We start from the raw sequence: 53,415 nt of genomic DNA on the forward strand, positions 1-53,415 counted from the left end.
CGGTGCTGCGTCATCAGCTGCAAGCTGCCGGCCTGGCTGATCACGTGCAGGTAGCCTCTGCCGGCACCGGTGACTGGCATGTCGGCAAAGCGCCCGACAGCCGTACCTGCAAGGCGGCGCTGGCGCGCGGCTACGATCTGTCGCAGCAGCGCGCCCAGCAGGTCAAAGCCGCGCATTTTGCCGAGTACGACCTGATCCTGGCGATGGATGAGAGCAACCTCAGTCATCTGCGCAGTTTGCGCCCACACGCTGCTGCAGGCGAGCTGGACCTGTTCCTGCGCCGCTTTGGCGCGGCAGTGGACGAAGTGCCCGACCCTTACTACGGTGGCAGCGAGGGCTTCGAGCAAGTCCTTGACCTGATCGAGGCGGCCTGCCGTGAGCTGGTCGTGGAAATCAAGGGGCGACTATGACGGCGGCTTGGCAGGAGCAGGTCTCGCTCAAGCCCTTCAATACCTTCGGTATCGACGTCAACGCCCGCTACCTGGCCCAGCCCAGCAACGATCAACAAGTGCGCGAGGCCCTGGCCGAGGCGCAACAGCGTGGGTTGGCAGTCCTGGTGATCGGTGGCGGCAGCAACCTGCTGTTGACCCGTGACATCGACGCATTGGTGCTGCACATGGCCAGTCGTGGCCGACGAGTGCTCAGCGATGATGGCGAGCAGGTGGTGGTCGAGGCCGAGGCCGGCGAGGCCTGGCATCCGTTCGTGCAATGGACGTTGGCCCAGGGCTTCTGCGGCCTTGAGAATCTCAGCCTGATTCCGGGCACGGTCGGCGCCGCGCCCATGCAGAATGTCGGCGCCTATGGCGTCGAGATCAAGGACATCTTCGCCGGCCTCACTGCGCTTGACCGCCAGACGGGTGAGCTGCGCGATTTCGATCTGCAGGCCTGTGCTTTTGGCTACCGCGATAGCGTTTTCAAGCGTAATCCGGGGCGCTGGTTGATCCTGCGCGTGCGCTTTGCCTTGAGTCATACGCTGCGAGCACACCTGGATTACGGTCCGGTGCGTCAGCGCCTGACGGAGCAGGGAGTTGATGAGCCGAGCGCCCAGGCGATCAGCGATGCCATTTGCAGTATCCGCCGCGAAAAACTGCCAGACCCTGCCGAGCTTGGCAATGCCGGGAGTTTCTTCAAGAACCCGGTGGTGTCGGCTGAATGCGCAGAGCAGATTCGCAGCCAGCATCCGGGCCTTGTGGCCTATCCGCAGGCACAGGGCCAAGTCAAGCTCGCGGCGGGCTGGCTGATCGAGCAAGCGGGCTGGAAGGGTTATCGCGAGGGCGATGCTGGGGTGCATCGTTTGCAATCGTTGGTGCTGGTCAATTATGGCCAGGCGAGCGGGGCGCAGATGCACGCGCTGGCGCTGAAAATCCAGGCTGACGTGCAGCGACGTTTTGGCGTTGAGTTGGAGATGGAGCCTAACCTCTACTGAGTGTCTGGCCCGACATTGCACTGTAGTGTGGCCGCTTGTCTCTTGATACGCAGCCAATAAAAAGCCCCGCCAGTTCGCACTGGCGGGGCTTTTCATTCAGGCCTGGCTATCAACCGTGCTGAGGCTTTTGCTCATCGGCGGTTTCCAGCACTGGCTCGGCAGCGGCTTGGGCGGCTTTGGCGGCCGCTTCGGCTTCCCGCTTGCGACGGCGCACTTCACGCGGATCGTTCGGCGCACGGCCATTGGGCAGCATGACAGTGGCGGCTTCGGCGGTTTCGACTACCGCCGGCGCCGGGGTTGGCTCAGCGATCACCGGGGCCGATTCGATAGCGACCGGTGCAGGTTCTGCGGTTGCCTCTGGCTGATGGTCGGCCGCAGGTTGCGATGCCTCGAAAGTCGGCGCTTGCTCAGCGGCTGCCTGTGGCTTTTCCGCTTCACCCGCCTCGACCACCGCAGCTTCTGCGACTGCAACCTGCTCATCGGCAGGCGCTTGAAGGGCCGGTACTTCAAGCGGCGCCGGGGTGGCGACTTCAGGCTCGGCAGCGACTGGCGCTTGGTCGGCAGCCGGCTGCGGCACGACTTCTACGACAGGCTTTTCATTGGCTTCGACGGCAGCGACCGGCTCGCTGACTGGCTGCTCGACCACTGGCGCGATGACGAACTCCTCGGTCTGGGCGACGACTTCGGTACGCTCGGCTGGCTGGGCAACCTCGCTGTCCTCGGTAGTGACCGCGACAGCGCTGGCGCGTTCGGCCTGCTGGTTGGCCTGGGCTTCGGCATCGGCGCTGATGTTGCTGCTCGCAACAGCGGCGGTGACCGCAAGACCTGCAGCGAGCTCTGCGCCAAGCTCTGTAGCCTGGTGCTGCTGCGCGGACTCCTCGTTGCCTTCTTCCTCGCTGCCTTCGATCAGATCACCGTTGGCATTGCGCTGGCGCTCACGACGATTGCTGCGACGACGCTGGCCACGCGAGCGGCGACGCGGACGCTCGCCATCGGCGCCTTCGAGCTCCTCCTGCAGCGCTTCTTCGTTCGGCAGTTGTTCCTCAGCAAGCTCGGCAGCCTGTTCGGCAACCTGCTCGGCTGGGCGTGGCTGGCGCTCGTCGCGCGCTGGGCGAGGCTGACGCTCTTCGCGAGGCGTACGCTCTTCACGCGGAGCACGTTCTTCACGCGGGGCACGTTCCTCACGCGCTTCACGCGGGGCACGTTCTTCACGCGGCGCGCGCTCTTCACGGGGTGCACGTTCTTCACGCGTTTCACGCGGGGCACGTTCTTCACGCGGGGCACGTTCTTCGCGTGGTGCGCGCTCTTCACGGGCTACGCGTTCTTCGCGCGGCTGACGCTCCTCACGCTCGGTAGGGGTGACGTCCAGCGGCTCGCGCAGCTCACGTACACGCTCTTCGCCACGGTTGCCGCGACGGTCTTCGCGCGGCTGGCGTGGCGCACGCTCTTCCCGCGGGGCACGCTCTTCACGAGGGGCGCGTTCTTCGCGAGGCGCACGTTCTTCGCGTGGTTGGCGCTCTTCACGCGGGGCGCGCTCGGCGCGGTCTTCACGTGGCTTGCGCTCTTCATCGCGGCGGCCGTTGCGGTTGCGGCTTTGCTGGCGACCGTTGCGACGCTCTTCGTTGCGCTGTGGACGTTCGGCTGCTGGCTTCTCGGCAGCGGCGACCACGGGTGCAGCAGGTTCTTCCTTGCCGGCGAACAGGCTGACCAGCGACTTCACCAGGCCCTTGAACAGGCTTGGCTCAGGGGCGCTTGGTGCCGGCGCAGGCGCTGCAGCCGGCTGCGCTTCTTCGTTCGAGGTCGGGACCGGGGCGTTGGCCCGAGCCGGTGCCGTCTTCACCGCAGCCTCCTGGCGAACCAGGGTGCGGGTAGCGGTTGGCTGCGGGGCTTCTTCGGCCTCGGAGGCGGCGATTTCGTAGCTGGACTGGTTGTTCAGCACTTCCGGATTGTCGTCGCGCAGGCGCTGGACTTCGAAGTGCGGGGTTTCCAGGTGGTCGTTCGGCAGGATGATGATGCGGGCGCGGGTGCGCAGTTCGATCTTGGTGATCGAGTTGCGCTTCTCGTTGAGCAGGAACGCGGCAACCGGAATCGGCACCTGGGCGCGAACTTCGGCGGTGCGGTCCTTCAGCGCTTCTTCTTCGATCAGGCGCAGGATCGCCAGCGACAGCGATTCGACGTCACGGATGATGCCGGTGCCGGAGCAGCGCGGGCAGACGATGCCGCTGCTTTCGCCCAGCGAAGGACGCAGGCGCTGACGCGACATTTCCAGCAGGCCGAAGCGCGAAATGCGGCCAACTTGAACGCGGGCGCGGTCGGCTTCCAGGCATTCGCGGACACGTTCTTCCACGGCGCGCTGGTTCTTCGCCGGGGTCATGTCGATGAAGTCGATGACGATCAGGCCGCCAATGTCACGCAGGCGCAACTGGCGGGCGATTTCTTCGGCCGCTTCCAGGTTGGTCTGCAGTGCGGTTTCCTCGATGTCGCTGCCTTTGGTGGCGCGCGCCGAGTTGATGTCGATGGAAACCAGCGCCTCGGTCGGGTCGATCACGATCGAGCCGCCCGACGGCAGGTCGACCACGCGCTGGAAGGCGGTTTCGATCTGGCTTTCGATCTGGAAGCGGTTGAACAGCGGTACGCTGTCTTCGTACAGCTTGACCTTGCTGGCGTACTGCGGCATCACCTGGCGGATGAACGTCAGGGCTTCTTCCTGGGCATCGATGCTGTCGATCAGCACTTCGCCGATGTCCTGGCGCAGGTAGTCGCGGATGGCGCGGATGATGACGTTGCTTTCCTGGTAGATCAGGAAAGGCGCGGCGCGATCCTGGGACGCTTCCTTGATGGCGGTCCACAGTTGCAGCAGGTAGTCGAGGTCCCACTGCATTTCTTCGCTGCTGCGGCCCAGGCCTGCAGTGCGCACGATCAGGCCCATGTCGCCTGGAACGGTGAGGCCGTTCAGCGCTTCGCGCAGTTCGTTGCGTTCTTCGCCTTCGATGCGGCGGGAAATGCCACCGGCACGCGGGTTGTTGGGCATCAGCACCAGGTAGCGGCCAGCCAGGCTGATGAAGGTGGTCAGGGCCGCGCCTTTGTTGCCGCGCTCTTCCTTCTCGACCTGGACGATGACTTCCTGGCCTTCGCTCAGGACTTCCTTGATGTTGACCCGGCCTTCAGGGGCTTTCTTGAAGTATTCGCGGGAGATTTCCTTCAGCGGCAGAAAGCCGTGACGTTCGGAGCCGAAGTCGACGAAGGCGGCTTCGAGGCTGGGCTCGATCCGGGTGATCTTGCCTTTGTAGATGTTGGCCTTTTTCTGCTCACGCGCGCCGGACTCGATGTCCAGATCGTAGAGACGTTGGCCGTCCACCAGGGCTACACGCAACTCTTCGGGTTGAGTTGCGTTAATCAGCATTCTTTTCATGTTGTACCGTCGGTTTCCGGGCTGCCGGAAACGGCGTGCGGCACACACGACTTCTCATGGTCGGTGCCAAGGTGCGCAAAGGGTAGCCGGGGCCACCCCCGTGTCGAGCGACGTTCGGCACCAGCCGGTTGCCCAGCCTGCCGTTGTCGCGACGACGCGTCCTGTTTGCTGCGGTGCCTACCAGGCCCCGGTGGCTTCGAATGGGTATCCGAATCAACCAAGCGGGCCTGGTGCACTCAGTCAGGAGGAGGAATCAACCGTCAGCCGTGGACGCCCGGGGGCATCTGTTCAGGACCTTATCCGCTCGCCGGCATGTTAATGGGCCGGTGGCCGGACGCGGTGCTACACGGTCCGAGGGCTGTGCATCTCCACCCTGCACGTATCCCTGATAATTCGGGTGCTGCCGCGCGCTGAATCCGCAACGGGTTGCATTTTTCGCCAGCTCCGATTCCAGAGCTGACGCCATTACATGTCCAAGGCAGGTATTTCCGAAGTATTCGCCGGGCGGTGCCGGAAGCGACGGGGCGGGCAGAGGTGCAGCGAAAAGAATCGGGAAGCAGGTGAACAACCACACTTGTCGTTTTTTTTCGGTCTTCTCTACACAGCGCTGGTGGCGATTCCAGGCAATTCGGTAAACTGGCGAAAACCCCGTAGGACGGCCTCGCGTCCTGCAGAATTGCGTAGGTCAGGAACCGGCCAAGGGCCTGGTTTCACTGGCCTGCCGCTTATGGCGGCGTTCGCGACTATAGCAGTAATGATTAAGTGCTTCAATTCCATAAAAAATTGTTATGATCCCGCCATGACGACCAATACCCCTCCGACTTCCGGCGTTCAGCTGATCGAAGTCGCGCCGGAGCTTGCCGGCCAACGCATCGATAATTTCCTCATCACGGCGCTCAAGGGCGTGCCCAAGACTTTGGTGTACCGCATCCTGCGCAAGGGTGAAGTGCGGGTCAACAAGGGCCGCATCAAACCTGAGTACAAGCTGCAGGCCGGCGACATCGTGCGGGTGCCGCCGGTGCGGCTCCCTGAGCGCGACGAGCCGGCCCCGGTGGCCCAGGGCCTGTTGCAGCGCTTGGAAGCTGCCATCGTCTATGAAGACAAGGCGCTGATCGTGATGAACAAGCCGGCTGGCATTGCCGTCCACGGCGGCAGCGGCCTGAGCTTTGGTGTGATCGAGGCGCTGCGCCAGTTGCGCCCCGATGCCAAGGAGCTGGAGTTGGTCCACCGCCTGGACCGCGACACCTCCGGGCTGCTGATGATCGCCAAGAAGCGCAGCATGTTGCGCCACTTGCATGCCGCCTTGCGTGGCGATGGTGTCGACAAGCGTTACATGGCCTTGGTGCGCGGTCACTGGCCGACCGCCAAGAAGCAGGTCAATGCGCCGCTGCTCAAGAGCAACCTGCGCTCCGGCGAGCGCATGGTCGAAGTCAACGACGAAGGCAAGGAGGCGCTGACGATGTTCCGTGTGCTGCGCCGCTTTGGCGAGTTCGCCACCATCGTCGAGGCGCGACCGATCACCGGGCGCACCCACCAGATTCGCGTGCACACCTTGCACGCCGGTCACATGATCGCCGGTGACAGCAAGTACGGCGACGAGGACTTCAGTCGCGAAATTCGCGAGCTGGGCGGCAAGCGCCTGTTCCTGCATGCCTACGCCCTGACCGTGCCGCTGCCAGACGGCGGCGAGTTGAAAATCGAAGCGCCGGTCGACGACGTCTGGGCCAGGACGGTGGAGCGACTCAGTGCCTCGTGACTATGAACTGCTGATTTTCGATTGGGACGGTACCTTGGCCGACTCCATCGGCCGCATCGTCGAGTCCATGAACGTGGCTGCCGAGCGCGCCGGCGAGTCACCCAGTGATGAGCAGGCGGTCAAAGGCATCATCGGTCTGTCCCTGGATGAGGCGATCCTGACGCTGTATCCCCATCTCGAGCCGGCGCATGTCGGCAGTTTTCGCCAGCACTATGCAGAGGTCTACACCACGCTCGACCAGGATCCCTCGCCGCTGTTCGATGGCGTGGTCGAATCGCTCGATGCCTTTCGCGCCCAGGGCTATCGCCTGGCGGTGGCGACCGGCAAGGCCCGCCGTGGACTGGATCGCGTGCTGAAGGCCAATGGCTGGGAGCAGTTTTTCGATATTACCCGCGCTGCGGATGAAACCCGTGGCAAACCGCATCCGTTGATGCTCGAAGAAATCCTCCGCCATTGCCGTGTCGAACCGGCGCAGGCGCTGATGGTCGGAGATTCGGCATTCGATCTGCAAATGGCCAGCAACGCCGGGATGCACTCGGTGGCGGTGGGCTATGGCGCCATGCCGCTGCAGGCGCTGGCCGAGTTCGGTCCGCAGGTGTGCATCGATCATTTTTCCCAGCTGCGCGAGTGGCTGGCTGGTTCCAGGCAGGTCTGAATCCAAGGTAGGTAAAGCATGGCTGACGAGTGGAAAGAGCCGATAAACGAAACCGAGCAAGAGCGTCTTGCTCGTGAAGGTCGCCTCGCCGAGGCCGAAGAGGCGCGGGTCGAGCGCAAGAGCTGGCACCTGCTGGAAAAGACCCTCCTGGCCGGTGTGCAGGAGCAGCGCAGGTCGCGACGCTGGGGGATCTTCTTCAAGCTGCTGACCTTCGTCTACCTGTTCGGTCTGCTGGCGCTGTTTTCACCCTTCATGGACATGGACAAGGCGGCGTCGCGCTCGGGCAATCACACGGCATTGATCGAGGTGCGCGGGGTGATCGCCGATCAGGAGTCGGCCAGTGCCGACAATCTGGTCAAGAGCTTGCGTGAGGCGTTCAAGGATGCCAAGACCAAGGCGGTGGTGCTGCGTATCAACAGTCCTGGTGGCAGCCCGGTTCAGGCGGGTTATGTGTATGACGAGATTCGCCGCCTGCGTGCCGAGCATCCGGATATCAAGTTGTATGCAGTGATTGCCGACCTCGGCGCGTCTGGCGCGTACTACATCGCCAGCGCCGCTGATGAGATCTATGCCGACAAAGCCAGTCTGGTGGGTTCGATTGGCGTGACGGCGGCGGGCTACGGGTTTGTCGGTACCATGGACAAGCTGGGCGTCGAGCGCCGTACCTACACGGCCGGGGAGCACAAGGCGTTTCTGGACCCTTTCTCGCCGGAAAAACCTGAAGAGCGTGCATTCTGGCAGGGCGTGCTGAACAACACGCACCAGCAGTTCATCGCCATGGTCAAGCAGGGCAGGGGCGATCGTTTGAAGGACAAGGAGCATCCAGAGCTGTTCAGTGGCTTGGTATGGTCGGGTGAGCAGGCCAAGGCGCTGGGCTTGATCGATGGGCTAGGCAGTGCCAGCTATGTGGCGCGCGAGATCGTCGGGGAGAAGGACCTGGTCGATTACACCGTGCAAGAATCGCCTTTCGATCGATTTTCCAAGCGTGTAGGTGCCAGTGTGGCTGAGCATCTGGCCCTGTGGATGGGGTTCCAGGGGCCGCAGTTGCGCTGAGTTCGCGATGCGTGTTGCGGCGCCCGGTGTCACGGGCGCCGCAACGCTCGAGCCAGGCTAAGGAATAACCACGCCTTCCTCGGTCAGCATGTCCACCAGTCGAATCAGCGGCAGCCCGATCAGGCTGGTCGCATCGCACCCGTGGGTGCTCTGAAACAGGCTCACGCCCAAACCCTCTGCCTTGAAGCTCCCGGCGCAATCGAGCGGTTGCTCTGCTGCTACGTAGCGCTCCACGCGCTCGCGGTCCAGCGCGCGCATCGTCACCGTGAACGGCACGCAATCGACCTGGCAATGCCCGGTCGACGTATTGAGCAACGCCAGTCCGGTCAGGAAAGTCACCTGTTTACCGCTGGCTTGGAGCAATTGCTCGCAGGCCCGTTCGGCAGTATGCGGCTTGCCGAGGATCTGCTCGCCGAGCACGGCTACCTGGTCGGAGCCGATGATCAGGTGTGCGGGGTGGCTCGTCGCCAGTGCCTCGGCTTTCTGGCGCGCCAGGCGGCGCACCAGGTCGGCGGCGGGCTCCTGGGCAAGGCGCTGTTCGTCTAGATTGGGGCTCGCCCACTGGAAGGGCAGGCGCAGGCGCGCGAGCAATTCGCGCCGGTAGGCAGAGCTGGAAGCCAGCAACAGAGGCAGCATGATAGACTCCTGATCAGTTGCACCGATTCTAACATGCAAGATGCCGCCTAATTTCCTTTGACAGGTGCGGGGGGCATCCCTAGAATGCTGCGCCTATGTTGAATGACCCGATTCCACCTCACGTTGACCCGCGCAAATTAGCCGATCGAGGCGTATCCATCACCGGTACGCTGCAACTCGCTGATTTGGAAAGACTCTGCGACCCGCTTTCCGACGATGTCGGTACGGTGCAGGCGAAGTTCGATTTTGAACGAGATGAACAGCACGTGGTGGTTATCCACAGCGAGCTGGATGTCGAAGTCAAAATGGTTTGCCAGCGTTGTCTTGAGCTGGTCACCCTGCCGATCCACAGCGAATGTACGTACGCCGTGGTGAAGGAGGGTGCGAATACCCAGTCGTTGCCGAAAGGCTATGACGTGCTGGAACTGGGCGAAGATCCATTGGATCTGCAGGCCTTGGTCGAGGAAGAGCTGTTGCTCGCCTTGCCCATCGTGCCTGCTCATCATCCGGAAGATTGCCAGCAGCCGGCGGGCGCAGACGAGCCCGACTCGAGCAAGGACGAGGTATCGCGGTCCAACCCGTTCAGTGTTTTGGCGCAGTTAAAGCGTGACCCAAACGTTTAGGAGTTAATCAATTATGGCTGTTCAGCAGAACAAAAAATCCCGCTCTGCCCGTGACATGCGCCGTTCGCACGACGCCCTGTCGGAAAACGCGCTGTCGGTAGAGAAAAGCACCGGTGAAGTACACCTGCGCCACCACGTATCGCCTGAAGGCGTATACCGTGGTCGCAAAGTGATCGACAAGGGCGCTGACGAGTAATCCTTGTCCGCTCAGATCATCGCGATCGACGCAATGGGCGGGGACTTCGGTCCCCGCAGCATTGTCCAGGCTAGCATTGCCTGCCTCACGGCTACACCCTCGCTGCACCTGACCCTCGTCGGTCAACCCTCCCTCCTTGAAGATCTTGTCGGCAGCCTTTCGGCGGCGGATCGCGCGCGCCTGCAAATCGTCGCTGCCTCTGAGGTGATCGGAATGGACGAGCGGCCCGCTCAGGCGCTGCGCAGCAAGCCGGACTCGTCGATGCGCATCGCCCTCGAACTGGTGCGTGACGGCAAGGCGCAAGCCTGCGTCAGTGCCGGCAACACGGGCGCGCTGATGGCCTTGTCGCGTTTCGTGCTAAAGACGTTGCCAGGGATCGATCGGCCGGCCATGGTGGCGGCGATTCCCACCCAAGCTGGCTATTGTCAGCTGCTCGACCTGGGCGCGAATGTCGACTGCAGTGCCGAAAACCTCTATCAGTTCGCGGTGATGGGTTCGGTGGCTGCGCAGGCCCTGGGCATTCATCGTCCGCGGGTGGCGCTGCTCAATGTCGGTACCGAAGACATCAAGGGCAATCAGCAGGTCAAGCTCGCAGCCACGCTGCTGCAAAACGCGCGTGGGCTGAACTACATCGGCTTCGTGGAAGGTGACGGGCTGTATCGCGGTGAAGCCGACGTGGTGGTTTGCGATGGGTTTGTCGGCAATATTCTGCTCAAGTCCAGCGAGGGCCTGGCGACTATGATCGGCGCTCGCATCGAGCGGCTGTTCAAGGCTGGGCCGTTGTCCCGCTTGGCTGGAGCGGTCGCCATGCCGTTGCTCAAGCGGCTGCAGGCCGACCTGGCGCCTGCGCGGCACAATGGCGCGAGTTTCCTCGGGCTGCAGGGCATTGTCATCAAGAGTCACGGTTCGGCCGGGGTCGAAGGCTTGCAGAGCGCCATTCAACGCGCGCTGATCGAAATCCAGGAAAACCTGCCTCAACGCTTGCACGGGCGGTTGGAGGATCTACTGCCCTAGTCGCCATGGCGGCAACAAAGCTTTTGGGCATTTCGCCGATGAAGTGCTTAAATGTGACCGCTTGGTCCGTGTTTCCATCCAAGTTCTCAGATTCAGCGCCGGGCCAAAGCCCGGTGCACACCATCCGACGACAAGATCATAAGGGCTTGTTCAATGTCTGCATCCCTCGCATTCGTCTTCCCCGGTCAAGGTTCTCAGTCCCTGGGCATGCTCGCCGAACTCGGCGCTGAAAAGCCGGTGGTCATCGAGACCTTCAAGGAGGCCTCCGAGGCTCTGGGTTACGACCTGTGGAAGCTGGTTCAGGAAGGCCCGGAAGAGCAACTCAATCAAACCGACAAGACCCAGCCGGCGATCCTGACGGCCTCCATCGCCCTGTGGCGCCTCTGGTTGGAAGAGGGTGGTGCGCAGCCCGCCTTCGTTTCCGGTCACAGCCTGGGTGAATACAGCGCCCTGGTTGCCGCTGGTGCGCTCTCGCTCAAGGACGCCGTGCGTCTGGTCGAGCGCCGCGGCCAGTTGATGCAGGAAGCCGTTCCTGCCGGTCATGGCGCCATGGCGGCGATCCTCGGGCTGGACGACGCCATTGTGGTGGGCATCTGCGCCGAAGCGGCCGAGGATGAAGTGGTCAGTGCGGTCAACTTCAACTCTCCAGGCCAGGTGGTCATCGCCGGCAACAAAGCGGCGGTGGACCGCGCCATCGAGCTGTGCAAAGCCAAAGGGGCCAAGCGCGCGTTGCCGCTGGCGGTCAGCGTACCCTCGCACTGCGCCCTGATGAAGCCCGCGGCCGAGCGTTTCGCCGATGCGGTCAACGCCATCGAGTGGCAGGCGCCACAGATCCCGGTGGTGCAGAACGTTTCGGCAGCCGTGCCCGCCGACCTCGAGCAGCTCAAGCAGGACCTGCTGGCCCAGCTATACCAGCCCGTACGCTGGGTGGAGTGCGTACAGACCCTGGCCGCCGGTGGCGCGGTCAACCTGGTCGAGTGCGGTCCTGGCAAGGTGCTGGCTGGCCTGAACAAGCGTTGCGCCGACGGCGTGACCACCTACAACCTCAATACCCCCGACGCCATCGCCGCCGCCCGTGCGGCGCTGGCCTGATTTGGAGAAGCTCGCATGAGCCTGCAAGGTAAAGTTGCCCTGGTCACCGGCGCCAGCCGCGGTATCGGCCAGGCTATCGCCCTCGAGCTGGGCCGCCAGGGCGCAACCGTGATCGGTACGGCCACCTCGGATTCCGGCGCCGAACGCATCGCTGCCACCCTCAAGGAGCATGGCATCGCCGGCACCGGCATGGCGCTCAACGTCACCAGCGCCGAGTCGGTCGAATCCGTACTGGCAGCCATCGGCGCGCAGTTCGGTGCCCCGGCCATCCTGGTCAACAACGCCGGCATCACCCGTGACAACCTCATGCTGCGCATGAAGGATGATGAGTGGTTCGATGTGATCGACACCAATCTCAACAGCCTTTACCGTCTGTCCAAGGGCGTGCTGCGCGGCATGACCAAGGCACGCTGGGGTCGTATCATCAGCATCGGCTCGGTCGTCGGTGCCATGGGCAACGCTGGCCAGGCCAACTATGCGGCTGCCAAGGCGGGTCTGGAAGGTTTCAGTCGCGCACTGGCGCGTGAGGTCGGCTCGCGCGGCATCACCGTCAACTCGGTGACCCCGGGCTTCATCGACACCGACATGACCCGCGAGCTGCCAGAGGCGCAGCGTGAAGCCCTGCAGACTCAGATTCCGCTGGGTCGCCTGGGCCAGGCCGACGAAATTGCCAAGGTGGTTTCGTTCCTGGCTTCGGACGGCGCAGGCTACGTTACCGGCGCTACCGTGCCGGTCAACGGCGGGATGTACATGTAAAACCGCAACGCGATGTGACGGATTGCTTTAAAAAAGAGTCATACTGCGAGCCTAAAATCCGTTATAAAGCTGCAACCAGATTCCAGGCAGAGGGTCTGCCGACTGACCGAAGGTGCGTTCCGCTTGAAAAGCGAACGTCTTTCTATAAACTTGGTCACCGGCCAGCTGCCTGACATATGTCCATTAGGAGTGAAAACTAGGTATGAGCACCATCGAAGAACGCGTCAAGAAAATCGTCGCCGAGCAACTGGGCGTCAAGGAAGAGGAAGTGACTCCTGAGAAATCCTTCGTTGATGACCTGGGTGCTGATTCCCTTGACACCGTTGAGCTGGTGATGGCTCTGGAAGAGGAATTCGAGACCGAAATTCCTGACGAAGAAGCCGAGAAGATCACTACCGTTCAAGCTGCGATCAACTACGTCAACAGCCACCAGGCTTAAGACACTGTAGTCGACGCTTTTTGTCGAGAAGAACCGCACTGCCTTCGCTGGCGTGCGGTTTTTTCTTTGCCAGCCGCGGGTGTCGTTGCCCTCGCCGCGAGAGCTTGTTGCCATTTCATTCCGTTGCTTGGATGCAATGGCAAGAAACTCTGTGATTAGAAAAGGAGAGTACTGTGTCGCGTAGACGCGTCGTGGTCACCGGTATGGGTATGCTGTCGCCACTGGGTACCGATGTACCGAGCACCTGGCAGGGCATTCTGGCTGGCCGCAGTGGCATCGGTCCGATCGAGCATACGGACTTGTCTGCCTACTCCACCCGTTTTGGCGGCTCGGTGAAAGGCTTCGAGGTCGAGCAATACCTGTCGGCCAAGGAAGCCCGCAAACTTGATCTGTTCATTCAATACGGCCTGGCGGCCGGCTTCCAGGCGGTACGCAACGCCGGGCTGGAAGTGACAGACGCCAACCGCGAGCGCATTGGTGTGGCCATGGGCTCGGGTATCGGCGGTCTGACCAATATCGAAGAAACCAGTCGTACCCTGCATGAGCAGGGCCCGCGGCGCATCTCGCCGTTCTTCGTGCCAGGCTCGATCATCAACATGATCTCGGGCTTCCTGTCGATCCACCTGGGTCTGCAGGGGCCGAACTATGCCATTGCGACCGCCTGCACCACAGGCACCCATTGCATCGGCATGGCCGCGCGCAACATTGCCTACGGCGAAGCCGACGTGATGATCGCAGGCGGCGCGGAAATGGCAGCCTGCGGCCTGGGCATGGGCGGCTTCGGGGCTTCGCGGGCGCTGTCCACGCGCAACGACGAACCAGCGCGTGCCAGCCGTCCGTGGGATAAAGGCCGTGACGGCTTCGTGCTGTCCGACGGTGCAGGTGCCCTGGTGCTCGAAGAGCTGGAGCACGCCCAGGCCCGCGGCGCGACTATCTATGCCGAGCTGGTGGGCTTCGGCATGAGCGGCGATGCTTACCACATGACCTCGCCGCCTGACAGCGGTGAGGGTGCGGCGCGCTGCATGGCCAACGCCTTGCGTGATGCTGGCGTGCAACCTGAAGAGGTGAGCTACATCAACGCTCACGGCACCTCGACGCCGGCAGGTGATATTGCCGAGGTGGCAGCTATCAAGCGCGTGTTTGGCGAGCATGCCTACAAGCTGGCCGTCAGCTCGACCAAGTCGATGACCGGTCACTTGCTCGGCGCTGCCGGTGCGGTGGAAGCGATCTTCAGCGTGCTGGCGATCAACAGTCAGATGGCCCCGCCGACCATCAACCTCGATGAGCCGGACGAGGGCTGCGATCTTGACTTCGTGCCGAATCAGGCGCGCAGCATGCCGATCGAAGTCGTGCTGTCCAACTCGTTCGGTTTCGGTGGCACCAACGGCTCGCTGGTGTTCCGCCGGTTCGCCGGCTGATGCAGAGCTGGGTCGACGGTCAGCCTGCGGCGGCAATCGCCTTGCACAACCGCGGCCTGGCCTACGGTGATGGGCTGTTTGAAACCATCGCCGTGCGCGGTGGCCGTCCGAGTCTGCTCGACGGCCACATGGCGCGCCTGGCGCTAGGATGTCAGCGCCTGGGCATCGACGCCGACATGGCGTTGATGCGCGATGAAGTACTGCGCTTTGCCAGCTTGCTTGGCGAAGGCGTTGCCAAGCTGATCGTCACGCGCGGCGACAGCCTGCGCGGCTATGCGCCGGTGCTGGACGCGGCGCCGCGGCGAATCCTGCAGGGCGCTGCGTTGCCCAGCTACCCGGCGCAGCACGCCGAACACGGCATACGGCTTTTCCCTTGCCAGACCCGCCTCGGGGAACAACCGCTGCTAGCAGGCCTCAAACACCTCAATCGCCTGGAGCAGGTGCTGGCCCGCGCCGAATGGCAGGACAGCGAGCACGCCGAAGGCTTGATGCGCGATAGCCAAGGTCGGGTGATCGAGGCGGTCTATAGCAACCTGTTTCTGCTGCGTGAGGGGGCGTTGATCACGGCCGACCTGCGTCGCTGTGGTGTAGCCGGGGTGATGCGCGGCGCTTTGCTCGAGCAGGCGCAGCACCTGGGCATGGCCGTGCAGGTGCGCGATATCGCCTTCGACGAGCTGGCGCAGGCGGACGAACTGTTCGTCTGCAACAGTGTTTATGGCATTTGGCCGGTGCGCGCTTTCGCTGCACTGAACTGGTCGCCGGGCCCGCTCACCCGTAAACTGCAGGCCGTTGCCCGTACGTTACTGGATACCTGAATTCGTGAGACGCAAATTCCTGCTGCTGCTGGAAATGAGCCTGATCCTTGCTGGCCTGGCGCTGGGTTGGTCAGCGTGGAAGATCGGCTCGGTGCTCGAGCAGCCCCTGCATGTCAGCGAAGAGCAGATGCTCGACGTGCCCACCGGGACTACGCCCAATCGCATGTTCTATCGCATGCAAGCCGATGGCTTGCTCGATGACGCCTTCTGGCTGCGCCTGTACTGGCGCTTCAACATGGCCGGCACGCCGCTGCATACCGGCGAATATCGCCTGACCCCCGGCATGAGCGTGGAAAACCTGTTCGACGCCTGGCGCCGCGGCGACGTGGTGCAGTACAACCTCACCTTGGTCGAGGGTTGGACGTTCCGCCAGGTGCGCGCGGCAGTAGCCAAGCATGAAAAGCTCAAGCATACGCTCGATGGCCTGAGTGATGCGCAAGTGATGGACAAGCTTGGCCATACCGGTGTGTTCCCCGAAGGGCGCTTCTTCCCTGACACCTACCGCTTCGTGCGTGGCATGAGCGATGTCGAGCTGCTGCAACAGGCCTACATGCGCCTGGACGAAGTGCTGGCCAAGGAATGGGCCGCGCGCGCCACCGATCTTCCTTACCGCGACCCCTACCAGGCGCTCATCATGGCGTCGTTGGTTGAGAAGGAAACCGGTATCCCGCAGGAGCGCGGACAGATCGCAGGTGTGTTCATTCGGCGCCTGCGCCTGGGCATGATGCTGCAGACCGACCCGACGGTCATCTATGGCATGGGCGAGCGCTACAACGGCAGAATCACCCGTGCCGACCTGCGTGAACCTACCCCCTACAACACCTACACCATCACCGGCCTGCCGCCGACTCCCATCGCCATGGTCGGGCGCGAGGCGATCCATGCCGCGCTCAATCCGGCCGATGGCACCAGCCTGTATTTCGTCGCTCGCGGCGATGGCAGCCACGTGTTCTCCGACGACCTGGACGACCATAACTCGGCAGTTCGCGAGTTTCAGCTCAAGCGCCGTGCCGATTACCGCTCTAGCCCGGCCACGCAGCCTGCGCCTGCCGAGCCTGCTGCGCAACCGGCCGACGCGTCGGCGCCAGATCAACCCCAGTAAGGACTGCCTGTGAGCGGCTTGTTTATAACCCTTGAAGGCCCCGAAGGCGCGGGCAAGAGCACCAACCGTGATTACCTGGCCGCACGCTTGCGCGAGCACGGCCTGGACGTGGTGCTGACCCGCGAACCGGGGGGGACGCCCCTGGCGGAAAAAATCCGAGAATTGTTGCTCGCCCCCAGTGATGAGCGCATGGCGGCCGACACCGAGCTGCTGCTGGTGTTCGCCGCCCGTGCGCAGCACCTGGCCGAAGTGATTCGCCCGGCACTGGCGCGTGGTGCGGTGGTACTGTGCGACAGGTTCACCGATGCGACCTATGCCTATCAGGGCGGCGGACGCGGCCTTTCGCTGGCGCGCATTGGCATGCTTGAGCAGTTCGTCCAGGCTGACCTGCGTCCCGATCTGACCCTGGTGTTCGATCTGCCTGTCGAAGTCGGCTTGGCCCGTGCCGCTGCCAGGGGCCGTCTGGACCGCTTCGAGCAGGAAGGCAAAGCCTTCTTCGACGCCGTGCGACACGCTTACCTGCAACGGGCCGAGGCCCAACCGCAGCGCTATAGCCTGCTCGATGCCGCGCAGCCGCTGGAGCGCGTGCAGTCGGCGATCGATGCATTGCTGCCGGGCATCGTGGAACGCTGCCATGGCTGAAGCCTACCCTTGGCACCAGGCGCTCTGGCAACAACTGGCCGGGCGCGCCCAGCATGCCCACGCCTACCTGCTGCACGGTGCGCAGGGCACCGGCAAGCGGGCTCTGGCCGAACGCCTGATGGCGCGTCTGTTATGCCAGCAGCCAAATGGCCCGGATGCCTGTGGGCAGTGCAAGGCCTGCCTGCTGCTCAAGGCCGGCAGTCATCCAGACAACTTCGTGCTCCAGCCTGAAGAGCCCGACAAGCCGATCAAGGTCGATCAGGTGCGCGAGCTGGTGTCGTTCGTGGTCCAGACGGCGCAATTGGGCGGGCGCAAGGTGGTGCTGATCGAGCCGGTCGAGGCGATGAACGTCAATGCCTCCAATGCCTTGCTCAAAAGCCTGGAAGAGCCACCGGGCGATACCGTGTTGTTGTTGGTCAGTCACCAGCCCAGCCGACTGCTGCCTACCATCAAAAGCCGCTGTCAGCAGATCACCTGCCCGCAGCCTAGCCTCACACAGAGCCGGGCGTGGCTTGCGGCAGCGTTGCCTGAACAGGGTACAGAGCAACATGCCCAGCTGCTCGCGTTGGCGGCAGGGTCGCCGCTGCGGGCGCTGAGTCTGCATGCCCAGGGAGTGCTCGAACAGCGGGCGTTGGTCGTCGAGGGCGTCAAGAAGCTGCTCAAGCAGCAAGCGTCGCCCAGTCAATTGGCCGAGGCCTGGAACGGCGTGCCGCTGTTGCTGATATTCGACTGGTTCTGCGACTGGGCACAGTTGACCCTGCGCTACCAGTTGACCGAGGACGAAGCCGGGTTAGGCTTGGAGGACATGCGCAAGGTAGTGCAATACCTTGCGCAAAAAACTCGCCAGGGCCGGGTGCTCGATGTCCAGGCATGGATTCTGGAGCAGCGCCAGAAGGTGCTTGGCAAGGCCAACCTCAATCGCGTATTGCTGCTCGAAGCCCTGCTTGCCCATTGGGTTCAGTTGCCGGCTTCGCGCTGATTCTTTCACCTTTCACACGTGCCACCGCCATGCTTGTAGATTCCCATTGCCACCTTGATCGCCTGGACCTGAGCGCCCACCAAGGCTCGCTCGATGCCGCCTTGCAAGCCGCGCGCGAGCGCGGTGTGGGGCATTTTCTGTGTATCGGCGTCAGCGCCGAGAATGCCGGAGCAGTGAAGGCGCTCAGCGAGCACTATGCCGATGTCGACTGCTCGGTAGGCGTGCATCCACTCGACCTGGCGCCCGGCGAGACGCCAGCGCTGGAGTGGCTGTTGCGCGAGCTGGCGCACCCGCATGTGGTCGCGATCGGTGAAACCGGCCTGGACTATCACTACGAGCCTGAAGCGGCCGAGTTGCAGCAGGCATCGTTCCGCCTGCACCTTGAAGCATCGCGCCAGACTGGCAAGCCTGTGATCGTGCACACCCGCGCGGCCCGGGCGGACACCCTGGCCTTGCTGCGTGAGGCGGACCTCGCCCAGGCGGGTGTTCTGCACTGCTTCACCGAGGACTGGGACATGGCCAAGGCCGCACTTGATCTGGGTTACTACATCTCCCTTTCCGGCATCGTGACGTTCCGCAATGCCGAGGCGCTGCGCGACGTGGCGCGACAGGTGCCGGTCGATCGCCTGCTGGTGGAAACCGATTCGCCTTATCTGGCGCCGATTCCACATCGCGGCAAGCCCAACCTGCCGCAGTACGTGCGTGAGGTGGCTGAGTACGTGGCGTCGTTGCGCGGCGTGAGCTACGCGCAGTTGGCCGAACAGACCACGGCCAACTTCAAGCGTCTGTTCCCCTTGGCACGGGTGGCCTGAGGCTGCAGCACCTGCAAAAAAAAACCCGGGTTCTGGGGGGGAAACCGGGTTAAGACCATTAGGAGTAAAACAAAGGTACGCGGTCCCTGAGCACCTTTATCGACGCGCCACTCGGGGGGGGGGGCGTCGCGTCGACACTTCAAGTATTGGTCAAGTCCGGCGCGGCGCCAGGGCTTTTTTGTACGTTTTTTAAACAGATTTGGAATACGTGTGCGAGTACTTCCTTCCTGAAAGCAGTTCACCGTTGCCAAACCCTGCACCACGCGGCCTGAAATTAATGAGTGCACCAGGGTGGAGGCATGCGATTGGGCCATAACGCATCATGAAACACAGGGATCTTTGGATGATCCGTGCAATTTGCTGCAAGTTAGGCATAATAATCCGCTTCAATGTCATCCAGTCCTTCCTATGCAGAAAGAACCTCGTAAGGTCCGTGAATTTCGCCGTCGCGAACAGGAAATCCTCGATACCGCGCTGAAGCTGTTTCTCGAACAGGGTGAAGACAGCGTCACTGTCGAGATGATCGCCGACGCGGTGGGTATCGGCAAAGGCACCATCTACAAGCACTTCAAGTCCAAGGCAGAAATCTACCTGCGCTTGATGCTCGACTACGAGCGCGATTTGAACGCACTGCTGCATTCGGCCGACGTCGACCGTGACAAAGAGGCGTTGTCGCGCGCCTATTTCGAATTCCGCATGCGTGACCCGCAGCGCTACCGTCTGTTCGACCGCCTCGAAGAGAAGGTGGTGAAGGGCAACCAGGTCCCAGACATGGTCGAGGAGCTGCACAGCATCCGTGCCTCTAATTTCGACCGGTTGACTCAGCTCATAAAGGGTCGTATCAGCGAAGGCAAACTCGAAGATGTGCCGCCTTATTTCCACTATTGCGCGGCCTGGGCCCTGGTGCATGGCGCAGTGGCGCTGTACCACTCGCCGTTCTGGAGCAATGTGCTCGAGGACCAGGAGGGTTTTTTCCAGTTCCTCATGGACATTGGCGTGCGCATGGGCAACAAGCGCAAGCGCGACCCTGAGCCCGCTGGCTGAAGCGGCTCAGGCGCATTCGCCGGCAGAACGGCGGTGACGACGTTGACCAGCGGCTCGAGCTGGCGCAAAAGCTGCATCCCGCGGCTATTCGCCGGTTTTTCGTCACCGGTCACTGGAGGAAAGATGCGTAGCCTGGTCTTGCTGCTGGCGCTGATGGCGCTGGGCGGCTGCATGAATGTCAGCGATATGGGCGAGGGCGTCCGTTACCATATGAGCGATGCGGGTCTGCTGGATCACAGCGATACCCGTCGCACCTTGTCGATCCGCCTGCAGCCGGACTCATTCATCTTCATCGGCCAGGGCGCCTTCATGCCACCCGGCAAAGGGCCGCTGCCCAAGCAGAATGCCGTGGCCGAAGAAGCCTTCAAGAGCTTTGTGGAATATTTCCCGCTGGTGCGACGTGCCCAAGGACCGCTGGGCCTTGAGGAAGCGCTCGCGCAAGCGCGTTCGGTGGGCGCCGATTATGTCCTCTACACCCGCTTTGCCCGGACTGACGATCGCATTGGCAACGGCGATGAGTGGTATGACGAGCAAGCCGTCGATCGTCTGGGTTGGGACAGCGGTGTGGTGCAGATGATGCTGATCGAAACCAATACGCGCTACCTGATCGACACGGCGCGGATCAAGAGCCGTGGCGGATTGTTGACGTTTCACGACCAGACGCCCCAGGATTTGCTTGCAGCGCCCATGCGCGAGTACGCTCGTAGCCTTCTGGGCATGAGCAGGTAGGGGCAGGGTGATGACTGAAACCGGCAAAGCGAACGATCTCCTGGCGCAACTGCCTGCCGGTAAAGGTTTGCCACCGGTCCATCTGTGGAACCCGGCATTCTGTGGCGATATCGACATGCGCATCGCCCGTGATGGCACCTGGTATTACCTGGGTACGCCGATCGGGCGCAAGCCGATGGTGCGCTTGTTTTCATCCATTATCCGCCGCGACGGCGATGATTACTTCCTGGTAACGCCAGTCGAGAAAGTCGGTATTCGCGTCGACGATGCGCCGTTCGTGGTCGTGTCGTTGGACGTTCAAGGCAGTGGGCCGAGTCAGGTGCTGCGTTTTACCAGCAACGTGGACGATCAGGTTGACGCCGGGCCGCTCAATCCCCTGCGGGTGGAAACCGACCCGTCGACCCAGGAGCCGTCACCTTACGTGCTGATGCGTAGCAACCTTGAAGCGCTGATCAATCGCAACGTGTTCTATCAACTGGTGGAGTTGGCGGTATCCCACACCGTTGACGGCCAGCGATGGCTCGGTGTCTGGAGCCAGGGTGAATTCTATCCATTGGGGCGCGACGCCTGAGCGTGTGGCACTGACGATACACGCCCACGAAAAAGCCCCCGATGCTTGCGCATACGGGGGCTTTTCAGTATTTGGCTCCGCGACCTGGACTCGAACCAGGGACCCAATGATTAACAGTCATTTGCTCTACCGACTGAGCTATCGCGGAATCTGCGCGTATCTTAACGTCTGCCAGGAGGAAGTCAAGCCCACCTCCTGGCAAATCAAGCAGTTACAGCACTTCGACGATGGCCTTGGTGACCACGTGGATGTTGCTCTGGTTCAGCGCGGCGACCGCGATGCGACCGGTGTCCAGGGCATAGATGCCGAAGTCGTTCTTCAGCCGTGCGACCTGATCGACGCTCAGGCCCGAGTAGGAGAACATGCCCACCTGGCGCCCGACGAAGCTGAAATCGCGCTTGGCGCCATACTCGGCAAGCAGCAGTACCATCTGCTTGCGCATGCCATGGATACGCTCGCGCATTTCAGCCAGCTCGGTCTCCCACATGTGACGCAGCTCAGGGCTGTTAAGCACAGTGGCGACGATGGTCGCACCGTGGGTCGGAGGGTTGGAGTAGGTGGTGCGGATGACCCGCTTGACCTGCGACAGCACGCGAGTGCTCTCGTCCTTCGAGGCGGTCACGATCGACAACGCACCGACACGCTCGCCATACAGCGAGAAGGATTTGGAGAAGGAGCTGGAGACGAAGAATTCCAGGCCCGATTCAGCGAACAGGCGCACGGCGAAGGCGTCCTCGTCGATCCCCTCACCAAAGCCCTGGTAGGCCATGTCGAGGAACGGTACGTGACCCTTGGCCTTGACCACGTCCAGGACGTTTTTCCAGTCTTCCAGTGTCAGGTCCACGCCGGTCGGGTTGTGGCAGCAGGCATGCAGTACCACGACCGAGCCCGCTGGCAAGGCGTTGAGGTCTTCGAGCATGCCGGTGCGGTTGACGTCGTTGCTAGGCGCGTCGTAATAGCGGTAGGTCTGCACTGGGAAGCCTGCGCCTTCGAACAAGGCGCGGTGGTTTTCCCAGCTCGGATCGCTGATGGCGACCACAGCGTCAGGCGAGATGCGCTTGAGGAAGTCGGCACCGATCTTCAATGCGCCGGTTCCGCCCACCGCCTGCACGGTCACCACACGGCCCGCGGCCAGCAGCGGCGACTGGGCGCCGAACAGCAGCTGCTGCACGGCCTGGTCATAGGTGGCGATACCGTCGATTGGCAGGTAACCCCGCGAGGCGTGCTGGGCGGCACGCTGAGTCTCGGCTTCGATCACGGCGCGCAGCAGCGGAATGCGGCCCTCTTCATTGCAGTAAACGCCCACCCCGAGGTTGACCTTATCGGTACGCGGATCGGCATTGAAAGCTTCGTTGAGGCCCAGGATAGGGTCGCGGGGTGCCAGCTCGACAGCGGAAAACAGGCTCATTGTTACTTCGGCTCTGATTGGAGAGTGAAAAGGCGTACACGCTCCAGCCGAATGCACTGAAGCGGTGCACAAACGGGGAGTCAGTATAGAGATACCGGCGTGTGGCTGCGACAGCCTGGCGCAGGTTTTGCGGCTATTTGCCCGAATTTTTTTCGACCATTGGTCGAATTGCCCGGTCAACCGTAATGCGCGTTCACAGCTTGGTCTGGATAACGACCCCTGGGAGACGCATATGGGTATAAACTACTGGCTAAATTTACAGTTGCTGCGTCACCGCGAGGTCTGCCATGTCCGAGTTCCAGCTCGTCACCCGTTTCCAGCCCGCCGGCGATCAGCCCGAGGCCATTCGCCAGATGGTCGAGGGCGTCGAGGCCGGCTTGTCGCACCAGACCCTGCTCGGGGTAACCGGTTCAGGCAAGACTTTCAGCATCGCCAATGTCATCCAGCGGGTGCAGCGACCGACACTGGTGCTGGCGCCGAACAAAACCCTGGCTGCCCAGCTGTACGGCGAGTTCAAGGCGTTTTTCCCGAACAACGCGGTGGAGTATTTCGTTTCCTACTACGATTACTACCAGCCGGAAGCCTATGTGCCGTCGTCCGACACCTTCATCGAAAAAGATGCCTCGATCAACGACCACATCGAGCAAATGCGGCTGTCGGCGACCAAGGCCCTGCTCGAGCGCCGCGATGCCATCATCGTCACGACCGTGTCGTGCATTTATGGCCTGGGCAGCCCTGAAACCTATTTGAAAATGGTGCTGCACGTCGACCGTGGCGACAAGCTCGACCAGCGCGCACTGCTGCGGCGCCTGGCAGACCTGCAATACACCCGCAACGAAATGGACTTCGCCCGCGCCACCTTCCGCGTGCGCGGCGACGTGATCGATATCTTCCCGGCCGAATCGGATCTCGAGGCGATTCGCATCGAGCTGTTCGACGACGAGGTGGAGAACATCGCCGCCTTCGACCCGCTGACCGGCGAGGTGTTTCGCAAGCTGCCGCGCTTCACGTTCTACCCCAAGAGCCACTACGTCACCCCGCGTGAGACGCTGCTGGACGCGGTAGAGGGCATCAAGGCCGAGCTCAAGGACCGGCTCGAGTACCTGCACAAGGCCAACAAGCTGGTCGAGGCCCAGCGTCTCGAGCAGCGCACCCGCTTCGACCTGGAGATGATCCTCGAGCTTGGCTACTGCAACGGTATCGAAAACTACTCGCGTTACCTGTCCGGTCGCCCAGCCGGCGCGCCGCCACCGACCTTGTATGATTACTTGCCGGCCGATGCCTTGCTGGTCATCGACGAATCCCACGTCAGTGTTCCGCAGGTCGGCGCCATGTACAAAGGCGACCGCTCGCGCAAGGAGACGCTGGTCGAGTACGGCTTCCGTCTGCCTTCTGCGCTGGACAACCGGCCAATGCGCTTCGATGAATGGGAAGCGGTGAGTCCGCAGACCATCTTCGTCTCAGCAACGCCTGGGCCCTATGAGGCCGAGCACGCGGGTAGGGTGGTCGAGCAGGTGGTGCGTCCGACCGGTCTGGTCGACCCGCAGGTCGAAATACGCCCGGCGTTGACTCAGGTGGACGACCTGCTGTCCGAGATCCGCAAGCGCGTCGAGCAAGGCGACCGGGTGCTGGCGACCACGCTCACCAAGCGCATGGCCGAAGACCTCACCGATTACCTGGCCGACCACGATGTGCGGGTGCGCTATCTGCACTCGGACATCGACACCGTGGAGCGCGTCGAGATCATCCGCGACCTGCGCCTGGGGACCTTCGATGTGCTGGTGGGCATCAACCTGCTGCGCGAAGGCCTGGACATGCCCGAGGTATCCTTGGTGGCGATCCTTGACGCCGACAAGGAAGGCTTCCTGCGCTCCGAACGCTCACTGATCCAGACCATCGGCCGGGCGGCGCGTAACCTCAATGGTCGCGCGATCCTGTACGCCGACAACATTACCGGCTCCATGCAGCGTGCCATTGACGAGACCGAGCGTCGCCGCGAGAAACAGCTGGCGTTCAACGAAGCCAATGGCATCGTGCCCAAGGGCGTGGTAAAGGACATCACCGACATCCTCGAAGGCGCCACGGTGCCGGGTGCGCGGAGCAAGAAACGCAAGGGCATGGCCAAGGCTGCGGAGGAAACCGCGCGCTACGAAGCCGAGCTGCGGACCCCTGGCGAGATCACCAAACGCATCAAGCAACTGGAAGAAAAAATGATGCAGTTCGCCCGGGATCTCGAATTCGAGGCAGCCGCACAGTTGCGCGACGAAATCACCCAACTGCGCGAGCGCTTGATCACCACGTGATGACACTGCAGGCATGGCGCCGGGGCAGCAGGGCAGGGCATGCTGAGTACCACCGCTGGAGCCGGGTGCCTGCTCCCTGCTAACATCGCGCCTCTGTTTCATCTTTCGTTCGAGACCCTCCATGACCACCGTTCGTACGCGTATCGCGCCATCGCCCACTGGCGATCCCCATGTTGGCACTGCCTACATCGCCCTGTTCAACTACTGCTTCGCCAAGCAGCACGGCGGTGAGTTCATCCTGCGCATCGAAGACACCGATCAGCTGCGCTCCACCCGTGAATCTGAGCAGCAGATCTTCGACGCCCTGCGGTGGCTGGGCATCGAGTGGAATGAAGGTCCGGATGTCGGTGGCCCCCACGGCCCCTACCGGCAGAGCGAACGCGGCGAAATCTACGCCCAATACGCCAAGCAGCTCGTTGATGCCGGTCACGCCTTCTACTGCTTCTGCACCGCCGAGGAGCTGGAGCAAATGCGCGCCGAGCAAATGGCGCGTGGTGAAACGCCGCGCTACGACGGCCGTGCACTATTGCTGAGCGATGAGCAAGTGCAGCGCCGGCTGGCCGCAGGTGAGCCGCACGTGATCCGCATGAAGGTGCCGAGCGAAGGCGTCTGTGTGGTGCCGGACATGCTGCGTGGCGATGTCGAGATCCCGTGGGATCGCATGGACATGCAGGTGCTGATGAAGAACGACGGCCTGCCGACCTACTTCCTGGCCAACGTCGTCGATGACCACCTGATGGGTATCACCCATGTACTGCGTGGAGAGGAATGGCTGCCGTCGGCGCCGAAGTTGATCAAGCTGTACGAGTATTTCGGTTGGGAGCAGCCCAAGCTGTGCTACATGCCCCTGCTGCGTAACCCCGACAAGTCGAAGCTGTCCAAGCGCAAGAACCCGACTTCGGTGACCTTCTACGAACGTATGGGTTTCATGCCTGAGGCGATGCTCAACTACCTCGGCCGTATGGGCTGGTCGATGCCGGACGAGCGTGAGAAGTTCTCGCTGGCCGAAATGGTCGAGCACTTCGACCTGTCGCGGGTATCGCTCGGCGGCCCGATCTTCGACATCGAGAAGCTGTCCTGGCTCAATGGCCAGTGGCTGCGGGAGCTGCCGGTCGAGGCATTCGCCGCTCGCGTGCAGCAATGGGCCTTCAACAGCGATTACATGATGAAGATCGCACCGCATGTGCAAGGGCGGGTCGAAACCTTCAGCCAGATCGCACCGTTGGGCGGGTTCTTCTTCGAGGGTGCACTGAAGCTCGATGCCAAGCTGTTCGAAAGCAAGAAGCTCTCGGGCGATCAGGTGCGTCAGGTGTTGCAGTTGATCCTGTGGAAGCTCGAAGGCCTGCGTCAGTGGGAAAAAGAGCGGATTACCGGCTGCATTCAGGCAGTGGTGGACGCGCTGCAACTGAAGCTACGAGACGCCATGCCGCTGATGTTCGCGGCTATCACTGGCCAAGCCAGCTCGGTATCGGTGCTTGACGCCATGGAGATCCTTGGCCCAGACCTGACCCGTTACCGTCTGCGCCAGGCGCTTGACCTGCTGGGCGGGGTTTCCAAGAAAGAAAACAAAGAGTGGGAGAAGCTTTTGCTGACCATCGCTTGAGGGCCGGGGGGCGCGCCATCGCTGCCGGGCGGGCAGTTGCGGCAGGGCAGGGCGGTAAGTGATTGTTATCTGTGAAAAAACTTTTGAAGTTTTTGAAAAATTCGTTTGACAGTCTGACCTGCCGATCTTAATATGCGCCCCGTCCACAGCGATGAACGTAAACGATACGCCAGGCACCCAGCCAGCGCTTCGGTTCAGAGTGACATTGTGGGGCTATAGCTCAGCTGGGAGAGCGCCTGCATGGCATGCAGGAGGTCAGCGGTTCGATCCCGCTTAGCTCCACCAAATTCCGTTCGGCAGTCATGGCTGTCGAGCAAGACCGGGTCCAGCAACCAGGTCTTGAAGGTAAGAAGGTTCGTCCCCTTCGTCTAGTGGCCTAGGACACCGCCCTTTCACGGCGGTAACAGGGGTTCGAGTCCCCTAGGGGACGCCAGTATTGCACAAGCGATGTTTCACAGTCGCTGGGCCGCGAGGCTAAAAATCCGGGGCTATAGCTCAGCTGGGAGAGCGCCTGCATGGCATGCAGGAGGTCAGCGGTTCGATCCCGCTTAGCTCCACCAATTTTGCCGCGGTTTGCGCAAGCGAACCGGCACGAAGGTTACGTCCCCTTCGTCTAGTGGCCTAGGACACCGCCCTTTCACGGCGGTAACAGGGGTTCGAGTCCCCTAGGGGACGCCACTTTTACCCGCGTTTTGCGGGACTTAAAAGGCTTGTTCGCATATTGAATAAGCCTTTGTTTCGGGGCTATAGCTCAGCTGGGAGAGCGCCTGCATGGCATGCAGGAGGTCAGCGGTTCGATCCCGCTTAGCTCCACCATTTCTGCCAGGGTTCACACTGTTGAACCTGCGCGAAGGTTACGTCCCCTTCGTCTAGTGGCCTAGGACACCGCCCTTTCACGGCGGTAACAGGGGTTCGAGTCCCCTAGGGGACGCCATTTTTTACCCGCGTTTTGCGGGACTTTTAAGGCTCATTCGCATATTGAATGGGCCTTTTGTTTTTTTCCTGATAAATCCCGGCATTAGCCAGTGGCGGCACAGCGTCACACAAGACTGGACTTTTAGCGCATCTACCCGGCTAAATTCGGTTTTATCTCAAGGAAGCGGGCATGAGCTGGGACTTGGCAACGCCATTCATCATCGACTTGCGCGTGAGTAGCGAAGACATCGACGGGCTCGGCCACGCCAACAACGCAGTCTATGTCACCTGGCTCGAACGCTGCGCCTGGCGCCACTCTCAGCGTCTGGGCCTGGATCTGGCAGAGTACCGTCGTCTTGATCGGGCGATGGCAGTTGTGCGCCATGAAATCGACTACCACGCCGCTGGCTACGAGGACGACGAGCTGCAACTGGCAACCTGGATCGTCGATTGGGATCAGCGCCTGCGCATGACTCGACGCTTTCAGCTCAAGCGCCCACGTGACGGCGTGACCTTATTGCGGGCGCAGACCACATTCGCCTGCATCGAACTCTCCACTGGCAAGCCCAAGCGCATGCCCGCCGAATTTCTCGAAGGCTACGGCCCGGCGCTGATCGGTCGCTGAAGCGCGCGCATTGTTTGGTAGACTGCCGCCTTTTTCCGCGAGAACGAGAAATGCAAATTGCCCTGGCCCCCATGGAGGGGCTGGTCGACAACATCCTGCGCGACGTATTGACCCGCGTGGGCGGCATCGACTGGTGCGTCACCGAGTTCATCCGCGTGTGCGACCGCCTGCTGCCCGCTTCCTCGTTCGACAAGTTGGCACCGGAGCTGCGCCAAGGTGCGCGGACAGCCGCTGGCGTGCCCATGCGCGTGCAGTTGCTGGGCTCGGACCCGATGTGCCTGGCCGACAACGCCGCACTCGCCTGCGAACTGGGGGCGCCGGTCATCGACCTGAACTTCGGTTGCCCGGCCAAGACCGTCAACAAATCGCGCGGTGGTGCGGTGCTGCTCAAGGAGCCTGAGTTGCTGCATGCCATCGTGCGTGAAGTCCGCCGTGCCGTGCCTGCTCATATTCCAGTCACCGCGAAGATGCGCCTGGGTTTCGACAGCCCCGATGGCGCCATGGACTGCGCCCGCGCGCTGGCCGAAGGCGGCTCGGCGCACCTGGTGGTGCACGCGCGCACCAAGGTAGAGGGCTACAAGCCGCCGGCACATTGGGAATGGGTAGCCCGGGTGCAGCAGGTGGTCGCAGTGCCGGTGTTCGCCAACGGCGAGATCTGGACCGTCGACGACTGGCGCCGCTGCTGCGAAGTCAGCGGCGCCGAGCACATCATGTTGGGCAGGGGGCTGGTGTCTCGGCCTGATCTGGCCCTGCAAATTGCGGCGGCCCGCGACCGGCGCGATTATCAGCCGTTGAGCTGGGAGCAGTTGCTGCCCTTGCTGCGTGAATTCTGGCGCCAGGCCCAGGCCAAGTTGTCCCCGCGTTATGCGCCAGGGCGCTTGAAGCAGTGGCTGGCGATGCTGACCCGCAGCTACCCACAAGCCGTGCAGTTGTTCGCCGAGCTGCGTCGTGAAGATGACTGCGGGCGCATCAGCCGCCTGCTTGGAGTCGATCCCGTAAGGCTGGAGCCGTGCGTCGCCTGAGCGCAGGTGCGCCCTGCAAAAAAAATTTTGCAAGGCGCCCTTGAAAGCGTTTGCCGCGTCCCTATCTTCTGAGTACGCGATGCCGAAGTCGGGTCGCGCAGTGACTTTACTTGCTGAATCTCAGGAGTTCATGACATGACTACCGCATTTTCCCTCGCTCCACTGTTCCGCCATTCCGTTGGTTTCGACCGTTTCAACGACCTGTTCGAATCCGCGGCACGCAATGAGGCGGGTAGCAGCTACCCTCCCTACAACGTGGAAAAACATGGCGATGACCACTACCGCATCGTGGTTGCTGCAGCCGGTTTCCAGGATCAGGACCTCGACCTGCAAGTCGAGAAAGGTGTTCTGACCGTAACCGGTGGCAAGCGCGAAAACGCCGCCGCTGAGGTGACCTACCTGCATCAGGGCATTGCCCAGCGCGCGTTCAAGCTGTCGTTCCGTCTGGCCGACCACATCGAAGTGAAATCGGCGGGCCTGGCCAACGGCTTGCTTAGCATCGATCTGCTGCGCATCGTGCCTGAAGAAGCCAAGGCCAAGCGCATCCCGATCAACGGCGACAAGCCTGCGCTGAACTGATGCGGGCAGTGTGATACGACAAAGGGCACCTTCGGGTGCCCTTTGTTCGTTTCAGTCGCCAGCACGCGCCTCGAGCAGCATTTGGCGGAACTGCTCGAACGGCAGCGGCCGGCTGTGCAGGTAGCCCTGGTACAGGTGGCAGCCCAGCCGCTCGAGAAATGCCAGTTGTTCAGTCAGCTCGACACCTTCGGCGATCACCGCAAGGTCGAGACTGCGCGCCATGGCCACGATGGCGCGGACTATCTCGGCATCGTTGGGGTCGTCGGTGGCATCGCGGACAAACGTCTGGTCGATCTTCAAGGCGTCCACCGGCAGGCGCTTGAGGTAGGTCAGCGAAGAGTAGCCGGTACCAAAGTCGTCCATGGCGAAGCTCACACCGTAGCGCTTGAGTTCGCGCATCTTGTTGATGGTGTCCTCCAGGTTCTGGATGACGATGCCCTCGGTAATCTCGAGCTTGAGTATCTGATGTGCGAGGCGGTGGTCGTCCAGGCTGCGCAGCACGCGTTGGACGAAGTCGTTCTGGCGAAACTGCCGCGGGCTGATGTTCACGCACAGGCTGAAGTCATCGGCATCGATCAAGCCGTCATGCAGCAGACGAGCGCAGGCGTCACAGGCTTCATCGAGGATCCAACTCCCCACCTCGAGGATCAGACCGCTTTCTTCCAGAACCTGGATGAACTGTGCAGGGGGTTGCTGGCCCAGCTGCGGGTGATGCCAGCGCAACAGCACTTCGGCGCCGACGATGCGGTTGTCGCGAGCATCCACTTGCGGCTGAAAGTGCAGCGCCAGCTCGCCACGTGCCAGCGCCAGGCGCAGGTCGTTCTCCATGCGCAGGCGTTCGCTGGCCGCCTTTTGCATGGTGCTGTGGAACAGTTGCGTCGTGTTGCGGCCTGAGTCCTTGGCCCGGTACAAGGCGATATCGGCACGCTTGAGCAGATCCGCCGGGGTGGCGCCATGATCGGGAATCAACGCCACGCCGATGCTGGGCGTCACCTGAAGGCGCTGACCGTCCAGCGACATGGGTTCGGCCAGCAGCTCACGCAAGGTGTCCGCCAAGGCTCGCACTTGTTCCTCGACTGCCTCGCGGCTGCCCTCGAGGCCACTTAGCAGCACCACGAACTCATCGCCACCCAGGCGCGCCACGGTGTCCTCCAGGCGCACACTGGCCTCCAGGCGAGCAGTGATGATTTTCAGCACGGTGTCGCCCACCGGGTGGCCCAGTGAGTCGTTGATGTGCTTGAAGTGGTCAAGGTCCAGGAACAGCAACGCGCCGCGCAGATGGTGGCGGCGCAGCAAGGCGATCTGCTGGCTCAGGCGGTCCATCAGCAAGGCCCGGTTGGGCAGGTTGGTCAGCGGGTCGTGATAGGCCAGGTGGCGGATCTGCGCCTGGGCGTTTTTCAGTTGGCTGACATCGCGCGCAGTCAGCAGCAGGCAATCGACCTCGTTGATGCTGATGGGCTCGACCGAGACCTCCACCGTGAGAATATCGCCACGCTTGTTGCGCCCCAGCATCTCGCGGTGATGAACCCGGCCCAGTTCCTTGAGTTCGGTGAGCAGGGCGCTACGCTGCTTGTCGTCCGCCCAGATACCGATCTCATAGGCGCTGCGCCCGATCACTTCGTCGGCGCTGTAGCCGGTCAGACGGCTGAAGCCATCATTGACCTCCAGATAGCGTCCGCTGCGACGCTCGGTAATGATGATGGCGTCGGGGCTGGAGTGAAACGCCTTGGCGAACTTCTCCTCGCTGGACTTCAGTGCAGCTTCCGCACGCTGCTGTTGGGTAATGTCGCGCAGGGTGGTGACGCTGCACGGTTGGTTGTCGACGCTGATCAGGCGGCTGGCGATCACGCAGGTCAGCAGCATGCCATCGCGGTGGTTGACCAGCACTGCGACATTGCTCAGCGCCTGGTCGCGGATCACCCGCTCGATGCGTTGGGCGCGCTCGGGTGGCTCCGACCATAGCCCGATTTCTTCGGCAGTACGGCCGATGACCTGCTCGGCCTTCCAGCCGAACGTCTGGGTGAACGCTGGATTGATCTCGATGAACTGCCCGGTGTCCTGGCGCGTGACGCAGATTGGGTCTGGGCTGACCTGGAACAGGCTGGCGAACTTTTCTTCCGACGCGCTCAAGCGCTGCTCGCGCTCCACCTGCTCGGTGATGTCGAGCAAGGTGCCGGCCATGCGCAAGGGGTTGCCGTGCTCGTCGCGGTACAGCCGTGCCCGGCTCTCGATGTAGCGCGAAGCGCCATTGTCCAGTTGCACGCGGTAGGTGATCTGATAATTGCCGGCCGGCCCTTCGCGCAGGCTGCGGTAGGCATCGCGCATGTTGTCACGTTCATCGGTCGACACACCCTCGAAGAACGATTCGAACGATTCGTGAAACGGCACCGGCTCCAGGCCGTGCAGCTGGGCGGCGCGCGCCGAGCCATAGAGCATGCCACTGGGAATGTGCCAATCCCAGGTCCCTAGCTGAGCCGAGTCCAGCGCCAGGTCCAGGCGTTCCTGGCTGTCCTTGAGGGCAAGCTCGGCGCGTTTGCGCTCGGAGGTGTCGACGAAGGTGCTGATCAGGTAGGTCAGGCCCTCGAGCTCGATGCGCTGGGTGCAGAGTATGCCGTCATGGAGTTTTCCGGAGCTGGCGCGGAACTGCACCTCCATGATCGCCGGGCCGTTGTTGGCGCGGGTCGCCTCCATGACCTGATCGCGCTGCTGCGGGTTGACCCAAAGGCCCAGCTCCAGGCTGGTCTTGCCGACGACCTGGCTGCCGGTCCAGCCGAACATGTCTTCGAAGTGCTGATTGACCTCGATGATCATGCCGTCCTGGCGCCGACTGAGCAGAATCGCGTTCGGGCTCAGGTGAAACAGCGTGGCGAAGCGCTTCTCCGAGTTGATGAGTGCGGTTTCCCGCTCGCGCTGGCGGGTGATTTCACGGATCACCCCGATCATCTGTCGCCGACCCTGGCGATCATGGGTCAGGCTGCCGTTGATCTCCAGCCAATGCAGGCTGCCGTCAGGCCAACGGATGCGGTGGCGCATGGCCTGCTCGACCGGCTCGCCATTGACGGCGGCGTGAAACAGCTGGCGGGTACGGGCGCGGTCCTCTTCCGGCAGTAGGTCCAGATAATCGATGTCGTTGGGCAACGGGCGCCGCGGATCGAAACCGAACAGCGCCTGGGTGCCGCGCGACCAGCTGATGCGGCCGGTGTCGATGTCCCACAGCCAGGCCCCCAGGCGCGCGCCATTGAGCGCGGCGAGCAATTGCGGGGCGTTCTGCCAGGCTTGCTCCGACTCCTGGGGGTCAGCCGCAGGGATACGCGGCAAGCGCGGAAAGCGATTCGCTGATTTGGGCATGGGTACCAGACCTTTGGCGTGTGATGCGTCCTTGAGTTGGAAATGCCGGGCTGACGGGCGGTCAGGCGGACCCCGCGTGGCTGTCGAGCAAGGCCATGAAGGCCCTGGCTGCATTCGATAGCGTGCGCTCAGTGTGCAAAATGTAGCCTAGCTGGCGCGACAGCTGTATGCCGGGTAAAGCGATGGGTGCAACCTGCTCATCGAGCATGGTGCGGGGTAGCACGCTCCAGGCCAGGCCAATCGACACCATCATCTTGATGGTTTCCAGGTAGTTGGTGCTCATGGCGATGTTGGGCGTCAAGCCCTGGCTTTCGAACAGGCGCTGGACGATGTGGTGGGTGAAGGTGTTGCCACCGGGGAACACCGCCGGGTGGCGAGCAACGTCCGCCAGGCTGACGACGGCGTTGCTAGCCAGCGGATGCTCGGGGGCGGCGACGAAGTCCAGGGCGTCATCCCAGACCGTCACCGCCCTGACCAGGTGATGAGGCTCAGGCGCAAGGGTGATTACGGCAATTTCGGCGCGGCCGTGGAGGATCTCATCGTAGGCCTGTTCCGAATCCATGAACTGAATATCCAGCGCCACAGCCGGGTACTGACGGGTAAACGCCCGTAATAGCGGGGGCAGGCGGTGCAGACCGATGTGGTGGCTGGTGGCCAGGGTCAGGCGACCGGCAACTTCACCGGTTAAATTGGTCAGCGCTCTGCGGGTATCATCGAGCACGTTGAGAATCTGGTAAGCGCGCGGCAACAGGGCACGCCCGGCTTCGGTCAGGGTCACCTCGCGGCCCAGGCGGTCGAACAAGCGCACATCGAGCTGTTGTTCCAGTCCAGCAATACGTTTGCTGACCGCCGGCTGGGTCAGGAACAGGCGCTCACCTGCCGCGGAGAAGCTGCCGGTTTCGGCAATGGCGATAAAGGCGCTGAGGTTAGCCAGATCCACGGTTTCGGATTCCTTTTGGTTATCCAAAGCATAAAAAATATGAATTTGAGTTATTCAATCTAACCCCATAGCATCGTCCGTACAAGCCAAGGGGTCTTTGGCATAGAAAGACGCTGATGAGGAACAGTCTGATGGCTGGCAAAACGCTCTACGACAAACTCTGGGAAGCCCATGAGGTCAAGCGCCGCGACGACGGCTCGTCCCTGATCTACATCGACCGCCATATCATCCACGAGGTGACCTCGCCCCAGGCCTTCGAGGGCCTGCGTCTGGCCCGGCGCAAGCCGTGGCGCATCGATGCCAACATCGCCACGCCCGACCACAACGTGCCCACCACGCCAGAGCGCAAGGGCGGCATCGAGGCCATCGCCGACCAGGTTTCGCGCCTGCAAGTGCAGACCCTTGATGAAAACTGTGACGAGTACGGCATCGTCGAATTCAAGATGAATGACGAGCGCCAGGGTATCGTCCACGTCATCAGCCCCGAGCAGGGCGCGACCTTGCCGGGCATGACCGTGGTCTGCGGCGACTCGCATACCTCCACCCATGGTGCCTTCGGTGCCTTGGCCCATGGCATCGGGACTTCGGAAGTCGAGCATGTGCTCGCCACCCAGTGCCTGGTCGCCAAGAAGATGAAAAACATGCTGGTGCGCGTCGAAGGCCAATTGCCAGCCGGCGTCACCGCCAAGGACATCGTCCTTGCCGTGATTGGCAAGATCGGCACCGCCGGTGGTAACGGCCACGCCATGGAATTCGCTGGCAGCGCCATTCGCGAATTGTCGATGGAAGGGCGCATGACCATCTGCAACATGTCCATCGAAGCGGGCGCCCGCGTCGGTCTGGTCGCCGTCGATGACACCACCGTCGCGTATGTCGAGGGGCGTCCCTATGCGCCTAAAGGCGCCCAGTGGGAGCAGGCTCAACAGGCCTGGAAGGCCTTGGTGTCCGACGCCGATGCGGTGTTCGACACCGTGGTCGAGCTCGATGCCGCGCAGATCAAGCCGCAGGTCAGTTGGGGGACCTCCCCGGAAATGGTTCTGGCTGTCGACCAACGCGTACCAGACCCTGCTGCCGAGCCTGACCTCATCAAGCGTGGCTCGATCGAACGCGCCTTGAAGTACATGGGCCTTGCCGCCAATCAGGCGATCACCGACATCAAGCTCGATCGCGTTTTCATCGGCTCGTGCACCAACTCGCGCATCGAAGATTTGCGTGCTGCCGCCGAGATCGCCAAGGGCCGCAAGGTCGCTGCCAATGTCAAGCAGGCCCTGGTGGTGCCAGGCTCTGGCCTGGTCAAGGCTCAGGCCGAACGCGAAGGGCTGGACAAGATCTTCCTCGAAGCCGGCTTCGAATGGCGTGAGCCCGGCTGCTCGATGTGCCTGGCGATGAACCCGGACCGCCTGGAAAGCGGCGAGCACTGCGCCTCGACCTCCAATCGCAATTTCGAGGGACGTCAGGGTGCCGGCGGCCGTACTCACCTGGTCAGCCCGGCCATGGCCGCCGCCGCCGCGGTCACCGGTCACTTCATCGACGTACGCGAGTTGATCCAAGGGAGCGCAGCATGAAAGCCTTTACCCAGCACACCGGTCTCGTCGCGCCGTTGGACCGTGCCAACGTCGACACCGACCAGATCATTCCCAAGCAGTTTCTCAAATCGATCAAGCGCACCGGCTTTGGCCCCAACTTGTTCGACGAGTGGCGCTACCTGGATGTAGGCCAGCCGTATCAGGACAACAGCAAACGTCCGCTGAACCAGGACTTCGTGCTCAACCACGCACGTTATCAGGGCGCCAGTGTGTTGCTGGCGCGGGAAAACTTCGGTTGTGGATCGAGCCGCGAACACGCGCCATGGGCGTTGGACGAGTACGGCTTTCGCAGCGTGATCGCCCCCAGTTTCGCCGATATCTTCTTCAACAACAGTTTCAAGAATGGCCTGCTGCCGATCATCCTCAGCGACGATGAAGTCGATGAGCTGTTCAGGCAGGTGGAAGCCGCGCCCGGCTACCAGCTGACCATCGATCTGCAGGCTCAGGCGGTAACCCGGCCGGATGGCAAGGTGCTGCATTTTGAAATCGATGCGTTTCGCAAGCACTGCTTGCTCAACGGCCTGGATGACATCGGCCTGACCTTGCAAGACAGCGAGGCGATCAAGGACTTCGAGGGCAAGCACCGCAGCAGCCAGCCGTGGTTGTTCCGCGACTGAGCCGTACCGTAAGGCCACGCGTGCCGCCCAGCGCGCTGGCCCGTGCGACCTACAGCTAAAGGACTGACAGATGACCAGCACTACCCACACCGACGTGGTACAACGCCAGTTCGGCGAGCAGGCCAGCGCTTACCTGAGCAGTGCCGTACACGCCCAAGGCCATGAGTTCGCCCTGCTACAAGCTGAGCTGGCAGGGCGGGGTGATGCGCGGGTGCTGGACCTTGGCTGCGGCGCCGGTCACGTCAGTTTCCAGGTCGCGCCGCTGGTGGCCGAGGTGGTTGCCTATGACCTGTCGCAGTCGATGCTCGAAGTAGTGGCCAGTGCTGCCAGCGAGCGTGGCCTTGGCAATATCGTTACCCAGTGCGGTGCCGCCGAACAGCTGACCTTCCCCGATGCGAGTTTCGATTTCGTCTTCAGCCGTTACTCGGCTCATCATTGGAGCGACCTGGGGCTGGCCTTGCGCGAGGTGCGCCGGGTGCTCAAGCCAGGTGGGGTGGCTGCTTTCATCGATGTGATGTCGCCGGGCAGTGCGCTGCTCGACACGTACTTGCAGAGCGTCGAGGTGCTGCGCGACACCAGCCATGTACGCGATTACTCGGCTGCCCAGTGGCAGCGTCAGGTCAGCGAGGCGGGCCTGCATGTGCGCAGCCATAGCCGTCAGCGCCTGCACCTGGAATTCGACAGCTGGGTCCAGCGCATGCGTACACCTGAGCCGATGCGTGTGGCCATCCGCCATTTGCAGCAAGCCATGGGTGAGGAAGTGCGGCAGTATTACCAGATCGAAGCCGATGGCTCGTTCAGCACCGACGTGATAGTGCTGTGGGCAGAGCGTTAAGAACTTTTCGGCGAGGCTGACATGGCCGCGCCGCGTGAATGAATAGAGGAAAGCATGAGCAAGCAGATTCTGATTCTCCCTGGTGACGGCATTGGCCCGGAAATCATGGCCGAAGCGGTCAAGGTCCTGGAGCTGGCCAACGACAAGTTCCAGCTCGGCTTCGAGCTGGAGCATGACGTGATCGGCGGCGCGGCTATCGACAAGCATGGCGTACCGCTGGCCGATGAGACGCTTGAGCGTGCGCGCAAGGCAGACGCCGTATTGCTGGGCGCCGTAGGCGGGCCGAAGTGGGACAAGATCGAGCGTGACGTGCGCCCCGAACGGGGGCTGTTGAAAATCCGTTCGCAGCTGGGCCTGTTCGCCAACCTGCGGCCTGCCATTCTCTATCCGCAACTGGCCGACGCGTCGTCGCTGAAGCCGGAAATCGTCTCGGGCCTGGACATTCTGATCGTCCGTGAGCTGACCGGTGGCATCTACTTCGGCGCGCCTCGCGGCCAGCGCGAGCTTGAGGGCGGCGAACGCCAGGCTTACGACACCCTGCCATACAGCGAAAGCGAAGTACGTCGGATTGCCCGCGTCGGCTTCGACATGGCGCGCGTGCGTGGCAAGAAGCTGTGTTCGGTCGACAAGGCCAACGTGCTGGCCTCCAGCCAGTTGTGGCGCGAAGTGGTGGAGGAGGTGGCCAAGGACTATCCGGACGTAGAGTTGAGCCACATGTACGTCGACAACGCGGCCATGCAGCTGGTGCGAGCGCCGAAACAGTTCGACGTGGTGGTGACCGATAACATGTTCGGTGACATTCTGTCGGACGAAGCTTCGATGCTGACTGGCTCCATCGGCATGCTGCCGTCGGCCTCTCTTGACGCCGATAACAAGGGCATGTACGAACCTTGCCATGGTTCGGCTCCGGACATCGCCGGGCAGGGCATCGCTAACCCATTGGCGACCATTCTCTCGGTGTCGATGATGCTGCGCTACAGCTTCAATCAGCACGTGGCGGCTGGGGCGATCGAGCAGGCGGTCAGCCTGGTTCTCGACCAGGGCCTGCGCACCGGTGACATCTGGTCGGCGGGTTGTAACAAAGTCGGCACGCAGGAAATGGGCGACGCAGTAGTCGCAGCGCTGCGGAATCTGTAATCTCTCTGGCCCGCCACGGCAAACTTGAGGTGGCGGCCCACTTTTAGCAAAGGTGTAGTTGCGATGAAACGTGTAGGTCTGATCGGTTGGCGCGGTATGGTCGGTTCCGTGCTCATGCAGCGGATGCTGGAGGAGCAGGACTTCGACCTTATCGAGCCAGTGTTCTTCACCACTTCCAATGTGGGTGGCCAAGGCCCTAATGTGGGCAAGGACATTGCTCCGCTCAAGGACGCTTATTCGATCGATGAGCTCAAGACCCTCGACGTGATCCTGACCTGCCAGGGCGGCGACTACACCAACGAGGTGTTCCCCAAGCTGCGCGAAGCCGGCTGGCAGGGCTACTGGATCGACGCCGCTTCGTCGCTGCGCATGCAGGATGATGCGGTAATCGTGCTGGACCCGGTCAACCGCAAGGTGATCGATCAGCAGCTCGATGCCGGGACCAAGAACTACATCGGTGGCAACTGCACCGTCAGCCTGATGTTGATGGGCCTGGGCGGTCTGTTCGAAGCAGGCCTGGTCGAATGGATGAGCGCCATGACCTACCAGGCCGCCTCTGGCGCTGGTGCGCAGAACATGCGCGAGCTGATCAAGCAGATGGGCGCTACCCACGCGGCGGTTGCCGATGACCTGGCCAACCCGGCCAGCGCCATCCTCGACATCGACCGCAAGGTGGCCGAGGCCATGCGCGGCGAGGCATTCCCAACCGAGAACTTCGGTGTGCCGTTGGCCGGCAGTCTGATTCCGTGGATCGACAAGGAATTGCCGAACGGCCAGAGCCGTGAGGAGTGGAAGGCCCAGGCCGAGACCAACAAGATTCTCGGTCGCTTCAAGAGCCCGATTCCGGTCGATGGTATCTGCGTTCGCATCGGTGCCATGCGCTGCCACAGCCAGGCGCTGACCATCAAGCTGAACAAGGATGTGCCGCTGGCGGACATCGAAGGCATGATCAGCCAGCACAACCCTTGGGTTAAGCTGGTGCCGAATCAGCGCGAGATCAGCATGCAGGAGCTGGCGCCTACCAAGGTGACTGGTACTCTGAATATCCCAGTTGGTCGTCTGCGTAAGCTGAACATGGGGTCGCAGTACCTCGGTGCGTTTACCGTTGGTGACCAGTTGTTGTGGGGTGCTGCCGAGCCGCTGCGTCGCATGTTGCGGATCTTGCTGGAACGTTGATTTACGCTCGCCGCAAAAAAACCGTGCCGGTCGGCGCGGTTTTTTTTCGTCCTGCTAATATCCATCTCGGCACTTGTACTTGCAGTCTAGTTGACTAGCTTTTGCTTTTGCTTTTGCTTTTGCTTTTGCTTTTGCTTTTGCTTCTAAGTGCGCGATAGTTCAGGCAGCACAAATTGCGACCTCAGGAGGCCGAGCGTAGGCGTCTGGAGGGCCCAGGGTGCGCAGCACCCCCGACGGCGTAGCCGGAGGACGCGAGCTGTACGACTTGCGTAGCAAGTTGTGGCCGCGCAGGGCCCGCAAGACGCCGGAGCGAGGGGACCCCGGAGCGCAGCGCAGGGGCCGGATGTGGGAGCGAGGGGTTTTTGGTTCCTTTTTGCCCCGTCAAAAAGGGACTCGCCGTAAAGGCGAAAAGGTGATTGAGCGTCGCCATCGCCAATGAATACCGCTGAGGTATCAAAACAATCTCGCCTTTCAGCTCCTGACTTTTAATTCCAATTCAAAGTTTCAAGCTTCAAGTTTCAAGTTTCAAATTTCAAGTTTGAAGTTTGAAGTTTGAAGTTTGAAGTTTGAAGTTTGAAGTTTGAAGTTTGAAGTTTGAAGTTTGAAGTGTGGGGCTTTGGCATACGATGCGCATTCATTAGCGATGATTGCGCACAATCACCTTTTCGCCCTTACGGCGAGTCACTTTTTGTCAAACGCGACAAAAAGTAACCAAAAAACGCTGCGCTCCCACATACGGCCCCTGCGCTGCGCTCCGGGGTCCCCTCGCTTCGGCGTCTTGCGGGCCCTGCGCGGCCACAACTTGCTACGCAAGTCGTACAGCTCGCGTCCTCCGGCTACGCCGTCGGGGGTGCTACGCACCCTGGGCCCTCCAGACACCTACGCTCGGCCTCCTGAGGTCGCAATTTGCGTTGCCTGGACTACCGTGCGCTTAGAAGCCGAAGCAAGAGCAAGAGCAAGAGCAAGAGCGAGAGCGAGAGCGAGAGCAAGAGCAAGAAAAAGAGCGAGAGCGGAGGTGAACTCGAAAGCGAAGCTTGCAGCAACGCTGCGGTTCTGCTGCGACAGACAAAACCGCACAATACGCGTAAAGTGCCGCCCCCGCCGTAACAGCTAAAAGGATCCTTCCATGAATACCTCGTTGGACATCGCCGTCGTTGGCGCCACCGGCAGCGTCGGTGAAACCCTCGTACAGATCCTCGAAGAACTGGCCTTCCCTGTAGGCACCCTGCACCTGCTGGCAAGCATGGAATCGGCGGGCAGCAGCGTCATGTTCGCCGGCAAGAAACTCAAGGTGCGCGAAGTCGACAGTTTCGATTTCGCCCAGGTCAAACTGGCCTTTTTCGCCACCAGCCCCGCCGTCAGCCGCAGCTTCGCAGACAAAGCCCAGCAAGCAGGCTGCAGCGTCATCGACCTGTCAGGCGGCCTCGACGACGCCCTCGCCGTGGTACCCGAGGCAAACGCCCAGCGCCTGGCCGAGCGGCCATTGCCAGCACGCATCACCAGCCCCAGCTGCGCAGCCGTGGCCCTGGCTGTTGCCCTGGCCCCGCTCAAGGACCAGCTCGACATCCAGTGTGTACAGGTCATGGCTGCCCTGGCCGTTTCCGCGCAAGGCCGCGAAGCGGTCAATGAGCTTGCCAGACAAACTGCCGAACTGCTCAACGCCCGGCCGCTGGAGCCACGCTTCTTCGACCGCCAGGTCGCGTTCAACGTGCTCGCCCAGGTCGGCGCTGTCGATGAAGACGGCCACGCTGCCCTCGAGCGTCGCCTGGTCAGCGAATTGCGCGTGTTGCTGAACCTGCCCGAATTGAAAATCGCCGTCAGTTGCATTCAAGTCCCAGTGTTTTTCGGCGATAGCTTCAGTGTGTCGGTACAAAGCAGTGCCCCTGTCGACCTGACGCAGGTCAATCAAGCCCTGGAACAGGCCGAAAGCATCGAAACCGTCGAAATCGACGATTATCCAACCCCGGTTGGTGACGCAGTCGGCCAGGACGTGGTCTATGTTGGTCGTGTACGCCACGGAATTGACGAACCCCAGCAACTCAATCTCTGGCTGACCACCGACAACCTGCGCAAGGGCGCCGCGTTGAACGCTGTGCAAGTGGCACAATTGTTGATTAAACACATGGTGTAAAAGATACTGGCGAGCACTGTGTTCCGCGCCACCCGCCGGTTTTCGGGACGATTCATACAAGGGAAGAGGTCATGCTTCGAATTCGCAAACTGGTTCTGGCCATGGCGGCAGCTTCCGCGCTGACGTCGGGCATGGCGAATGCCCTCGGGTTGGGCGAGCTGACGCTGAAGTCGGCGCAGAACCAGCCCCTGGACGCCGAGATCGAACTACTCGATGTGCGCGACCTCACTGCAGCCGAAGTGGCGCCAAGCCTGGCGCCGCCTGAAGAATTCAGCAAGGCCGGGGTCGAGTTTGCCAACTACCTGCAAGACCTGACCTTCACCCCCGTGATCAATCCCAATGGCAAGAGCGTGCTGCGCGTCACCTCCAGCCAGCCGCTGCCCGGGTCGGTGGTCAAGTTCCTGGTTCAGGTGATGTGGCCGCAAGGTCGCTTGCTGCGCGATTACAGCGTATTGCTCGACCAGGCCAGCGCCCAGGGCCAGCAGCCTGGCGCCGCCAACGTCAATCCAGCAACCAGCAGCGCTGGCAGCTATACCACCAAGCGTCGCGACACACTGTGGCAGATTGCTGCACGCAATACCCAGGGTGGCGGCTCGGTGCAGCAGACCATGATCGCCATCCAGGCACTGAACCCTGATGCCTTCATCGGCAACAATATCAACCAGCTCAAGGTCGGCCAGGTATTGCGCTTGCCCGACCCGCAGCAGATCCAGAGCATCCCGCAAGGCGAAGCCAACCGTGAAGTGGCCGAGCAATACGCCGCCTGGCGTGAAGGCCGCCGCCTCGGGCCACGCGCACGGCAGCTCGATGCTACCCGCCGCGGCGCTGCCGATGCTGCCCCGGAGCGCATCGCCCAGGGCGACAACCTGCGCCTGGTCAGCCCCGCCAATCAGCCTGCTGGCAACAATGCCAAGGCGCTCAACGACAAGCTTGCCGTGGCTCAGGAAAGCCTGGATACCAGTCGTCGCGACAACGACGAGCTGAAGAGCCGCATGAGCGACCTGCAAAGCCAGCTGGACAAGCTGGAAAAACTGATCCAGCTGAAGAACGACCAACTCGCGCGCCTGGAAGCTCAAGGCGCAGCGCCCGAATCCGCACCGGCACCGGCAGCCGATGCGCCAGCGGTCGCCACCTTGCCCGGCGAGCCGGCACCGGCGCAGCCCGTGGAAGCCCAGCCAGCCCCTGTCGAGCCGGTCGTGACCCCGGCGCCGGCGGCGGTGGATACCGCGCCACCAGCGCTCGCCAGCGAAGCACCTGCCCCGGTGGCCGATCAGCCGGCTCAGGGTCAGCCCAGTGCCTTGGACGAAATGCTCGGCAATCCGCTGATACTCGGCTTGATCGCCGGCTCCGCGTTCCTGGTGTTGTTGCTGCTGCTGTTGCTGCTGGCGCGTAAACGCAAAGCCCAGCAGGAAGCCGAAAAACACCTGCGGATGGCCCGCGCCTTGGCCGATGAAGGCGAGCGCAACCCTGATCTCGACCTGCCGCCGAGCAGCTTCGATGGCCTTGAGGTGTCAGCGCCAAGCGTTACCCTGTCGCCAGCCGTGGTTGCGGCCTCGGCTGCCGCTGCCACTGCTGCTGAACGCCCAGCGACGCCGGCCGCAGTCGCTGCCGTCGATGAGGGTCCGAGCAGCCTCGATCCGAATGAGGCGCTGCTCGCCGAAGTCGATCTGAGCATCTCGCGCGGCCGGCTGAACCATGCCGCGGATCTTCTGGAAGGCGCGATTGCAACGCAGCCGCAGAATGAAACGCTGCGCCTGAAGCTGATGGAGGTCTACGCGCGTCAGGGCGACCACAGCGGCTTCGTCGAGCAGGAGCGTACATTGCTTGACAGCCCCGCCAACGCGGCCCAGGTCAATGACCTCAAGGCGCGTTTTCCTGCCATGCTGGGCCTGGCTGCCGCAGGTCTGGGTGCTGCAGCGCTGGCCGCAGAGATGGATCAGCAGTACGTCGAGGACCTGCTCCAGGACACGCCGCCAGCGGCGGTCGATAGCGCGGCTGAAGCTGCAGATGCGCTCGAAACGCAGGTCCCGGTGGAACCCGAGCAAACGTCCCAGGCCGAGCTCGACGCGGCGGCAGAAGCGTTCAGCGAAACCTCGGTACTCGACGACCATGCGCTCGCCAGTGCCTTTGATCTGAGCCTGGATGACGATTTACCGGTCGATGATCCACTCGAGCCGCCGGTGCTGGGGCAGACGCCACCCCTGGAGTCTGCAGTCACCGCGCCAGCCGATGCCGATGACGATTTCGAAGCCATGCTCGCCCAGGCTCAAGCGCAGACGCAAAGCGCCGATGACCTGGCCGATTTCGACCTGGACATTGCCGAGCCGAGCAGCGCTGGGGCTGATGAAGCGCCCGTGGACGTTGCTGCCGAGCTCGCTGCGTTCGATACCTTGCCCGAATTCGATCCGATCTCCGAACTCGAACTGCCCGATGATTTCGATCTTTCGCTGTCGCTTGAGGACGATTCACCGGCGGTCCAGAGCTTCGCCTCGGAGATGAGCGACGTCAACGCCGAACTGGACAAGCTGTCGCAAAGCCTGGAGACGCCGTCGTTGGAGCCGCATTTCGGTGCAGAAGACGCCGCCGCCGAGCTTGAACCGCTGGACGATCTGGATTTTGACTTCTTCTCCGGGGCCGACGAGGTGGCGACCAAGCTGGACCTGGCGCGGGCCTACATCGACATGGGTGATCAACAGGGCGCTCGCGATATCCTCGATGAAGTGGTCAAGGATGGTGACGACGGTCAGCGTTCAGAGGCCCAGGACATGCTCTCACGCCTGGTCTGAATAGCGCGTGCGACCCCAGCGCAGTTGCAACGGCAGCCCAACAAGGCTGCCGTTGTCGTTATAATCCCCGCCATTTCACAGACCCACAGGTTTCAGGCTCTTGGATATCATCGACCCCGCCGCCACCGAATCGGCCGCCGAAGGCTTCACCCGCATAGCCCTGGGGGTGGAATACAAGGGCTCGCGCTACCGCGGTTGGCAACGTCAGGCCAGTGGCGTGCCGAGTGTTCAGCAGGCGCTGGAACAGGCGCTGTCGAAAGTCGCCAACGAGCCCATCAGCGTCATCTGCGCCGGGCGCACCGATGCCGGCGTGCACGGCTGTGGCCAAGTCGTGCATTTCGACACACGCGCCGTGCGCGACGAGCGTGCCTGGACACTGGGGACCAATTTCAACCTGCCGCACGATATCAGTGTGGTCTGGTCGCGGCCGATGCCCAGCGACTTCCATGCGCGCTTCAAGGCCTGTGCCCGGCGTTACCGCTACGTGATCTACAACGACCCGATCCGCCCGGCGCACCTGGCCGAAGAGGTGACCTGGAACCATCGCCCGCTGGATGTCGAGCGCATGGCCCAGGCCGCCCAGCACTTGCTCGGCACCCACGATTTCAGCGCGTTCCGCGCCAGCCAATGCCAGGCCAAGTCGCCGATCAAGCACATTTACCACCTGCGCGTGACCCGCCACGGCCGAATGATCGTGCTGGATGTGCGTGCGACCGCATTCCTGCACCACATGGTGCGCAACATTGCTGGCGTGCTGATGACCATCGGCGCGGGCGAGCGCCCAGTGCAATGGGCCGCTGAAGTGTTGCAAGGCCGCGACCGCCGCGCAGGTGGCGTGACCGCGCATCCCTACGGCCTGTACCTGGTGCAGGTGGAGTACCCCGAGGCGTACCCCTTGCCCGAGCGTTACATTGGCCCACACTTTCTCAGCGGTTACGAGGCCCTGGCCGACTGACGCATCAGGCGTCATTTGTTACCATCTGGGCCCTCACTTGCCACCCAAGGTCTGTACTCCATGCACACTGTTCGCAGCAAGATCTGCGGCATTACCCGCATCGAAGACGCCCTGGCAGCCGCTGACGCGGGCGCCGATGCCATCGGTCTGGTCTTCTATGCCAAGAGTCCGCGAGCGGTAGATGTACGTCAGGCGCGGGCGATCATGGCCGAGTTGCCGCCGTTCGTGACCACCGTAGGCCTGTTCGTAAACGCTTCACGCTGCGAGCTTAACGAGATCCTCGAGGCGCTGCCGTTGGACCTGCTACAGTTCCACGGCGACGAGACACCGGCCGAGTGCGACGGTTATCAGCGCCCCTGGATCAAAGCCCTGCGTGTACGTCCCGGCGATGACCTGGAGGCCGCTTGCCAGCACTACGCCAACGCCCGTGGCATCCTGCTCGACACATATGTGCCGGGTGTGCCGGGGGGTACTGGCGAGGCCTTCGACTGGTCCCTGGTGCCGCAGCGGCTGAGCAAGCCGATCATTCTCGCCGGCGGCCTTTCGGCCGCCAATGTCGGCCAGGCGATCACTGAGGTTCGGCCTTTTGCGGTGGACGTCAGTGGCGGGGTCGAACAGGCCAAGGGCGTCAAGGATGCAGCCAAGATCGCAGCCTTCGTTCGGGCCGTGAAGCAGGCGTGATGGCAGATGTGACGGCTGGCGGCGCGCCATCGTCCATAGCTTGCGCAGCCCTGCGGGGTGGCCGGCGGCACGTTCCGCGGCCTGCACACATATTGAAGACGGCGCGCTGCGCAGGCATGCCCTGCAGCCGGGCCGTCATCGTTTCATAAAAGAGTTAAGGGCAGGGCATGGCCGGCCGACCGGCCCCCGTCCGCCAATACTGGAGAGAGAAAGCATGAGCAACTGGTTAGTCGACAAACTGATCCCTTCGATCATGCGTTCCGAGGTGAAGAAGAGCTCGGTGCCGGAAGGTCTGTGGCATAAATGCCCAGCGTGCGAGGCCGTGCTGTATCGTCCGGAGCTGGAAAAGACCCTCGATGTCTGCCCCAAGTGCAATCACCACATGCGCATCGGTGCCCGCGCGCGCATCGACATCTTCCTCGATGAAGAAGGCCGCGCCGAGCTGGGCGCCGACCTGGAACCGGTCGACCGCCTGAAGTTCCGTGACGGCAAGAAGTACAAGGACCGCCTGACCGGTGCACAAAAGCAGACCGGCGAAAAAGACGCCCTGATCTCCATGAGCGGCACCCTGATGGGCATGCCGATCGTGGTCAGCGCCTTCGAATTCTCCTTCATGGGCGGTTCCATGGGCGCCGTGGTCGGCGAGCGCTTCGTGCGCGCGGCCAACTATGCGCTGGAAAACCGCTGCCCGATGATCTGCTTCTCGGCCTCCGGCGGTGCGCGCATGCAAGAAGCGCTGATCTCGTTGATGCAGATGGCCAAGACCTCGGCAGTGCTGGCGCGCCTGCGTGAAGAGGGTATCCCGTTCATCTCCGTGCTTACCGACCCGGTGTATGGCGGCGTCTCCGCCAGCCTGGCAATGCTCGGTGACGTCATCGTCGGCGAGCCGAAGGCACTGATCGGCTTCGCCGGCCCTCGGGTGATCGAACAGACCGTGCGGGAGAAACTGCCCGAAGGTTTCCAGCGCAGCGAATTCCTGCTCGAGCACGGCGCGATCGACCTGATCATCTCCCGTGGCGAACTGCGCCCGCGTCTGGCCCGCCTGCTCGCGCAGATGACCGGCCAGCCGACGCCAGAGCAGGCCCGCGAGGCGGCTGCGGTCGCGTGATGAGCCAACGCACCCTGGGCGAGTGGCTCGCCTACCTCGAGCAACTGCATCCCTCGGCCATCGACATGGGGCTTGAGCGCTCGCAACAGGTGCTTGCCCGGCTGGCGCTGGGCAAATTGGCGCCGCGCATCGTGACGGTGACGGGCACCAACGGCAAGGGGTCCACCTGCGCCTTCGTGGCCTCGTTGTTACGCGCCCAGGGCTTGAAAGTGGGCGTGTACAGCTCGCCGCATCTGCTGCGCTACAACGAGCGGGTGCTGATCGATGGACGAGAAGCCAGCGACGCGCGCCTGTGCGAAGCATTCGCCGCCGTCGAAGCGGCGCGTGGCGATACTTCCATGACCTACTTCGAAATGGGCACCTTGGCTGCGTTCTGGCTGTTCGAGCAATCGCAACTCGATGCCGTGGTGCTCGAGGTGGGTCTGGGTGGCCGGCTGGATACCGTGAATGTGGTCGATGCCGATATGGCCCTGGTGACCAGCATTGGCGTCGATCACGTCGATTATCTGGGCGATACCCGGGAAAAGGTGGCGTTCGAAAAAGCCGGGATCTTCCGCCCCGGCAAGCCTGCACTGTGCGGCGACCTTGATCCACCCAAGCCATTGCTGGACAAGGCCAAAGCACTGGCGGCGCCACTGTCGCTGCGCGGCCGTGATTTCGAGCTGAGTGTTGCCGAAGCGGCCTGGCACTGGCGCGGGACCGCCGCCGACGGCACCGAGGTCGCGTTGCGCGATCTGCCGTTGCTGGATCTGCCTATGGAAAATGCGGCCCTGGCCTTGCAAGCCTATCTGTTGATGGGCCTGTCCTGGGACCCGGTCCAGATCAGCCAGGCACTGCGCGACACCCGCATCGTCGGGCGTCTGGATCGTCGCCAGGTGATGTGGCAGGGCAGGGCGGTGGAGTTGCTGCTCGACGTGGGGCACAACCCGCATGCGGCGCAGTATCTGGCTCGCCGTCTGGCGGCTCGGCCGCTGAAGGGGCGTCGCTTGGCGGTGTTCGGCCTGCTGTTCGACAAGGACCTCGACGGGGTCATCGAACCGTTGCATGGGCTGATCGACGACTGGGCGGTTGCACCGCTGGACACGCCGCGCAGCCGCACGGCCGCCGAGCTTGCCAACGCCTTGACGAACCATGGCGCAACCGTGAAGTCTTATGCCAGCGTCGACGCGGCCCTAGAAGGGCAATGCGCGCTGGCGACGGCGGATGACCAGATCCTGCTGTTCGGTTCGTTTTTCTGCGTCGCCCAAGCCCTGGAATGGCTGGAGCGGCAAGCCCTGGAGGGGTGATCAAATGGCAGTGCTGGACAAAGGGGTGAAGCAGCGCATGGTCGGTGCGTTGGTGCTGGTGGCGCTGGCGGTGATCTTCCTGCCCATGTTGTTCACTCGCCAGGACGAAATGCGCCAGGTACAGGTCGATGCGCCGCAAGCGCCGGCCATGCCCAGCTTGCCAGAAGTCAAGGTCGACCCGGTTGCCGTTCCTGAGCCCCAGCCATTGCCAAGCGAGCCTGAGCAAGCGCCGGTGGTCGTCGATGAGTCCAGTGCGCCTGCAACTCGGCCTAGTCAGCCGATCACGCCATCGCCACAGACCCAGGCGCAAGCTCCAGCTCAACCGCAGGCGCAATCCCAGCAAGCTGCGCCATCCGCGCCCAAGTCCACGGCAGCCACCGCCACAGCGAATGCGCCGTCGAAGATCGATGCCAATGGCCTGCCGGTCAGTTGGTCGGTCCAACTGGCCAGCCTGTCCAGCCGCGCGGGTGCTGAAAACCTGCAGAAAACCCTGCGCAGCCAAGGCTACAACGCCTACATTCGCACTGCAGGTGGGCTCAATCGGGTGTTCGTAGGGCCGCTGATCGAGCGCGCCGAAGCGGACAAACTGCGCGAAACGCTCAATCGCCAGCAGAAACTCAATGGCTTCGTGGTGCGTTTCCAGCCGGAAAAAGGCTGACGTACCGGTTGCGCCACACCGTTGGCACTGGCAGATCAGTGCCAACACCTTCACCTAGCTGAGTGAGCAGGATCTGCATGACGGCGAGCAAACCAGCCGACATTCCGCTTACTCCCAGCCTTTCCCTCTGGTAAAATGCGCCGCCTCAAATACCTGCAGGCAGCACCGTGGCCTTTACCCTGGTTGATTGGGCGATCATTGCGATCATCGCCGTCTCCACACTGATCAGTCTCAAGCGCGGCTTCGTCAAAGAAGCGCTGTCGCTGCTTATCTGGATTGTTGCGGGCGCGGTCGCCTGGATGTTCGGTGGCTCGCTTTCGGTGTACCTTGAGAGCTACATCCAGACGCCGTCGATGCGGGTCATCGCCGGTTGCGCCATTCTTTTCGTCGCCACCTTGCTGGTCGGCGCCATGCTCAACTTCCTCATCGGTGAGTTGATCCGGGTGACGGGCTTGTCGGGTACCGATCGTTTCCTGGGCATGGCCTTCGGTGCTGCGCGGGGTGCGTTGCTGGTGGTAGTGGCGGTTGGCCTGCTCAGTCTGGGGCCTGTGCAACAGGATGCCTGGTGGCAGGAATCGCGGCTGATTCCACAGTTTCTTCTGATCGCTGACTGGTCGAAAAACCTGATCCTGGGTTTCACCGGTCAGTGGGCTTCCAGTGGGGTGATCAGCGCTCCGGCTGATCTTCCATTCAAGGAGCAGTTACTCGGGCCGGCTAAGCCCTGAGCACTGTTCGTTCAAGTTTCATCAAAGTAGGGGTTGCGTCGCATGTGTGGCATCGTCGGTATCGTCGGTAAGTCGAACGTCAATCAGGCGCTGTATGACGCGCTTACGGTCCTCCAGCACCGCGGCCAGGATGCTGCCGGTATCGTGACCAGCCACGACGGCCGGTTGTTCCTGCGCAAGGACAATGGCCTGGTGCGCGATGTCTTCCAGCAGCGTCACATGCAGCGCCTGGTGGGCAACATCGGCATCGGCCATGTGCGCTACCCAACGGCAGGCAGTTCCACCTCGGCCGAGGCGCAGCCGTTCTACGTCAACTCGCCGTACGGCATCACCCTGGCGCACAACGGCAACCTGACCAACGTCGAGCAGCTGGCCAAGGAGATCTACGAGTCCGACCTGCGCCACGTCAACACCAATTCCGATTCGGAAGTGCTGCTCAACGTGTTCGCCCATGAGCTGGCGGTACGCGGCAAGCTGCAGCCGACCGAGGAAGACGTGTTCGCTGCGGTGTCCCATGTGCACAGCCGCTGCGTCGGTGGCTACGCGGTGGTGGCCATGATCACCGGTTACGGCGTAGTCGGTTTCCGTGATCCGAACGGCATTCGGCCAGTGGTCTTCGGTCAGCGCCACACCGACGAAGGCGTGGAATACATGATCGCTTCTGAAAGCGTGGCCCTGGACGTGCTCGGCTTCACCCTGATCCGCGACCTGGCGCCTGGCGAAGCCGTCTACATCACCGAAGGTGGCCAGCTGCACACCAAGCAGTGCGCGAGCGCCTCGAAACTGCAACCGTGCATTTTCGAACACGTATACCTGGCCCGTCCCGACTCGATCATCGACGGCATCTCGGTATACAAGGCGCGTCTGCGCATGGGTGAAAAGCTTGCCGACAAGATCATGCGCGAGCGCCCTGAGCACGACATCGACGTGGTCATCCCGATTCCGGATACCAGCCGCACGGCCGCACTGGAACTGGCCAACCGGCTGGGCGTGAAATTCCGCGAAGGCTTCGTCAAGAACCGCTACATCGGCCGTACCTTCATCATGCCTGGCCAGGCCGCACGCAAGAAATCGGTGCGCCAGAAGCTCAATGCCATCGAACTGGAATTCCGCGGCAAGAACGTGATGCTGGTGGACGACTCGATCGTCCGCGGTACCACCTGCAAGCAGATTATCCAGATGGCGCGCGAAGCCGGCGCCAAGAATGTCTACTTCTGCTCCGCTGCCCCTGCGGTGCGTTACCCCAACGTCTACGGCATCGACATGCCGAGTGTCCACGAACTGATCGCCCACAACCGTACCACCGACCAGGTGGCCGAGTTGATCGGCGCCGACTGGCTGGTCTACCAGGATCTGCCGGACCTGATCGATTCGGTCGGTGGCGGCAAGATCAAGATCGATCACTTCGATTGCGCAGTGTTCAACGGTGAATACGTCACCGGTGACATCGACGAGGCTTACCTCGATCGTATCGAGCAGGCCCGTAATGATCTGGCCAAGGTCAAGAACCAGGCTGTCAGCGCGATCATCGACCTCTACAACAACTGATTTTGGGAGCGACGGCATGACGGACCAATGGGATGCCGGGCGACTGGACAGCGATCTCGAGGGTGTCGGCTTCGACACCCTGGCGGTGCGCGCCGGTCAAAACCGTACACCGGAAGCAGAGCATAGCGAAGCGCTGTTTCTGACCTCCAGCTATGTATTCCGCACGGCAGCCGACGCTGCAGCGCGGTTCGCCGGTGATACGCCGGGCAATGTCTACTCGCGCTACACCAACCCCACCGTGCGCGCCTTCGAGGAGCGTCTGGCAGCGATGGAGGGCGCCGAGCAGGCCGTGGCAACCTCCACCGGCATGTCGGCATTGCTCGCCGTGGTGATGTCGCTGTGCAGTGCCGGCGATCATGTGCTGGTCTCGCAAAGCGTGTTCGGCTCGACCATCAGTCTGTTCGAGAAATACCTCAAACGCTTCGGTTTGCAAGTGGACTACGTGCCGCTGGTCGAGCTTGGCGGTTGGGAAAAAGCGATCAAGGCCAACACCAAGCTGCTGGTCGTCGAATCGCCGTCCAACCCGCTGGCAGAATTGGTCGATATCGCCGGGCTCGCCGAAGTCGCTCACGCCCGCGGTGCCATGCTGGTGGTGGACAACTGCTTCAGCACTCCGGCGCTGCAACAGCCGCTCAAGCTCGGCGCCGACATCGTGTTCCACTCAGCCACCAAGTTCATCGACGGCCAAGGTCGCTGCATGGGCGGGGCAGTGGCGGGCCGCGCCGAGCAGATGAAAGAAGTGGTTGGTTTTCTGCGTACTGCGGGGCCGACCCTCAGCCCGTTCAATGCCTGGATCTTCACCAAGGGCCTGGAAACCCTCAAGCTGCGCATGCGCGCGCATTGCGAGAGCGCCCAGCGCCTGGCCGAATGGCTGGAGCAGCAACCGGGCGTCGAGAAAGTGCACTACGCCGGCCTGCCGAGCCATCCGCAACACGAGCTGGCCAAGCGCCAGATGAGTGGTTTCGGTGCGGTGGTGAGCTTCGAGGTCAAAGGTGGCAAGGAAGGCGCCTGGCGCGTCATCGACGCCACCCGTGTGGTGTCGATCACGACCAACCTGGGCGACAGCAAGACCACCATTGCCCACCCGGCAACCACCTCCCATGGCCGCCTGTCGGCGCAGGAACGTGACGCCGCAGGCATTCGCGACAGCCTCATCCGCGTTGCCGTAGGCCTGGAAGACGTTGCCGACCTGCAGGCGGACCTCGCCCGTGGACTGGCAGCGCTGTGATGGAAATCAGGGGCGGGGCGCCAGGCCATAACGGACGGGTTGCCCTGGTCACCGGCGCCGCTCGCGGTATCGGCCTGGGGATCGCCGCCTGGTTGATCTGCGAGGGCTGGCAAGTGGTGCTCAGCGACCTTGATCGCCAACGCGGTGCCAAGGTAGCCAAGGCGCTGGGTGACAATGCCTGGTTCATCAGCATGGACGTTGCCGAAGAGGCCCAGGTCAGTGCCGGGGTGTCGGAGGTGCTGGGCCAGTTCGGTCGCCTGGATGCGCTGGTGTGCAATGCGGCCATCGCCAACCCGCATAACCAGACGCTGGAGAGCCTGAGCCTGGCACAGTGGAATCGGGTGCTGGCAGTCAATCTCAGTGGCCCGATGTTGCTGGCCAAGCATTGCGCGCCGTACCTGCGTGCGCACAATGGGGCCATCGTCAACCTCACCTCCACCCGAGCGCGGCAGTCGGAGCCGGACACCGAGGCCTATGCAGCCAGCAAGGGCGGCCTGGTGGCCTTGACCCATGCCCTGGCCATGAGCCTGGGCCCGGAAATCCGAGTCAATGCGGTGAGCCCCGGCTGGATCGACGCTCGTGACCCTGCGCAACGCCGTGCTGAGCCCTTGAGCGAAGCCGACCACGCCCAGCACCCGACGGGCAGGGTAGGGACGGTAGAAGATGTCGCTGCCATGGTCGCTTGGCTGCTGTCGCGCCAGGCGGCGTTCGTCACCGGCCAGGAATTCGTGGTCGACGGCGGCATGACGCGCAAGATGATCTACATGTAAGCCACAAGCTGCAAGTTGCAAGAGGGGACCGCAGGGTCCCTTCGTTATTTTCAGGCTTTCACGACCGCGCAAGCCCTGCGCGCTTTTTCTGGCAGCTTGCAGCTTCTAGAAAAAAATCCAATGGGGCTATTGACTTAGCGCTGACACCTGCGTAAATTTCGCGGCCTCAGCGAAGCAAACGCAACAAGCAACATCGCGAGGGTGATTAGCTCAGCCGGGAGAGCATCTGCCTTACAAGCAGAGGGTCGGCGGTTCGATCCCGTCATCACCCACCA

46 protein-coding genes and 8 tRNA genes (1 of these 54 cut by a window edge) are annotated in these 53,415 nt (G+C 62.4%); 48 read left to right on the forward strand and 6 right to left on the reverse strand.

From position 1 onward, the window contains the following. Together FS665_RS21505 and murB are read left to right on the forward strand one after the other, a co-directional pair. A protein-coding gene (locus tag FS665_RS21505; RefSeq protein WP_145193111.1) for a low molecular weight protein-tyrosine-phosphatase crosses the window boundary here: on the forward strand, positions 1 to 410 show its 3' portion. It extends 55 nt beyond the left edge of the window; the window shows 410 of its 465 coding nt (coding positions 56-465); its start codon lies beyond the left edge, outside the window; the stop codon is at positions 408 to 410. Next, a complete protein-coding gene (gene murB / locus FS665_RS21510; protein ID WP_145193113.1) occupies positions 407 to 1,426 on the forward strand; it encodes a UDP-N-acetylmuramate dehydrogenase in 1,020 nt (339 codons plus the stop codon). The genes FS665_RS21505 and murB overlap by 4 nt, the downstream gene beginning before the upstream one ends. 109 nt (positions 1,427 to 1,535) lie before the next feature. Here murB and rne read toward each other — a convergent pair whose 3' ends face one another. Then, complete coding sequence (rne, locus tag FS665_RS21515) at positions 1,536 to 4,838, reverse strand: ribonuclease E (RefSeq protein WP_145193114.1); 3,303 nt, start codon at positions 4,836 to 4,838, stop codon at positions 1,536 to 1,538. Positions 4,839 to 5,637: 799 nt separating this feature from the next. Between rne and rluC the strand changes: the two genes are divergently transcribed. Genes rluC through FS665_RS21535 form a run of 3 tightly spaced genes read left to right on the forward strand, consistent with a single transcriptional unit; the run spans position 5,638 to position 8,302 of the window. After that, a complete protein-coding gene (rluC, locus tag FS665_RS21525) occupies positions 5,638 to 6,594 on the forward strand; it encodes a 23S rRNA pseudouridine(955/2504/2580) synthase RluC (protein WP_145193116.1) in 957 nt (318 codons plus the stop codon). After that, positions 6,584 to 7,249, forward strand: a complete 666-nt coding sequence (locus FS665_RS21530) for an HAD family hydrolase (protein WP_145193118.1) — start codon at positions 6,584 to 6,586, stop codon at positions 7,247 to 7,249. Before rluC ends, FS665_RS21530 begins: the two co-directional genes overlap by 11 nt. Before the next feature lie 18 nt (positions 7,250 to 7,267). Next, a complete protein-coding gene (locus FS665_RS21535) occupies positions 7,268 to 8,302 on the forward strand; it encodes a S49 family peptidase (RefSeq protein ID WP_256675125.1) in 1,035 nt (344 codons plus the stop codon). A 57-nt stretch (positions 8,303 to 8,359) separates the two neighbouring features. Here FS665_RS21535 and FS665_RS21540 read toward each other — a convergent pair whose 3' ends face one another. Then, entirely contained in the window at positions 8,360 to 8,938 is a 579-nt protein-coding gene (locus FS665_RS21540) for a nucleoside triphosphate pyrophosphatase (protein ID WP_145193120.1), read from the reverse strand. Between the two features lie 95 nt (positions 8,939 to 9,033). On the opposite strand from FS665_RS21540, the gene FS665_RS21545 reads away from it, so the two are divergent. From FS665_RS21545 to FS665_RS21615, 15 genes are all read left to right on the forward strand, one after another. After that, on the forward strand, positions 9,034 to 9,561 hold the full coding sequence (locus FS665_RS21545; protein ID WP_145193122.1) for a YceD family protein: 528 nt from the start codon (positions 9,034 to 9,036) through the stop codon (positions 9,559 to 9,561). A 13-nt stretch (positions 9,562 to 9,574) separates the two neighbouring features. Further along, positions 9,575 to 9,757 carry a 50S ribosomal protein L32 gene (gene rpmF / locus FS665_RS21550; protein ID WP_008096416.1) on the forward strand — a complete coding sequence of 61 codons (183 nt, stop codon included), beginning with the start codon at positions 9,575 to 9,577 and terminating at the stop codon, positions 9,755 to 9,757. 3 nt (positions 9,758 to 9,760) lie between these two features. Beyond that, a complete protein-coding gene (gene plsX / locus FS665_RS21555) occupies positions 9,761 to 10,771 on the forward strand; it encodes a phosphate acyltransferase PlsX (protein ID WP_145193124.1) in 1,011 nt (336 codons plus the stop codon). Positions 10,772 to 10,924: 153 nt separating this feature from the next. Then, positions 10,925 to 11,863: an ACP S-malonyltransferase gene (gene fabD / locus FS665_RS21560; protein WP_145193125.1), complete on the forward strand. Its 939-nt coding sequence runs from the start codon at positions 10,925 to 10,927 to the stop codon at positions 11,861 to 11,863. 15 nt (positions 11,864 to 11,878) lie between these two features. Then, entirely contained in the window at positions 11,879 to 12,619 is a 741-nt protein-coding gene (gene fabG, locus FS665_RS21565) for a 3-oxoacyl-ACP reductase FabG (protein ID WP_145193127.1), read from the forward strand. 202 nt (positions 12,620 to 12,821) lie between these two features. Beyond that, positions 12,822 to 13,058, forward strand: coding sequence for an acyl carrier protein (acpP, locus tag FS665_RS21570; RefSeq protein ID WP_145193129.1), 237 nt, complete (start codon positions 12,822 to 12,824; stop codon positions 13,056 to 13,058). A 173-nt stretch (positions 13,059 to 13,231) separates the two neighbouring features. Continuing rightward, positions 13,232 to 14,476 (forward strand): beta-ketoacyl-ACP synthase II, encoded by a 1,245-nt coding sequence (gene fabF / locus FS665_RS21575; RefSeq protein ID WP_145193131.1) that lies wholly within the window; start codon positions 13,232 to 13,234, stop codon positions 14,474 to 14,476. Beyond that, entirely contained in the window at positions 14,476 to 15,291 is an 816-nt protein-coding gene (pabC, locus tag FS665_RS21580; protein ID WP_145193133.1) for an aminodeoxychorismate lyase, read from the forward strand. The genes fabF and pabC overlap by 1 nt, the downstream gene beginning before the upstream one ends. Before the next feature lie 4 nt (positions 15,292 to 15,295). Continuing rightward, positions 15,296 to 16,393, forward strand: coding sequence for an endolytic transglycosylase MltG (gene mltG / locus FS665_RS21585; protein WP_256675126.1), 1,098 nt, complete (start codon positions 15,296 to 15,298; stop codon positions 16,391 to 16,393). A 9-nt stretch (positions 16,394 to 16,402) separates the two neighbouring features. Then, positions 16,403 to 17,035, forward strand: coding sequence for a dTMP kinase (gene tmk, locus FS665_RS21590; RefSeq protein ID WP_145193135.1), 633 nt, complete (start codon positions 16,403 to 16,405; stop codon positions 17,033 to 17,035). Beyond that, positions 17,028 to 18,014: a DNA polymerase III subunit delta' gene (locus tag FS665_RS21595; RefSeq protein WP_145193137.1), complete on the forward strand. Its 987-nt coding sequence runs from the start codon at positions 17,028 to 17,030 to the stop codon at positions 18,012 to 18,014. The genes tmk and FS665_RS21595 overlap by 8 nt, the downstream gene beginning before the upstream one ends. Positions 18,015 to 18,043: 29 nt before the next feature. Further along, on the forward strand, positions 18,044 to 18,826 hold the full coding sequence (locus tag FS665_RS21600) for a TatD family hydrolase (protein WP_145193139.1): 783 nt from the start codon (positions 18,044 to 18,046) through the stop codon (positions 18,824 to 18,826). 408 nt (positions 18,827 to 19,234) lie between these two features. Next, on the forward strand, positions 19,235 to 19,870 hold the full coding sequence (locus FS665_RS21605; protein ID WP_145193141.1) for a TetR/AcrR family transcriptional regulator: 636 nt from the start codon (positions 19,235 to 19,237) through the stop codon (positions 19,868 to 19,870). 123 nt (positions 19,871 to 19,993) lie between these two features. Beyond that, positions 19,994 to 20,599: a DUF4823 domain-containing protein gene (locus FS665_RS21610; RefSeq protein ID WP_145193143.1), complete on the forward strand. Its 606-nt coding sequence runs from the start codon at positions 19,994 to 19,996 to the stop codon at positions 20,597 to 20,599. Positions 20,600 to 20,609: 10 nt separating this feature from the next. Then, on the forward strand, positions 20,610 to 21,170 hold the full coding sequence (locus FS665_RS21615) for a DUF1285 domain-containing protein (protein ID WP_145193145.1): 561 nt from the start codon (positions 20,610 to 20,612) through the stop codon (positions 21,168 to 21,170). A gap of 72 nt (positions 21,171 to 21,242) precedes the next feature. Here FS665_RS21615 and FS665_RS21620 read toward each other — a convergent pair. Then, positions 21,243 to 21,318 (reverse strand) — tRNA-Asn (locus FS665_RS21620). 63 nt (positions 21,319 to 21,381) lie between these two features. Continuing rightward, a complete protein-coding gene (locus tag FS665_RS21625) occupies positions 21,382 to 22,578 on the reverse strand; it encodes an amino acid aminotransferase (protein WP_145193147.1) in 1,197 nt (398 codons plus the stop codon). Between the two features lie 287 nt (positions 22,579 to 22,865). On the opposite strand from FS665_RS21625, the gene uvrB reads away from it, so the two are divergent. The 11 genes from uvrB to FS665_RS21680 all read left to right on the forward strand — a co-directional run bounded on the left by uvrB (position 22,866) and on the right by FS665_RS21680 (position 29,625). Continuing rightward, positions 22,866 to 24,881 (forward strand): excinuclease ABC subunit UvrB, encoded by a 2,016-nt coding sequence (gene uvrB / locus FS665_RS21630; RefSeq protein WP_145193149.1) that lies wholly within the window; start codon positions 22,866 to 22,868, stop codon positions 24,879 to 24,881. A gap of 121 nt (positions 24,882 to 25,002) precedes the next feature. Continuing rightward, a complete protein-coding gene (gltX, locus tag FS665_RS21635; protein ID WP_145193151.1) occupies positions 25,003 to 26,484 on the forward strand; it encodes a glutamate--tRNA ligase in 1,482 nt (493 codons plus the stop codon). Between the two features lie 209 nt (positions 26,485 to 26,693). Next, positions 26,694 to 26,769, forward strand: a tRNA-Ala gene (locus FS665_RS21640). 72 nt (positions 26,770 to 26,841) lie between these two features. Continuing rightward, positions 26,842 to 26,917, forward strand: a tRNA-Glu gene (locus FS665_RS21645). Between the two features lie 51 nt (positions 26,918 to 26,968). Then, a tRNA-Ala gene (locus tag FS665_RS21650) sits at positions 26,969 to 27,044 on the forward strand. A gap of 42 nt (positions 27,045 to 27,086) precedes the next feature. Next, positions 27,087 to 27,162: transfer RNA gene (locus tag FS665_RS21655), tRNA-Glu, on the forward strand. A 62-nt stretch (positions 27,163 to 27,224) separates the two neighbouring features. Beyond that, a tRNA-Ala gene (locus tag FS665_RS21660) sits at positions 27,225 to 27,300 on the forward strand. A 42-nt stretch (positions 27,301 to 27,342) separates the two neighbouring features. Continuing rightward, a tRNA-Glu gene (locus FS665_RS21665) sits at positions 27,343 to 27,418 on the forward strand. Between the two features lie 171 nt (positions 27,419 to 27,589). Beyond that, positions 27,590 to 28,024: a thioesterase family protein gene (locus tag FS665_RS21670; RefSeq protein ID WP_145193153.1), complete on the forward strand. Its 435-nt coding sequence runs from the start codon at positions 27,590 to 27,592 to the stop codon at positions 28,022 to 28,024. Between the two features lie 50 nt (positions 28,025 to 28,074). Beyond that, positions 28,075 to 29,046: a tRNA-dihydrouridine synthase gene (locus tag FS665_RS21675; RefSeq protein WP_145193155.1), complete on the forward strand. Its 972-nt coding sequence runs from the start codon at positions 28,075 to 28,077 to the stop codon at positions 29,044 to 29,046. Positions 29,047 to 29,181: 135 nt separating this feature from the next. Further along, entirely contained in the window at positions 29,182 to 29,625 is a 444-nt protein-coding gene (locus FS665_RS21680) for an Hsp20 family protein (RefSeq protein ID WP_145193157.1), read from the forward strand. Between the two features lie 51 nt (positions 29,626 to 29,676). Here FS665_RS21680 and FS665_RS21685 read toward each other — a convergent pair whose 3' ends face one another. Further along, complete coding sequence (locus FS665_RS21685) at positions 29,677 to 32,973, reverse strand: PAS domain S-box protein (RefSeq protein ID WP_145193159.1); 3,297 nt, start codon at positions 32,971 to 32,973, stop codon at positions 29,677 to 29,679. Between the two features lie 61 nt (positions 32,974 to 33,034). Further along, positions 33,035 to 33,913: a LysR family transcriptional regulator gene (locus tag FS665_RS21690; RefSeq protein ID WP_145193161.1), complete on the reverse strand. Its 879-nt coding sequence runs from the start codon at positions 33,911 to 33,913 to the stop codon at positions 33,035 to 33,037. 131 nt (positions 33,914 to 34,044) lie between these two features. Between FS665_RS21690 and leuC the strand changes: the two genes are divergently transcribed. From leuC to FS665_RS21780, 17 genes are all read left to right on the forward strand, one after another. Next, positions 34,045 to 35,478 (forward strand): 3-isopropylmalate dehydratase large subunit, encoded by a 1,434-nt coding sequence (gene leuC / locus FS665_RS21695; protein WP_145193163.1) that lies wholly within the window; start codon positions 34,045 to 34,047, stop codon positions 35,476 to 35,478. After that, positions 35,475 to 36,116, forward strand: coding sequence for a 3-isopropylmalate dehydratase small subunit (gene leuD, locus FS665_RS21700; protein WP_145193165.1), 642 nt, complete (start codon positions 35,475 to 35,477; stop codon positions 36,114 to 36,116). The genes leuC and leuD overlap by 4 nt, the downstream gene beginning before the upstream one ends. Before the next feature lie 70 nt (positions 36,117 to 36,186). Further along, positions 36,187 to 36,951, forward strand: coding sequence for a class I SAM-dependent methyltransferase (locus tag FS665_RS21705; RefSeq protein ID WP_145193167.1), 765 nt, complete (start codon positions 36,187 to 36,189; stop codon positions 36,949 to 36,951). Positions 36,952 to 37,005: 54 nt separating this feature from the next. Next, entirely contained in the window at positions 37,006 to 38,088 is a 1,083-nt protein-coding gene (gene leuB / locus FS665_RS21710; protein ID WP_145193169.1) for a 3-isopropylmalate dehydrogenase, read from the forward strand. A 63-nt stretch (positions 38,089 to 38,151) separates the two neighbouring features. Continuing rightward, positions 38,152 to 39,264: an aspartate-semialdehyde dehydrogenase gene (asd, locus tag FS665_RS21715; protein WP_145193172.1), complete on the forward strand. Its 1,113-nt coding sequence runs from the start codon at positions 38,152 to 38,154 to the stop codon at positions 39,262 to 39,264. A gap of 1,126 nt (positions 39,265 to 40,390) precedes the next feature. Then, the gene (locus FS665_RS21725; protein WP_145193183.1) at positions 40,391 to 41,395 is read left to right on the forward strand and encodes an aspartate-semialdehyde dehydrogenase; all 1,005 of its coding nucleotides are present in this window, start codon (positions 40,391 to 40,393) and stop codon (positions 41,393 to 41,395) included. Positions 41,396 to 41,466: 71 nt separating this feature from the next. Then, entirely contained in the window at positions 41,467 to 44,181 is a 2,715-nt protein-coding gene (locus tag FS665_RS21730) for a FimV/HubP family polar landmark protein (RefSeq protein WP_145193185.1), read from the forward strand. A 100-nt stretch (positions 44,182 to 44,281) separates the two neighbouring features. After that, positions 44,282 to 45,136 (forward strand): tRNA pseudouridine(38-40) synthase TruA, encoded by an 855-nt coding sequence (gene truA / locus FS665_RS21735; RefSeq protein WP_145193187.1) that lies wholly within the window; start codon positions 44,282 to 44,284, stop codon positions 45,134 to 45,136. 60 nt (positions 45,137 to 45,196) lie between these two features. Then, complete coding sequence (locus FS665_RS21740; protein ID WP_145193189.1) at positions 45,197 to 45,817, forward strand: phosphoribosylanthranilate isomerase; 621 nt, start codon at positions 45,197 to 45,199, stop codon at positions 45,815 to 45,817. A 214-nt stretch (positions 45,818 to 46,031) separates the two neighbouring features. After that, a complete protein-coding gene (accD, locus tag FS665_RS21745) occupies positions 46,032 to 46,925 on the forward strand; it encodes an acetyl-CoA carboxylase, carboxyltransferase subunit beta (protein ID WP_145193191.1) in 894 nt (297 codons plus the stop codon). Then, complete coding sequence (gene folC / locus FS665_RS21750) at positions 46,925 to 48,211, forward strand: bifunctional tetrahydrofolate synthase/dihydrofolate synthase (protein ID WP_145193193.1); 1,287 nt, start codon at positions 46,925 to 46,927, stop codon at positions 48,209 to 48,211. The genes accD and folC overlap by 1 nt, the downstream gene beginning before the upstream one ends. A gap of 4 nt (positions 48,212 to 48,215) precedes the next feature. Next, complete coding sequence (locus FS665_RS21755; protein ID WP_145193194.1) at positions 48,216 to 48,869, forward strand: SPOR domain-containing protein; 654 nt, start codon at positions 48,216 to 48,218, stop codon at positions 48,867 to 48,869. Positions 48,870 to 49,036: 167 nt separating this feature from the next. Continuing rightward, the gene (locus tag FS665_RS21760; RefSeq protein ID WP_145193196.1) at positions 49,037 to 49,594 is read left to right on the forward strand and encodes a CvpA family protein; all 558 of its coding nucleotides are present in this window, start codon (positions 49,037 to 49,039) and stop codon (positions 49,592 to 49,594) included. Positions 49,595 to 49,636: 42 nt separating this feature from the next. Continuing rightward, entirely contained in the window at positions 49,637 to 51,142 is a 1,506-nt protein-coding gene (gene purF / locus FS665_RS21765; protein ID WP_145193198.1) for an amidophosphoribosyltransferase, read from the forward strand. Between the two features lie 16 nt (positions 51,143 to 51,158). Next, positions 51,159 to 52,370 (forward strand): O-succinylhomoserine sulfhydrylase, encoded by a 1,212-nt coding sequence (locus tag FS665_RS21770; RefSeq protein ID WP_145193200.1) that lies wholly within the window; start codon positions 51,159 to 51,161, stop codon positions 52,368 to 52,370. Next, positions 52,370 to 53,140, forward strand: a complete 771-nt coding sequence (locus FS665_RS21775) for an SDR family oxidoreductase (protein ID WP_178108388.1) — start codon at positions 52,370 to 52,372, stop codon at positions 53,138 to 53,140. The genes FS665_RS21770 and FS665_RS21775 overlap by 1 nt, the downstream gene beginning before the upstream one ends. A gap of 199 nt (positions 53,141 to 53,339) precedes the next feature. Beyond that, positions 53,340 to 53,415 (forward strand) — tRNA-Val (locus tag FS665_RS21780).

The organism is Pseudomonas sp. URMO17WK12:I11, assembly GCF_007677725.1.
Classification (GTDB): Bacteria; Pseudomonadota; Gammaproteobacteria; order Pseudomonadales; family Pseudomonadaceae; genus Aquipseudomonas.

Bases quoted from the DNA above. Each gene is read 5' to 3' on its own strand.
- murB (WP_145193113.1), top strand. From the start codon at position 407: ATGACGGCGGCTTGGCAGGAGCAGGTCTCGCTCAAGCCCTTCAATACC.
- rne (WP_145193114.1), bottom strand. From the start codon at position 4,838: ATGAAAAGAATGCTGATTAACGCAACTCAACCCGAAGAGTTGCGTGTA.
- rluC (WP_145193116.1), top strand. From the start codon at position 5,638: ATGACGACCAATACCCCTCCGACTTCCGGCGTTCAGCTGATCGAAGTC.
- FS665_RS21535 (WP_256675125.1), top strand. From the start codon at position 7,268: ATGGCTGACGAGTGGAAAGAGCCGATAAACGAAACCGAGCAAGAGCGT.
- FS665_RS21540 (WP_145193120.1), bottom strand. From the start codon at position 8,938: ATGCTGCCTCTGTTGCTGGCTTCCAGCTCTGCCTACCGGCGCGAATTG.
- FS665_RS21545 (WP_145193122.1), top strand. From the start codon at position 9,034: ATGTTGAATGACCCGATTCCACCTCACGTTGACCCGCGCAAATTAGCC.
- rpmF (WP_008096416.1), top strand. From the start codon at position 9,575: ATGGCTGTTCAGCAGAACAAAAAATCCCGCTCTGCCCGTGACATGCGC.
- fabD (WP_145193125.1), top strand. From the start codon at position 10,925: ATGTCTGCATCCCTCGCATTCGTCTTCCCCGGTCAAGGTTCTCAGTCC.
- fabG (WP_145193127.1), top strand. From the start codon at position 11,879: ATGAGCCTGCAAGGTAAAGTTGCCCTGGTCACCGGCGCCAGCCGCGGT.
- acpP (WP_145193129.1), top strand. From the start codon at position 12,822: ATGAGCACCATCGAAGAACGCGTCAAGAAAATCGTCGCCGAGCAACTG.
- pabC (WP_145193133.1), top strand. From the start codon at position 14,476: ATGCAGAGCTGGGTCGACGGTCAGCCTGCGGCGGCAATCGCCTTGCAC.
- FS665_RS21595 (WP_145193137.1), top strand. From the start codon at position 17,028: ATGGCTGAAGCCTACCCTTGGCACCAGGCGCTCTGGCAACAACTGGCC.
- FS665_RS21600 (WP_145193139.1), top strand. From the start codon at position 18,044: ATGCTTGTAGATTCCCATTGCCACCTTGATCGCCTGGACCTGAGCGCC.
- FS665_RS21605 (WP_145193141.1), top strand. From the start codon at position 19,235: ATGCAGAAAGAACCTCGTAAGGTCCGTGAATTTCGCCGTCGCGAACAG.
- FS665_RS21610 (WP_145193143.1), top strand. From the start codon at position 19,994: ATGCGTAGCCTGGTCTTGCTGCTGGCGCTGATGGCGCTGGGCGGCTGC.
- FS665_RS21615 (WP_145193145.1), top strand. From the start codon at position 20,610: ATGACTGAAACCGGCAAAGCGAACGATCTCCTGGCGCAACTGCCTGCC.
- FS665_RS21625 (WP_145193147.1), bottom strand. From the start codon at position 22,578: ATGAGCCTGTTTTCCGCTGTCGAGCTGGCACCCCGCGACCCTATCCTG.
- uvrB (WP_145193149.1), top strand. From the start codon at position 22,866: ATGTCCGAGTTCCAGCTCGTCACCCGTTTCCAGCCCGCCGGCGATCAG.
- gltX (WP_145193151.1), top strand. From the start codon at position 25,003: ATGACCACCGTTCGTACGCGTATCGCGCCATCGCCCACTGGCGATCCC.
- FS665_RS21670 (WP_145193153.1), top strand. From the start codon at position 27,590: ATGAGCTGGGACTTGGCAACGCCATTCATCATCGACTTGCGCGTGAGT.
- FS665_RS21675 (WP_145193155.1), top strand. From the start codon at position 28,075: ATGCAAATTGCCCTGGCCCCCATGGAGGGGCTGGTCGACAACATCCTG.
- FS665_RS21680 (WP_145193157.1), top strand. From the start codon at position 29,182: ATGACTACCGCATTTTCCCTCGCTCCACTGTTCCGCCATTCCGTTGGT.
- FS665_RS21685 (WP_145193159.1), bottom strand. From the start codon at position 32,973: ATGCCCAAATCAGCGAATCGCTTTCCGCGCTTGCCGCGTATCCCTGCG.
- leuC (WP_145193163.1), top strand. From the start codon at position 34,045: ATGGCTGGCAAAACGCTCTACGACAAACTCTGGGAAGCCCATGAGGTC.
- leuD (WP_145193165.1), top strand. From the start codon at position 35,475: ATGAAAGCCTTTACCCAGCACACCGGTCTCGTCGCGCCGTTGGACCGT.
- FS665_RS21705 (WP_145193167.1), top strand. From the start codon at position 36,187: ATGACCAGCACTACCCACACCGACGTGGTACAACGCCAGTTCGGCGAG.
- leuB (WP_145193169.1), top strand. From the start codon at position 37,006: ATGAGCAAGCAGATTCTGATTCTCCCTGGTGACGGCATTGGCCCGGAA.
- asd (WP_145193172.1), top strand. From the start codon at position 38,152: ATGAAACGTGTAGGTCTGATCGGTTGGCGCGGTATGGTCGGTTCCGTG.
- FS665_RS21725 (WP_145193183.1), top strand. From the start codon at position 40,391: ATGAATACCTCGTTGGACATCGCCGTCGTTGGCGCCACCGGCAGCGTC.
- FS665_RS21730 (WP_145193185.1), top strand. From the start codon at position 41,467: ATGCTTCGAATTCGCAAACTGGTTCTGGCCATGGCGGCAGCTTCCGCG.
- FS665_RS21740 (WP_145193189.1), top strand. From the start codon at position 45,197: ATGCACACTGTTCGCAGCAAGATCTGCGGCATTACCCGCATCGAAGAC.
- accD (WP_145193191.1), top strand. From the start codon at position 46,032: ATGAGCAACTGGTTAGTCGACAAACTGATCCCTTCGATCATGCGTTCC.
- folC (WP_145193193.1), top strand. From the start codon at position 46,925: ATGAGCCAACGCACCCTGGGCGAGTGGCTCGCCTACCTCGAGCAACTG.
- FS665_RS21755 (WP_145193194.1), top strand. From the start codon at position 48,216: ATGGCAGTGCTGGACAAAGGGGTGAAGCAGCGCATGGTCGGTGCGTTG.
- purF (WP_145193198.1), top strand. From the start codon at position 49,637: ATGTGTGGCATCGTCGGTATCGTCGGTAAGTCGAACGTCAATCAGGCG.
- FS665_RS21770 (WP_145193200.1), top strand. From the start codon at position 51,159: ATGACGGACCAATGGGATGCCGGGCGACTGGACAGCGATCTCGAGGGT.
- FS665_RS21775 (WP_178108388.1), top strand. From the start codon at position 52,370: ATGGAAATCAGGGGCGGGGCGCCAGGCCATAACGGACGGGTTGCCCTG.